This is a genomic window from Kitasatospora sp. NPDC002965 (genome assembly GCF_040611255.1).
Lineage (GTDB): Bacteria > Actinomycetota > Actinomycetes > Streptomycetales > Streptomycetaceae > Kitasatospora.
In genome coordinates this window covers 1-51,746 of the sequence record NZ_JBEXNT010000065.1, presented here as the reverse complement: position 1 = coordinate 51,746, position 51,746 = coordinate 1, and the positions used below count along the sequence as shown (strand labels likewise).

44 protein-coding genes and 1 pseudogene are annotated in these 51,746 nt (G+C 73.8%); 26 read left to right on the top strand and 19 right to left on the bottom strand.

Going from position 1 to position 51,746, the window contains the following annotated elements; all coding sequences use genetic code 11:
* Positions 1 to 54: 54 nt before the first annotated feature.
* Positions 55 to 1,533, bottom strand: a complete 1,479-nt coding sequence (locus ABZY91_RS24010; protein ID WP_329879305.1) for an NAD(P)/FAD-dependent oxidoreductase — start codon at positions 1,531 to 1,533, stop codon at positions 55 to 57.
* A gap of 388 nt (positions 1,534 to 1,921) precedes the next feature.
* Complete coding sequence (locus ABZY91_RS24005) at positions 1,922 to 2,665, bottom strand: alpha/beta hydrolase (RefSeq protein ID WP_355405176.1); 744 nt, start codon at positions 2,663 to 2,665, stop codon at positions 1,922 to 1,924.
* Between the two features lie 339 nt (positions 2,666 to 3,004).
* Here ABZY91_RS24005 and ABZY91_RS24000 point away from each other — a divergent pair, with 339 nt between their 5' ends.
* Positions 3,005 to 3,973 carry a YafY family protein gene (locus ABZY91_RS24000; protein WP_355405174.1) on the top strand — a complete coding sequence of 323 codons (969 nt, stop codon included), beginning with the start codon at positions 3,005 to 3,007 and terminating at the stop codon, positions 3,971 to 3,973.
* A 114-nt stretch (positions 3,974 to 4,087) separates the two neighbouring features.
* Here ABZY91_RS24000 and ABZY91_RS23995 read toward each other — a convergent pair whose 3' ends face one another.
* From ABZY91_RS23995 to ABZY91_RS23985, 3 genes are all read right to left on the bottom strand, one after another.
* The gene (locus ABZY91_RS23995; RefSeq protein ID WP_329879302.1) at positions 4,088 to 4,477 is read right to left on the bottom strand and encodes a thioredoxin domain-containing protein; all 390 of its coding nucleotides are present in this window, start codon (positions 4,475 to 4,477) and stop codon (positions 4,088 to 4,090) included.
* 217 nt (positions 4,478 to 4,694) lie between these two features.
* Positions 4,695 to 5,291 (bottom strand): DUF1990 domain-containing protein, encoded by a 597-nt coding sequence (locus ABZY91_RS23990; RefSeq protein WP_355405172.1) that lies wholly within the window; start codon positions 5,289 to 5,291, stop codon positions 4,695 to 4,697.
* Positions 5,288 to 6,190: a YndJ family protein gene (locus ABZY91_RS23985; RefSeq protein WP_329879300.1), complete on the bottom strand. Its 903-nt coding sequence runs from the start codon at positions 6,188 to 6,190 to the stop codon at positions 5,288 to 5,290. The genes ABZY91_RS23990 and ABZY91_RS23985 overlap by 4 nt, the downstream gene beginning before the upstream one ends.
* A 209-nt stretch (positions 6,191 to 6,399) precedes the next feature.
* On the opposite strand from ABZY91_RS23985, the gene ABZY91_RS23980 reads away from it, so the two are divergent.
* Complete coding sequence (locus ABZY91_RS23980) at positions 6,400 to 6,669, top strand: DUF1876 domain-containing protein (RefSeq protein ID WP_329879299.1); 270 nt, start codon at positions 6,400 to 6,402, stop codon at positions 6,667 to 6,669.
* A gap of 312 nt (positions 6,670 to 6,981) precedes the next feature.
* On the opposite strand, the gene ABZY91_RS23975 is transcribed toward ABZY91_RS23980, so the two are convergent.
* The 6 genes from ABZY91_RS23975 to ABZY91_RS23950 all read right to left on the bottom strand — a co-directional run bounded on the left by ABZY91_RS23975 (position 6,982) and on the right by ABZY91_RS23950 (position 13,702).
* Positions 6,982 to 7,422 (bottom strand): PPOX class F420-dependent oxidoreductase, encoded by a 441-nt coding sequence (locus tag ABZY91_RS23975; RefSeq protein ID WP_329879298.1) that lies wholly within the window; start codon positions 7,420 to 7,422, stop codon positions 6,982 to 6,984.
* A gap of 62 nt (positions 7,423 to 7,484) precedes the next feature.
* The gene (locus ABZY91_RS23970) at positions 7,485 to 9,104 is read right to left on the bottom strand and encodes a ubiquinol-cytochrome c reductase cytochrome b subunit (RefSeq protein ID WP_355405169.1); all 1,620 of its coding nucleotides are present in this window, start codon (positions 9,102 to 9,104) and stop codon (positions 7,485 to 7,487) included.
* Between the two features lie 262 nt (positions 9,105 to 9,366).
* Positions 9,367 to 10,887: an MFS transporter gene (locus tag ABZY91_RS23965; protein ID WP_329879653.1), complete on the bottom strand. Its 1,521-nt coding sequence runs from the start codon at positions 10,885 to 10,887 to the stop codon at positions 9,367 to 9,369.
* Between the two features lie 148 nt (positions 10,888 to 11,035).
* On the bottom strand, positions 11,036 to 11,704 hold the full coding sequence (locus ABZY91_RS23960) for a TetR/AcrR family transcriptional regulator (RefSeq protein WP_355405167.1): 669 nt from the start codon (positions 11,702 to 11,704) through the stop codon (positions 11,036 to 11,038).
* 150 nt (positions 11,705 to 11,854) lie between these two features.
* The gene (locus ABZY91_RS23955; RefSeq protein WP_355405165.1) at positions 11,855 to 13,036 is read right to left on the bottom strand and encodes a terpene synthase family protein; all 1,182 of its coding nucleotides are present in this window, start codon (positions 13,034 to 13,036) and stop codon (positions 11,855 to 11,857) included.
* Between the two features lie 78 nt (positions 13,037 to 13,114).
* Positions 13,115 to 13,702, bottom strand: coding sequence for a GNAT family N-acetyltransferase (locus ABZY91_RS23950; protein WP_355405163.1), 588 nt, complete (start codon positions 13,700 to 13,702; stop codon positions 13,115 to 13,117).
* A 188-nt stretch (positions 13,703 to 13,890) separates the two neighbouring features.
* Between ABZY91_RS23950 and ABZY91_RS23945 the strand changes: the two genes are divergently transcribed.
* The 12 genes from ABZY91_RS23945 to ABZY91_RS23890 all read left to right on the top strand — a co-directional run bounded on the left by ABZY91_RS23945 (position 13,891) and on the right by ABZY91_RS23890 (position 27,389).
* A complete protein-coding gene (locus ABZY91_RS23945; RefSeq protein WP_355405161.1) occupies positions 13,891 to 15,210 on the top strand; it encodes an ATP-grasp domain-containing protein in 1,320 nt (439 codons plus the stop codon).
* 167 nt (positions 15,211 to 15,377) lie between these two features.
* A complete protein-coding gene (locus ABZY91_RS23940) occupies positions 15,378 to 16,169 on the top strand; it encodes a DUF364 domain-containing protein (protein ID WP_355405182.1) in 792 nt (263 codons plus the stop codon).
* Between the two features lie 5 nt (positions 16,170 to 16,174).
* On the top strand, positions 16,175 to 17,377 hold the full coding sequence (locus ABZY91_RS23935; RefSeq protein WP_355405180.1) for a pyridoxal-phosphate dependent enzyme: 1,203 nt from the start codon (positions 16,175 to 16,177) through the stop codon (positions 17,375 to 17,377).
* Entirely contained in the window at positions 17,374 to 18,540 is a 1,167-nt protein-coding gene (locus tag ABZY91_RS23930) for a dipeptide epimerase (protein WP_355405159.1), read from the top strand. The genes ABZY91_RS23935 and ABZY91_RS23930 overlap by 4 nt, the downstream gene beginning before the upstream one ends.
* Positions 18,537 to 19,763, top strand: a complete 1,227-nt coding sequence (locus tag ABZY91_RS23925; protein WP_329947820.1) for an MFS transporter — start codon at positions 18,537 to 18,539, stop codon at positions 19,761 to 19,763. The genes ABZY91_RS23930 and ABZY91_RS23925 overlap by 4 nt, the downstream gene beginning before the upstream one ends.
* Positions 19,760 to 20,608, top strand: coding sequence for a class I SAM-dependent methyltransferase (locus ABZY91_RS23920; protein WP_355405157.1), 849 nt, complete (start codon positions 19,760 to 19,762; stop codon positions 20,606 to 20,608). The genes ABZY91_RS23925 and ABZY91_RS23920 overlap by 4 nt, the downstream gene beginning before the upstream one ends.
* A gap of 3 nt (positions 20,609 to 20,611) precedes the next feature.
* The gene (locus ABZY91_RS23915; protein ID WP_355405155.1) at positions 20,612 to 22,246 is read left to right on the top strand and encodes an ABC transporter substrate-binding protein; all 1,635 of its coding nucleotides are present in this window, start codon (positions 20,612 to 20,614) and stop codon (positions 22,244 to 22,246) included.
* A complete protein-coding gene (locus ABZY91_RS23910) occupies positions 22,243 to 23,190 on the top strand; it encodes an ABC transporter permease (protein WP_355405153.1) in 948 nt (315 codons plus the stop codon). Before ABZY91_RS23915 ends, ABZY91_RS23910 begins: the two co-directional genes overlap by 4 nt.
* Positions 23,191 to 23,296: 106 nt before the next feature.
* Positions 23,297 to 24,091 carry an ABC transporter permease subunit gene (locus tag ABZY91_RS23905; RefSeq protein ID WP_329879643.1) on the top strand — a complete coding sequence of 265 codons (795 nt, stop codon included), beginning with the start codon at positions 23,297 to 23,299 and terminating at the stop codon, positions 24,089 to 24,091.
* Positions 24,088 to 25,569, top strand: coding sequence for an ATP-binding cassette domain-containing protein (locus tag ABZY91_RS23900; protein WP_355405151.1), 1,482 nt, complete (start codon positions 24,088 to 24,090; stop codon positions 25,567 to 25,569). Before ABZY91_RS23905 ends, ABZY91_RS23900 begins: the two co-directional genes overlap by 4 nt.
* Positions 25,566 to 26,360 (top strand): hypothetical protein, encoded by a 795-nt coding sequence (locus ABZY91_RS23895; protein WP_355405149.1) that lies wholly within the window; start codon positions 25,566 to 25,568, stop codon positions 26,358 to 26,360. Before ABZY91_RS23900 ends, ABZY91_RS23895 begins: the two co-directional genes overlap by 4 nt.
* Before the next feature lie 303 nt (positions 26,361 to 26,663).
* A complete protein-coding gene (locus ABZY91_RS23890) occupies positions 26,664 to 27,389 on the top strand; it encodes a VOC family protein (protein WP_355405147.1) in 726 nt (241 codons plus the stop codon).
* On the opposite strand, the gene ABZY91_RS23885 is transcribed toward ABZY91_RS23890, so the two are convergent.
* Together ABZY91_RS23885 and ABZY91_RS23880 are read right to left on the bottom strand one after the other, a co-directional pair.
* On the bottom strand, positions 27,373 to 27,993 hold the full coding sequence (locus ABZY91_RS23885; RefSeq protein WP_355405145.1) for a hemerythrin domain-containing protein: 621 nt from the start codon (positions 27,991 to 27,993) through the stop codon (positions 27,373 to 27,375). The two genes, ABZY91_RS23890 and ABZY91_RS23885, sit on opposite strands and share 17 nt — an antisense overlap.
* Positions 27,994 to 28,178: 185 nt before the next feature.
* Entirely contained in the window at positions 28,179 to 28,775 is a 597-nt protein-coding gene (locus ABZY91_RS23880) for a TIGR03086 family metal-binding protein (protein WP_355405143.1), read from the bottom strand.
* Between the two features lie 320 nt (positions 28,776 to 29,095).
* Here ABZY91_RS23880 and ABZY91_RS23875 point away from each other — a divergent pair, with 320 nt between their 5' ends.
* From ABZY91_RS23875 to ABZY91_RS23865, 3 genes are all read left to right on the top strand, one after another.
* A complete protein-coding gene (locus ABZY91_RS23875) occupies positions 29,096 to 29,668 on the top strand; it encodes a DoxX family protein (protein WP_355405141.1) in 573 nt (190 codons plus the stop codon).
* 343 nt (positions 29,669 to 30,011) lie between these two features.
* Positions 30,012 to 30,527 (top strand): RNHCP domain-containing protein, encoded by a 516-nt coding sequence (locus ABZY91_RS23870; protein WP_355405139.1) that lies wholly within the window; start codon positions 30,012 to 30,014, stop codon positions 30,525 to 30,527.
* Positions 30,528 to 30,942: 415 nt separating this feature from the next.
* A complete protein-coding gene (locus tag ABZY91_RS23865) occupies positions 30,943 to 33,480 on the top strand; it encodes a collagenase (RefSeq protein ID WP_355405137.1) in 2,538 nt (845 codons plus the stop codon).
* Positions 33,481 to 33,657: 177 nt separating this feature from the next.
* On the opposite strand, the gene ABZY91_RS23860 is transcribed toward ABZY91_RS23865, so the two are convergent.
* A complete protein-coding gene (locus ABZY91_RS23860) occupies positions 33,658 to 34,419 on the bottom strand; it encodes a PP2C family serine/threonine-protein phosphatase (protein WP_355405136.1) in 762 nt (253 codons plus the stop codon).
* A gap of 167 nt (positions 34,420 to 34,586) precedes the next feature.
* Between ABZY91_RS23860 and ABZY91_RS23855 the strand changes: the two genes are divergently transcribed.
* The 4 genes from ABZY91_RS23855 to ABZY91_RS23840 all read left to right on the top strand — a co-directional run bounded on the left by ABZY91_RS23855 (position 34,587) and on the right by ABZY91_RS23840 (position 38,467).
* Positions 34,587 to 35,183 (top strand): helix-turn-helix domain-containing protein, encoded by a 597-nt coding sequence (locus ABZY91_RS23855; protein ID WP_329947807.1) that lies wholly within the window; start codon positions 34,587 to 34,589, stop codon positions 35,181 to 35,183.
* Between the two features lie 106 nt (positions 35,184 to 35,289).
* A complete protein-coding gene (locus tag ABZY91_RS23850) occupies positions 35,290 to 36,507 on the top strand; it encodes an MFS transporter (protein ID WP_355405134.1) in 1,218 nt (405 codons plus the stop codon).
* 185 nt (positions 36,508 to 36,692) lie between these two features.
* A complete protein-coding gene (locus ABZY91_RS23845) occupies positions 36,693 to 37,817 on the top strand; it encodes an LLM class flavin-dependent oxidoreductase (RefSeq protein WP_355405178.1) in 1,125 nt (374 codons plus the stop codon).
* Positions 37,814 to 38,467 carry an FMN reductase gene (locus ABZY91_RS23840; protein ID WP_355405132.1) on the top strand — a complete coding sequence of 218 codons (654 nt, stop codon included), beginning with the start codon at positions 37,814 to 37,816 and terminating at the stop codon, positions 38,465 to 38,467. Before ABZY91_RS23845 ends, ABZY91_RS23840 begins: the two co-directional genes overlap by 4 nt.
* 109 nt (positions 38,468 to 38,576) lie before the next feature.
* On the opposite strand, the gene ABZY91_RS23835 is transcribed toward ABZY91_RS23840, so the two are convergent.
* Entirely contained in the window at positions 38,577 to 38,981 is a 405-nt protein-coding gene (locus tag ABZY91_RS23835; protein ID WP_329947804.1) for a helix-turn-helix domain-containing protein, read from the bottom strand.
* Between the two features lie 255 nt (positions 38,982 to 39,236).
* Here ABZY91_RS23835 and ABZY91_RS23830 point away from each other — a divergent pair, with 255 nt between their 5' ends.
* The 3 genes from ABZY91_RS23830 (at position 39,237) to ABZY91_RS23820 (ending at position 42,726) form a co-directional block, all read left to right on the top strand.
* Positions 39,237 to 40,595 (top strand): MFS transporter, encoded by a 1,359-nt coding sequence (locus ABZY91_RS23830; protein WP_355405130.1) that lies wholly within the window; start codon positions 39,237 to 39,239, stop codon positions 40,593 to 40,595.
* A 224-nt stretch (positions 40,596 to 40,819) separates the two neighbouring features.
* Positions 40,820 to 41,932 carry a Dyp-type peroxidase gene (locus ABZY91_RS23825; RefSeq protein WP_355405128.1) on the top strand — a complete coding sequence of 371 codons (1,113 nt, stop codon included), beginning with the start codon at positions 40,820 to 40,822 and terminating at the stop codon, positions 41,930 to 41,932.
* Positions 41,929 to 42,726 (top strand): family 1 encapsulin nanocompartment shell protein, encoded by a 798-nt coding sequence (locus ABZY91_RS23820; protein ID WP_329947801.1) that lies wholly within the window; start codon positions 41,929 to 41,931, stop codon positions 42,724 to 42,726. Before ABZY91_RS23825 ends, ABZY91_RS23820 begins: the two co-directional genes overlap by 4 nt.
* A 51-nt stretch (positions 42,727 to 42,777) precedes the next feature.
* Here ABZY91_RS23820 and ABZY91_RS23815 read toward each other — a convergent pair whose 3' ends face one another.
* Both ABZY91_RS23815 and ABZY91_RS23810 read right to left on the bottom strand, forming a co-directional pair.
* The gene (locus tag ABZY91_RS23815) at positions 42,778 to 42,969 is read right to left on the bottom strand and encodes a hypothetical protein (RefSeq protein ID WP_329947800.1); all 192 of its coding nucleotides are present in this window, start codon (positions 42,967 to 42,969) and stop codon (positions 42,778 to 42,780) included.
* A gap of 148 nt (positions 42,970 to 43,117) precedes the next feature.
* Positions 43,118 to 46,351 (bottom strand): BTAD domain-containing putative transcriptional regulator, encoded by a 3,234-nt coding sequence (locus ABZY91_RS23810; protein WP_329947799.1) that lies wholly within the window; start codon positions 46,349 to 46,351, stop codon positions 43,118 to 43,120.
* Between the two features lie 294 nt (positions 46,352 to 46,645).
* On the opposite strand from ABZY91_RS23810, the gene ABZY91_RS23805 reads away from it, so the two are divergent.
* A complete protein-coding gene (locus ABZY91_RS23805) occupies positions 46,646 to 48,811 on the top strand; it encodes a tetratricopeptide repeat protein (protein WP_355405126.1) in 2,166 nt (721 codons plus the stop codon).
* A 29-nt stretch (positions 48,812 to 48,840) separates the two neighbouring features.
* On the opposite strand, the gene ABZY91_RS23800 is transcribed toward ABZY91_RS23805, so the two are convergent.
* Both ABZY91_RS23800 and ABZY91_RS23795 read right to left on the bottom strand, forming a co-directional pair.
* Positions 48,841 to 49,473: a hypothetical protein gene (locus ABZY91_RS23800; RefSeq protein WP_355405124.1), complete on the bottom strand. Its 633-nt coding sequence runs from the start codon at positions 49,471 to 49,473 to the stop codon at positions 48,841 to 48,843.
* A 2-nt stretch (positions 49,474 to 49,475) separates the two neighbouring features.
* Positions 49,476 to 50,924, bottom strand: a complete 1,449-nt coding sequence (locus tag ABZY91_RS23795) for a hypothetical protein (protein WP_355405122.1) — start codon at positions 50,922 to 50,924, stop codon at positions 49,476 to 49,478.
* Positions 50,925 to 51,363: 439 nt separating this feature from the next.
* On the opposite strand from ABZY91_RS23795, the pseudogene ABZY91_RS23790 reads away from it, so the two are divergent.
* Positions 51,364 to 51,746 (top strand): annotated as a pseudogene (locus ABZY91_RS23790) (electron transfer flavoprotein subunit beta); the annotation flags it as partial.

Below are 51,746 nucleotides of genomic sequence, written 5' to 3'. Positions count from 1 at the left end.
GGTCCTGGAAGCACTCGGACGGCTCGTCGACGCGCCAGAGGCACCGGTACCGGCTCACCCGCGACAGCCCTCCAGCAGCCGCAGCCAGACCTCGCTGATCGTCGGGTAGGCCGGGACGGCGTGCCAGAGCCGGTCGATCGGCACTTCGCCCACCACCGCGACGGTGGCCGAGTGCAGGAGCTCGGAGACCCCGGGGCCGACGAAGGAGGCGCCCACCAGCACCTCCCGGTCCAGGTCGAAGACGACCCGCGCCCGCCCCCGGTAGTCGTCGCCGTACAGCGAGGCACCGGCGACCGCCCCGAGGTCGTGGTCGATCGCCTTCACCCGAAGCCCGGCCCGCTCGGCCGCGTCCAGGGTGAGGCCGACGGCCGCGACCTCGGGGTGCGTGAAGACGACCTGGGGCGCGCCTGCGCTGTCGGCCGACGCGGCGTGAGCGCCCCAGCGTGCGGTGTCCAGCGGACGCCCCTGGGCGCGTGCGGCGATCGCCGCGCCGGCGATCCGCGCCTGGTACTTGCCCTGGTGGGTGAGCAGCGCCCGGTGGTTGACGTCGCCGGCCGCGTACAGCCAGTCGCCGTCGACACCGAGCACGGTGCAGCTGTCGTCCACGTCGAGCCAGCCGCCGGGGTGCAGACCCACCTGCTCCAGCCCGATGTCCGCCGTGCGCGGGGCCCGGCCGGTGGCGTAGAGCACCTCGTCGACGGCCAGCCGCTCGCCGTCGGCCAGGACCAGGACGACGTCCGCGCCGGGCTCGTCCGCCCGCTCCAGCGAGGCGACCGAGGTCCCGAACCGCAGGTCCACCCCGGCGTCCCGCAGGCCCTCCGCGACCAGCTCGCCCGCGAACGGTTCCATCCGGGGCAGCAGCCCGGAGCCGCGTACCAGCAGCACGACCTCCGAACCGAGCGCGCGCCAGGCGGTGGCCAGCTCCACGCCGACCACGCCGCCGCCGACCACGGCCAGCCGCCCGGGCACGGTGGGCGAGGCGGTCGCCTCCCGGTTGGTCCACGGGCGGGCCTCGGCGAGCCCGGGGACGTCCTGCGGCAGGACGGACCGGCTGCCGGTACAGACCGCGACGGCGTGGCGGGCGACGAGCAGCCGCTCGCTGCCGTCCTCCGCCTCGACGGTCACCCTGCGCTCGCCGGCGAGCCGGCCGTGGCCGCGGACCAGGTCGATACCGGTCTCGCGGACCCACTTCACCTGGCCGTCGTCCTTCCAGTGGGAGGTGAACGAGTCGCGCCGGGCCAGCACGGCGGCCGGGTCCAGCCCGCCGCTGCCCACGGCCTCCCGGGCGCCCGCCACCGCGCGGGCGTCGGCCAGCGCGGCCACCGGGCGCAGCAGCGCCTTGCTGGGCATGCAGGCCCAGTACGAGCACTCGCCGCCTACCAGTTCGCTCTCCACGATCACCGTGCGCAGCCCGGCGGCGGCGGTCCGGTCGGCGACGTTCTCGCCGGTCGGGCCGGCCCCGACGACGATGACGTCGTACTCCTCGGGAACGGCCGACGAGGCGGCGGCGGAAGCGGTGGGATCGGTGGTCATGCCTGGTCCTCCGTGGTCGTGACGGTCGCCCCGGCCGGCAGGGCCGGGGTGACGGGCGTGCGTTCGCGGACGTCGGGGTGCCGGGCGGCGCCGAACGCGCCGGCGGGCGCGGACCGGCGCTGAGGCGGGCCGGCACCCCCGTTCGTCCGGTGGCCGGGCCCGACCCGGGCACCGCTGCGCCCCGTGCGTCCCGCGAACATCGGCAAGGTCGCCCCCGTTCGGTCGTCGGTGCAGGTCGGTGCAGGTCGGTGCAGGTCGGTGCAGGTCGGCGTGCCGGGCCGGGGCACCGTGCCCATCCTGCGCCGACCCGGCCGCCCCTCGCAGCCGAACACGCGGACGAGTCTGCCGTCCGGCCCCGGTCCGCCCCCCGTCCCGGCCCGGTCGCCCGCTACTCGACCTCGGCCAGCTCCACCAGTGCCGCCGCCGTCTCGGCCGGCCGAGAGAACATCGGCCAGTGCCCGGTCAGCACCTCGCGCAGCTCCCACTCCGGGCCGCCGAGCAGGGCGAAGTACGGGTGACCGTCGGCGATCATCGCGCGGACCTGCTCCAACGGGATGGAGCACGAGATCAGGCCCTTGGGCAGCTTCTCCGCCCCGCCGGTCAGCCGCATCGGCTCCGTGACCGTCCCGGCCGGCTGGTCGGTGGCCAGCTCGCGGAACCGGGCCAGCCCCGCCTCGTCGATCCCGTCGATACTGGCCCCGTCGGAGGCCAGCACCTCCCACGACGGCAGCGGCAGCCGCCACCCGTCGACCACCGAGGCCTCCAGCGTCTCGCGGTAGGCCGGCTCCCAGAGGTCGGCCAGTGCGACACCGTCGCCGAGCGGGCCGGAGTCGAGGAAGACGACCCGTCGGATGCGCTCGGGCACCCGGTCGGCCGCGCCGGAGACGGCGATGGTGCCGCCGCTGTGGGCCACCAGCACCACGTCCCGGAGGTCCTCACGGACCAGCAGGTCGGTCAGGTCCGCGATGTGGGTCTCCGCGCCGGTCCCGGGCGAGCCCTCACCGGCCCGTTCGCCGAGGCCGGGCAGGGTCACCGCGTGGACGGTGTGACCGGCCGCGCGCAGCGGTTCGGCGACCGCGTCCCAGGCCCAACCGCCGAGCCAGAATCCGGGAACGAGTACGAAGGTGCTCATGGTGGAAAATCCTCTCCGGGCATCCATGCCGTGCTTGTCTTCCGTGCCGTGCGCGGCTGTTGGTGCCCCGAGGAGCCCCTGGGGTGCCGGCCGCTGTCTCCGACCCTAGGATCGAATGCGGACAGAACGCGACCGGATTAACCGCCGGACTTCCCGGGCCGGTCCCACGGCTCGACCACCCCGCCGGATCGCCCCCGACCCGTCGGCCTCACCGCCGGGTCGCACCGTCGGTTCGCGGCCGGAACGGAGGCGCGGACCAGGGCGCGGACCAAGGCGCGTGCCGAGGCGCGGGCGAAGGTCGAACGAAGGCCGAACGACGGCCCGACGAAGGGGACACCGATGGACCATCCGGTCAGCCGCACGCTCGCCCTGCTGGAGATCCTGCAGGCGCGTCCCGGCCTCACCGGCGCCGAACTGGCCGAGCGGCTGGAGGTCGACGCCCGCACCGTCCGCCGCTACGCGACCCGGCTGGTCGACCTCGGCATCCCGGTCCAGGCCGAACGCGGCCGGTACGGCGGCTACCGGCTGATGCCCGGCTTCCGGCTGCCGCCCCTGATGCTCACCGGGGACGAGGCCGCCTCCGTGGTGCTCGGGCTGCTGGCAGGGCGGCGGTCCGGGCTCTCGGTGGGGGAGCAGGCCGGTGAGACGGCGCTCGCCAAGATCCAACGAGTGCTGCCGCCGGAGCTGCGCGAGCGGGTGGCGGCGGTCGAGCAGACCCTCGGTCTGACCGGCGCGCCCGTCGGCGGCCCCAGTCCGGCCGCCGCCGCGCTGTTCACGCTGGCCGAGGCGGCGCGCCGCCGGCGCCGGGTCCGGCTCGACTACCGGGACCGCGAAGGCACGCCCAGCGAGCGCGAGTTCGACCCGTACGGGCTGGTCTTCCACTCGGGCCGCTGGTACACCACCGGGCTGGACCACCGCAGCGGCGAGCAGCGGACCTTCCGGCTCGACCGGATCCGCTCCGCGGAACTGCGCGAGACCGGATTCGAACCCCCGGCGGGTGTCGACCCGGTCCAGCGGGTGCTGGAGTCCCTTGCCTCGGTGCCCTGGACGCACGAGGTGGAGGTGGTGCTCACCACCACGCTCGTCGAGGCCCGCCGACGGATCCCGCCCACCGCCGGTGCGGTCACCGCCACCGACGACGGTCGGGTCCTGCTGCGGGCCCGGGCACAGCAGTTGGACGGGATGGCGGTCATGCTGGCCGGCCTCGGCTGGCCGTTCACCGTCCTCCGGCCGGACGAACTGCGCGTGGAGGTCCGGGCCCTGGCCGCCCGTCTCACCGGGTGGAGCGACACCGAGGTGTCCGTCTGAACGCGTCCGGACGCAAGCCGACGGGCCCCGGGGCGTCGAAGGACACCACCGGGACCCGCCGTGCGTCACCGCCTCAGGGCGTCAGCCACCCGGGGCACTCGCCTCCCGGCGGCGTCAGTCCTGCGGGCCGCCGTTCTGTTCGGCCGCCACCTTCCGCTTCACCTCGTCCATGTCCAGCTTCCGTGCCTGACCGATCAGATCCTCGAAGACCGGCTCCGGCAGGGCGCCCGCCTGCGAGAAGACGAGGACGCCCTCACGGATGATCGCCAGCGTCGGGATCGACTGGATACCGAACGCCGCGGCCAGCTCCTGCTGCGCCTCGGTGTCCACCTTGGCGAAGACCAGGTCCGGGTGGCGTTCGGCGGCCTTCTCGAAGACCGGCGCGAACTGGCGACACGGGCCGCACCAGCTGGCCCAGAAGTCGATGAAGACGAAGTCCTTGCCCCCCTGACCGGGGACGACGTCGTCGAAGTTCTCCTTGGTCAGCTCGACCGTGCTGCTCATGTCGCGATTCCTGCCCTTCCGGTGGTGGCGGTCAAGGCCATGTGCCCGCGACAACGGCTGCCGTGGCCGGGCTATTCCGCCGGTGGTCCACCGAGGGCCCGCGGGCGACACGCCGGCGATCGGGGCCCCCGGGGGAGGGCTCGGCGGGGCGGCCGGCTTCCCGCTCCGCGGCCCGGCCGGGGTCCGGCGCGCGGTGCCCGCCGCCTCCGCCCGGGGACTACCGGGCCCAGCCCCGCCGTTCACGTCGCCGGCCCCTGCCCCCGGCCGTCCGTTCCGACCGGTCGGCGTCCGCCGCGATCCGGGTGAGTGCCCGGGCGCAGCAGTGGGCGAAGAGCCGCTGGGCGAGGGGAAGGAGCGGGCCGGCGAGGCGGGCGTACCAGCGACGGGGGCGGCTGAAGGCGTTGACGGTGAACCAGACGATCCGGTCCGGGTCCATCTCGACCACGAACGTCTCCTCGCCCACGGCCAGATGCCCGCACCGGGTGCCGTAGGTGAAGCCGTAGCGGTCGGGGCCGTCGGTGGTCGAGACCACTCGGCAGGGGGCGCCGGCCCGGAACGGGCCGAGGCCGACGGCGCACCGGACGGCGACCCCGGGGGCGGCGCGGTCGGCCTCGGCGGTGATCCGGACACCTGCGGCGCGGTGCATCCGCCAGCCGAGGAGAGCGGTGCCGGCGGCGTCCAGGGCGGCGCGGCCGCGCCCGATCGGGGCGCGGTGGCGGAGGTGGTGGTAGTCGGCGGGCAGGGGCCGGTCGAGCGCGGTGCTGGCGCCGACCTCGGGGTAGTTCAGGTCGGCCGGGTGCGGGGTGCCGGTCATCGGGCGTTCTCCTGGGGGCGGGCGAGGCGGCGCCAGGCGAGCAGCGAGCAGAGCGCGAAGCCGAGCGCGTTGCCGACGCCGTGGGTGGCGGCCATCCAGCCGAGGGTGGGGTGGGGGAGTCCGGAGGCCTCGCCGAGCGCCCACCAGAGGGCGAGCAGCATGGTGACGGCGAGCACGGCACCGGAGACGCCGAGCAGCGCGGCGGTGGTCCGGTGCCGGCCGTCGCCGCCACCGGGGCCGTCACCGCCGTCACCGCCGCCGCGGTCACCACCGGCGCGGACGCGGGGTCGCAGGTCGCGCCAGGTGAGCAGGCCGACCAGCCACATGCCCGTGGTGAGGACCGCGGCGCCGACCAGTTCGGCCCAGTCGTCGACGAAGTAGCCGGCCAGCACGAGCAGGGTGCCGACGGGGACGCTGAGTGCGGCCCAGCGGGCGGCCCGGCTGTCCGGCACGGCCCGGCAGACCAGCCCGGCGACCAGCGCGGCGGTGAATCCGGCGTAGTGGAAGTGCGGAACGGTCAGGGCGAGGATGTCGAGGTCGAAGCCGAACAGCTCGTGCCCCGAGCGTTCGGCGACCAGGGCGAGGCCGGCCACCGAGGGGGCGGCGAGGGCGGTGAGCACGGCGATCTCGTGCGGTGCGAGCGAGCGGGTGCGGGCCAGCCGGACCGGGACGTGGGCGGCGACGGCGAGCGTGCCGAGCGCGTACAGGACGGCGCTGCCGGTGGCGAGTCCGCCGCGTGGCAGCCAGAGCGAGAGCGCACCGGGGACGGCGGCCAGTGGCCAGTACCGGCGCAGACGGGCGAGTCCGGGCTCGTCGATCAGGGCGAGGCCGATCGGGATCACCGCCCCCATGCCGAGCAGGACCAGCAGGTCGACGAGTTCGACGGTGCCCCGCCCCATGGCCGCCCCTTACCTTGAACGTGTTCAAACGATGGCGTCGGCGACTCTACGCCGCATATTGAACGCGTTCAAGTTCCCTGGGGAGGTCTCCGCGACCTGCCTCCCCGGAGCCCTGCCCTGGTGTTCCCGGTGGGGTCGGCGCACCCTGGAGGAGTAACCGAACGGGGAACGACCGGAATGACCGGAACGACCGCCGGAGGTGATCCGCCATGCAGACACTGGTCGGCTGGCACATCGAGATGGAGTTCCGCGAGGAGGGGGCGCGTACGACCGCCGCCGCCCTGCTGAGACTCGGCGACGGCACCGAGGTGCGTGCCCACGGCTACACCAGCCGCCACCCGTCGGACCCGGAGCAGCTGCGGGTCGGCGAGGAGATCGCGGCGGCCCGGGCGCTCAACGACCTCGCCTCACAGCTCCTCACCAAGGCGCACGGGGAGATCCAGGCGGTCAGCCCGATCCCGACCCACCCGCTGACGTGACGGCGCCCGGTGGTGCCGCGGGGCCGGGCGGGTCGGGCGGGTCGGGTGGACCGGAGGGCCGCGGGACGCGCATTCCGCTGATCTGTCCGCGCTGCGGCCGGGAGCAGCAGGTCGTGCCGGGCGGCCCGGGGCGCGCGGTGAAGGTGGTGCACGTCGGCACCGGTCAGGAGGCCTGCGAGCCGGGTGACCTGGCTCGGGCGCCGGACGACGACACGGCCTGAGGGCCGGCGCCCCGGGGGATGCGCCCCGGGGCGCCGTACGCCCACGGCCCCGGGACGCCGCACCCCGGGACGCCGTGCGCCCCGGGGCCGCTCAGTTCGGGCAGTAGGTGCCCGGCACCTGCCACTCCGGGCCGACCAGTCGCTGTTCCAGCTCGCTGAGCGTGATCCGGATGCCGACCGTCCCCGCCAGCCCGAGCCGCATCCGGCTTCGGGCGAGCGCGACGAGGGCCGGCAGGCCGTACTTGTTGATCAGCGAGGTGCGGTAGCGGGCGGTGTCGTCCTCGTCGCAGACGGCGGCGCGGGCCGGGAGTTGACGCCCGGTCGGGCGGCCGTGGGCGTCGCAGGGGCCGACGAGGACCTTGGGGCGGCGGCGGACGCGGTCGGCGTCGCCCGAGTGCACGGGCGTCCAGATGCCGAGCGCCGTGCCGTCGGCGACCACCCAGCTCTGTGAGTGCACCTGACGGCCGTCGTCACTGAAGGTGGTGAGCAGGAGGTACCTGCTGTCGGCGAGCTGGTCGGTACGGTCGTGCACGATGTCCACCCTCTCCGAGTCGGACGGTTCGTGGCCGGCGGCGGGGCTCCGGGGCGGGCGCCTCAGTGGCCGCGGCCGTCGGTGATCTCGTGGTACTCGCCGGCGGTGGGCTTGGCGATCCTGCTTCCCTCGCCGTGCAGCCCACGGGACAGCCTCGCACGGGTGCGCTCCAGCACACCTGCCGGGTGGGCGACTCCATTCTCGTCGACGGGGGCGGGCAGTTCGAGGGGGCGCGGCTGCTCGTGGGCGGTGAGCCGGTGCAGTTCGGCGGGCGCGAGCGGGGCGTGCACCTCCACGAACTCGCCGTGCGGCAGGCGCTTGACGACGCCGGTCTCGCGGCCGTGCAGCACCTTCTCCCGGTCGCGGCGCTGGAGGCCGAGGCACCAGCGCTTGGTGACCACGAACACGACCACCGGGACGGCGACGAATCCCACCCGGACGGCGTAGGTGATGGAGTTGAGCGACAGGTGCAGATGGGTGGCGAACAGGTCGTTGCCGCCGCCGGCCAGCATCACGAGGTACAGGGAGATCCAGGCCGCGCCGAGGGCGGTCCGCACCGGCGCGTTGCGCGGCCGGTCGAGCAGGTGGTGCTCGCGCCGGTCGTCGGTCGCCCAGCTCTCCACGAAGGGGTAGACCGCGATCGCGCCGAGGATCACCGGGAAGAGGGTGAAGGGGATCAGCACGCCGAGGTTGAGGGTGTGCCCCCAGGCGCCGATCTCCCAGCCCGGCATCACCCGGATGAGCCCCTCGGCGAAGCCCATGTACCAGTCGGGCTGGGCGTCGGTCGACACCTGGTCCGGCCGGTACGGGCCGTACGCCCAGATCGGGTTGATCGTGGCGACGGCGGCCATCAGGGCGATGACGCCGAAGACGAGGAAGAAGAAGCCGCCGGCCTTGGCCAGGTAGACCGGCATCAGCGGCATGCCGACGACGTTCCTCTCGGTCTTGCCGGGGCCCGCCCACTGGGTGTGCTTGTGGTAGAAGACCAGGATCAGGTGGGCGACGAGCAGGCCCAGCATGATGCCCGGGATCAGCAGCACGTGGACGGTGAAGAAGCGCGGCACGATGTCGTGGCCGGGGAACTCGCCCCCGAACAGGAACATCTGGATGTAGGTGCCGACCAGCGGGACGGCGAGGATCGCGCCTTCCATGAAGCGGATGCCGGTGCCCGAGAGCAGGTCGTCCGGCAGCGAGTAGCCGAAGAAGCCGTCGAACATGCCCAGGAGCAGCAGCAGGAAGCCGAAGACCCAGTTGATCTCGCGGGGCTTGCGGAACGCGCCGGTGAAGAAGACGCGCATCATGTGCACGAGCATCGCCGCGACGAAGACCAGGGCGGCCCAGTGGTGGATCTGGCGGACCAGCAGACCGCCGCGCACCTCGAAGCTGATGTCGACCGTCGACGCGTACGCCTCGGACATCGGGATGCCCTTGAGCGGGACGTACACGCCGTCGTAGATCACCTCGCCCATCGACGGCTTGAAGAACAGCGTCAGCCAGACGCCGGTCAGGATGATGATCACGAAGCTGTAGAGGCAGATCTCGCCCAGCATGAAGGACCAGTGGTCCGGGAAGATCTTGCGAAGGTTGGCCCGGGCCAGGGTGTAGATCCCCAGCCGGCCGTCCGCCCAGTCGGCGGCGCGCTGCCCCCGCCCGGCTCCGGGGCGGCTCTCATTCGGGGTCATGTCCACGCACCTCGGTCGAAGTGAAACGGGGATCTGTCCCCGTTTCGAAGCTGGACCCAGGATAAACGGGGGGTGATCCCCACTTCTAGTGGGGGGTGCGTTCCGGCGGTTTCCCGTCCGCCCCCGCGCCCCGCAGCCCTCGCGGCCCCGCCCGCCGCCGACCCGCCCGCCGCCGCCCCGGCCGGAGACGGCGAACGGCCCGCCCGGTGTCCTTTCGAACACCGGACGGGCCGCAGCGCACCGTCGCGTCACACCACGAGGGTCAGTGCACGAGCACCGGCACCTCGTTGGTGTTCGCCGCACCCTCGCCGGCCGTCGCGCCGTCGGGGCGCCCGGCGTTGATCAGCACGAAGGCGATCGCGGCGGCCAGCACCAGGATCCCGAAGGACCACCAGATCGCGGTCGAGAAGCCGTGCACCATGCCCTGGAACTGCACCGCCTTGGCGGCGTCCGGGGTGGTCGCGCCGCCCAGGTGGGCCGCCAGCCAGGTGGTCGTCGCGCTGGCCGCGATGGTGTTCAGCAGGGCGGTGCCGATGGCGCCGCCGACCTGCTGCGAGGTGTTGACCATGGCGGAGGCCACACCGGCGTCGCGCGGCTCGACGCCGTGCGTGGCGAGGCTCATCGCCGGCATGAACGCGGTGCCCATGCCGAGGCCCATCAGGACCAGACCGGGCAGGATCAGCGCCGGGTAGGAGGTGTCCAGGTCGATCTGGGTGAGGATCAGCATGCCGATCGAGGCGACCAGGAAGCCGGGCGCCATCAGGTACCGCGCCGGGACGCGGGTCATCAGGCGGGCGCCGATCTGGGTCGAACCGGCGATCATGCCGGCCACCATCGGCAGGAAGGCCACGCCGGTCAGGACCGGGCTGTAGTCGAGCACGATCTGCAGGTAGTAGGTCAGGAAGAGGAAGAGACCGAACATGCCGATCACGGCCAGACCCAGCGACAGGTAGACCCCGCCGCGGTTGCGGTCCAGGATGACGCGCAGCGGCAGCAGCGGAGCCTTGACCCGCGCCTCGACCGCCACGAACGCGCCCAGCAGCAGGACGGCGGCGACGAACAGGCCGATCGTGATGCCGGAGGACCAGCCGTCCGACTCGGCCCGGGTGAAGCCGTAGACCAGGGCGACCAGGCCGGTGGTGACGAGGATGACGCCGGGGACGTCGAGGCGGTTGCGGTTGCGGCCCTCGGCCGGCTCGCGGATCACCATGACGGCGCCGATCGCGGCGGCCACGGCGAACGGGATGTTGACGAAGAAGGTCCAGCGCCAGTTCAGGTACTCGGTCAGCAGGCCGCCGAGGATCAGGCCGATCGCACCGCCACCACCGGCGATGGCGCCGTAGATGCCGAACGCCTTGGCGCGCTCCTTGGCCTCGGTGAACATCACGGCCAGCAGCGAGAGCGCGGCGGGCGCGAGCAGTGCGCCGAAGACGCCCTGGAGGGCGCGGGCGCCGAGCAGCATGGCGGTGTTGGCGGCGGCGCCGCCGAGCGCGGAGGCGAACGCGAAGCCGGCCAGGCCGACCACGAAGGTCCGCTTGCGGCCCCAGAGGTCCGCCACCCGGCCGCCGAAGAGCAGGAGTCCGCCGAAGGCCAGCGCGTACGCGGTGATCACCCACTGGCGGTTGCCGTCGGTGATGCCCAGGTCCTCCTGGGCGGAGGGCAGCGCGATGTTCACGATGGTGGCGTCGAGGACGACCATCAGCTGCGCGAGCCCGATGAATATCAGGGCCTTCCATCGCCTCGGATCGGGCTGGACGGCGGGCAGGGAATCGGTTTTTGGCATGGCGGTACTCACTTCACGGTGCGAGGCGTGCGGAACGGTGCGGACGGAAACGGTGCGGGTCGGAAGTACATCAGGACGAACCGCGCGAACGGGCGCGCGGAGGTGGCCGCGCGGTGGTCCCGCGGTGACGGGTCGGTGACTCGGTGGGTCAGTGGTCGGTGTGGAAGTCCTCGAAGGTCGCGGCCCGGCCGGGCAGGACGGAGCGCGCGGGCGCCCGCATGCCGTCCAGGAACAGTTGCAGGTGCCGGTGGACGAACTCGTCCAGCACCACGCAGGAGGTGCCCGGCAGGGGGCGGGTGAGCTGGCTCATCGCGATGAACAGATCGCCGTGGTCGACGTCCGCGCGCAGTTCGCCGGCCGCCTTCGCACGCTCCAGCAGACCGCCGACGACGCTCATCAGGCGCTCCCGTGCCTCGACCAGGTCCGGATCGAACATGTCGACCCGGTTGGTCAGCATCGGGCAGAGCGCGCCGATCTTCTCGTCGACGGTCTGGTGCGCGAACCGCTGGAGGGCGTCGAACGGGCCGGCTCCCTCGGCGGCCGCCGACTCCGCGTTCGCCACGATGCGGTTCTTGACGAGCAGTGCCACCTCGCGGATCAGCGCGGCCCTGGTCGGGAAGTTCCGGTAGAGCGTAGCGTTTCCGACGCCGGCCCGCTTGGCGATTTCGTCCAGCGGCGCATCCGCGCCGTGCTCGACGAAGGCGTCGCGGGCTGCCAGCACGATCCGCTCACGGTTCCGGCTCGCGTCCGCACGCAGCTTCGGTGTGCGGACCGGCGGCTCCGCGGTGCGGGTCGGCTCGACGGCGGCGGTGCTCACTCGGTGCTCCTCCCGGATTCCGGGGAATCTCTCCCCGCTTAGTCCTACGAAGAGCCAAACGGGGAATCCCTCCCCGGAAATTTCACTTTCGAATGTGACCTGTGTCACATCTCGGGGACTCCCTCGTTCGCGGGTCCGCCGGTCCGCCGGTCAGCCGCTGGCGACCGTGTAGCGGCCGGTCCGCGGGTACCAGGCGTGGTCGCCGGCCAGCCAGTCCTTCAGCCCGTCGGTGAAAGCGGTCACCGTCCGCCCGGCCTCCGGGCCGAACTCCTCCGCCAGGTGCGGGACGTCCTCCCGGGCGATGCGGTCGAAGCAGTCCAGCCGGGCGTTCATCAGGTCGGTGACCGTGTCCACCGCGGTCTGCCGGGAGCAGCGCAGGAAGTGCCGGAAGACCGGGACGGCGTTGTTGAGCTCGCCCTCCAGCTCCGTCTCCTTGCGGCAGGAGTAGAGGTCGTTGCGCAGGTCCACGTTGTCGGCGAACGCCTCGATCAGCGCGGTGACGGTCGGGTGGGCGAGCAGCTCCGGCGGCAGGTCCCGTCCCCGGACGTGCAGCGGCAGCACGGTGGACAGTGGCGTCCCGGCCGTGCGGCGGCGCATCTGGAGGTACTCGACCGGATCGGGGACGCGCCCGGCGAGGGTGTTGTCCAGCTCCCAGAGGTTGGCGGCGGCGAAGTCCAGCGCGGCGTCCCGGAGCCGGCGCCGCAGGTCCGGCGGGAGCGCGGCCGCGGAGCGGGCCCAGACGTCGGCCAGCGCGACCTCGACGGGGTGCTGCGGCTCCGCCGGCCCGGTGCGGTCCTGCGGATCCGGCGCTCCGGCCGTCCGGTGGTGCGGGCCCGGCGATCCGGCCCGGCGCCGCGGGCCCGGCGCGGCCGCGGCGGCCGGCGGCATGCAGGCGGCCAGGCGGGCGACGAAGCGTCGCGCCCCCGCCGCGTCGCCGGTCGCCTTGACGGTGACGAAGTGGTCGTCGACGGCGAACGCCCAGACGTTCCAGTCGCCGACCAGCAGCAGTTCCTCGACCGGTAGGTCCGGCTGGGTGAGCGCCGTGAACAGCGCGAGCTCCAGCCGGTCGAAGCGCTCCCGGCTCCACACGCCCGCCGGACCGGTGAGCCCGGTCAGCTCCGCCCACTGCGCAGCCCGGGCGCGGGCGGCGGCCTGTCGGGGGTTGAGCCGGGCGGGGTACGGCATGGCGAAGACCGGTGGTGGCGACGGGGGCTCCGGGAAGGCGTGGGCCCGGCGGGCCAGGGCGGCGACCGTGCGCTCGGCGGAGTCGCCCAGGCCGGAGGGCAGGCCGGTGAACACGCCCGGTGCGGCGCGGTTGCGGTGTGCGGACACGGTGGCGGCCCCTTCCGGCGCGGGTCGGTCGCCAGTCTCGTGCAGGGCCGGTCCGTAGATGCGGGAGCGATCGGAGGTTCACCCGATCGGGTGACCGCCCCCGCCGCGGGCCAGTGCCACGGGCCGGCGGAGCGGGATCTCGAAGTGGACGGTGGCCACGCCGGGGCCGTGCTCGCCGGTCGGCCGGGCGTCGTAGACCTCCTCGGCGAGGCTGCGCCAGAACGCCTCGGCGCCCGGGACGGCGGTGTTGGTGTGCAGGTAGAGCCGCCGGTAGCCGCCCTCTTCGGAGGCGAACTCGCAGGCCCGGCGCACCAGTTCACGGGCCAGGCCGTGCCGTCGGTGCTCCGCCCGGACGTACACCCGGACCAGCTGTGCGGTGGTGCCCGAAGGGTAGCGCTCGGCGACCTCGCGCGGGTGCGGCGGGTGGGCCGGGCCGGTGGAGTGCAGTGCGGTGGTGGCGACCACCTCGCCGTCGCGCACGGCGACCAGCAGCGCGTGCCGGGGGTGGTCGAGGTAGTGCCCCTGGAGGTCGACCACGTCGGCGTGCCAGTCGGGCACGTAGCCGTAGCCGAACTCGCGGTAGAACGTGTCGAGGATCAGCCGGCGCGCACCCGGGACATCCGCGGGCAGTGCATGCCGTACCAGATAAGGGTATTGACGATTCATCAGGAATCTCCGACGGGACGGACCGGGGTGGGTGACTGTTAGCGTACATGAAAACCACTTTCATCTAACACGGCAACGGAAGTGCGTGCCGGCGTGTTGAAAATGAAAACGAATCCCGTTACGTTCCTCTCGCGGCCTGCCGAAACCGGCCTGCCGCCGTGTCTGCGTGTCCGTCGAGAGGGAGAGCCGTGGCGCATCTGCTGGTGATCGAGAGCTGGGTCGGCTCCATGAGCAGGTTGCTGCCAAGGGCGCTGGGGGAGAGCGGCCACCGCTTCACCTTCCTCACCCGCGACCTCCACCACTACCTGCGGGCGGCCCCCGCCGACGGCCCGCACCCGCTGCTCGCCGCCGAGAACATCCTCACCGTCGACACCAACGACCCGGCCGTGCTGCTCCCGTACGCCGAACGGCTGCACGGGCTGCTCGGCTTCGACGGGGTGCTCTCCTCCTGTGACTACTACCTGCCGCAGGTCGCCCGGGTGGCCCGCCGGCTCGGCCTGCCCGGGCCGGACCCGGAGGCGGTCACCGCCGCCTGCCGCAAGGACCTCACCCGCGGCACGCTCGCCGGGGCCGGCGTCCCCGGGCCCGCGTACGCGCTCTGCTCCGACCGTGACCAGGCCCGCGCCGCCGCCCGGGCGATCGGCTACCCGCTGGTCGTCAAGCCGGTCGACCTGTGCGCCGGGATGTTCGTCCGCGAGGTCGCCGACGAGGCCGGGCTCCTCGCGGCCGTCCGGGCCGTGGAATCCTTCCCGGTCAACGCGCGCGGCCAGCGGCGGGACCCGGTGGTGCTGATCGAGGAACTGCTCACCGGTCCCGAGGTCAGCGTCGAGACGGTCTCCTCCGGCGGAGTCGCCCACGTCGTCGGGATCACGGACAAGAGCATCGGCGGCGCGCCCGCGTTCGTCGAGACCGGCCACATGTTCCCGGCCGCGCTCGATCCCGCCGACGCGGCCGCCGCCGCCGACACCGCCGTCGCCGCGCTGTCCGCGCTCGGCCTCGACCAGGTCGTGGCGCACACCGAGATCAAGCTGACCCCCGCGGGGCCCCGCGTGGTCGAGGTCAATCCGCGCCCCGCCGGGAACCGGATCACCGAGCTGGTCCGGCGGGTCACCGGCGTGGACCTCGCCGCAGCGGCCGTCGACGTCGCCCTCGGACGCCGGCCCGACCTGGCCGTCCATCCGACCGGCGTCGCCAGCGCGGCCATCGCCTTCCTGGTCCCGGGCGAGTTCCCGGTCGCGGGGGAGGGGCGGGCGGGTGCGGGGCTGCTGGACGGGTTCGACGGCGAGGCCGAGGTCCGCCGGGACCCCGCGGTCGTCGAGCTCAGCCTCGCCGGTCCCGGCCGCGAGGTGCGGCCGGCCACCAGCAACAACGAGTACCTCGGGCACGTCATGACCGCCGACACCGGCGGCCCCGGCGCCCGCGGCACGGCCGAGCGCCTGCTCACCGGGCTCACTCCCCGGTACGCGGTGGCGGACTGTCCTGCCGAGCCCGCGGCGGTGCCCGCGTGAGCCCGGCCGCCGCTCCTGTCGCCGCCCGCACGACGGCCGCCACCGTCGCTCCGGCCGCCCCCACGACGGCCGCCGCCGCCACGACGGGCGCCGCCCCCCTCGCCGGGGCTGCGGAGCCCGCCGTCGCCGCGTCCGGAGCCCCGGTCGCCGCCCCGTCCGCGTTCGACCTGGTCGCCGACCGGGCCCGCGCCGGCTCGTACGGTCCGGACCCGGCCGGCCTGCGGATCGCGCTCGCCTTCACCACCGCGCAGGCCGTCCGGCACGCCGGCCGCGCCCAGGGGTACCGCAACGAGGTGCTCAGCCTCCGGCTCGACGCCGCCGTCGGCTCCTGCGCCGTCGAACCGGGCGAACTGCCCGCCGGCGCGCTCGACGACTGCGTCGGCGCCCGCGTCGACGAACTGCTCGACCACCCGCTCGCCGCCGTCCGGGTCGCCGCACTCGACGCCTACCTGGGCCACTGCCGCCCGCACACCTCCGCCCGCGGCGCCCGGACGCTCACCCTGCCGGCCGGATCCTCGCTGGAGAAGTCCCGCGCCCGGGCCGCCGCCGTGGTCCGTCTGCTGCCGCTCGCCGACGTCCGCCGCGTGCTGGTCGTCGGCGTGGTCAACTCCCTGCTGGAACAGCTCCGTTCGAGCGGTGCCGAGTACCTCCCCTGTGACCTCAAGGGCGGTGTCACCGAATGGGGCGAGCCCGTGCACGCCGACGCCCTCGCCCGACTCGACGACTGCGACGCGATCCTCGCCTCCGGCATGACCCTCGGCAACGGCACCCTCGACCCGCTGCTCGCCCACGCCCGCACCACCGGCAAGCCCCTGGTGCTGTTCGCCCAGACCGGCAGCGCCGTGCTGCCCCGGCTGCTCGGCGACGGGGTCAGCGCCGTCAGCGCCGAGCCCTACCCCTTCTTCTGGCTCGACGGCGGCCCCACCGACCTCCACCTGTACGGGGGCGGGGCCCGGTGACCGCACTGCTCGACTCCGGCGCCGTACTGGGCAACCCCGGTCTGCTGTCACTGCTCGGCCACACCCCGCTGGCCCGGATCACCACCCCGCTGCCGCACCCGCACCCGGGCTTCTGGGCCAAACTGGAGGGCCTCAGCGCGGGCGGCATGAAGGCCCGCTCCGCGGTCGCCATGCTCCGCGGCGCCCACGCCCGCGGCGAACTCCGCCCCGGCGCCACGGTGGTGGAATCCACCTCGGGCACCATGGGCGTCGGCCTGGCCTTCGCCGGGCAGGCGCTCGGCCACCCGGTCGTGCTGGTCGGCGACACCGAACTCGAACCGTCCATGCGGCAGTTGCTGCGCGCGTACGGCGCCCGCCTGGAGCTCGTCGAACGGCCGGCCCGGCACGGCGGCTGGCAGGCCGCCCGGCTGGCCCGGCTGCGCGAGGTGCTCGACCGGCTGCCCGGCGCCTACTGGCCCGACCAGTACAACAACCCGGACAACGCCGCCGGTTACCTGGCCATGGCCCAGGAGATCACCGCCGACCTCGACCACCTCGACGTCCTGGTCTGCAGTGTCGGGACGGGCGGACACAGCGCCGGCCTCGCCGAGGCGCTGCGCCGTCGCTGGCCCCGGCTGCGGATCATCGGCGTCGACTCGGTGGGCTCGACCATCTTCGGACAGCCCGCCCGGCCCCGTCTGATGCGCGGCCTGGGCAGCTCCATCCACCCGCGCAACGTCGCCCACCAGGCCTTCGACGAGGTCCACTGGGTCGGCCCGGCCGAGGCGGTCGACGCCTGCCGGCGGCTGGCCCGGGGCGCCTTCGTCAGCGGCGGCTGGTCCACCGGGGCGGTGGCCCTGGTCGCGGCCTGGGCGGCCCGGGTCCACCCCGGCGCCGCCGTGGCCACCGTCTTCCCCGACGGCCCGCACCGCTACCTCGGCACGGTCTACGACGACGCCTTCTGCCGGCGGCACGGCCTGGACGCGGAGCGGGCGGCGCTCCGCCCGATCGAGATCCCGCACCCGGCTGCCGTCGAGGTCAGCGGCTGGGCGCGCTGCCGCACGGGGGGTGCGGCACCCGCCACCGCGGTGGCGGCCGTCCCCGCCGCTCCGACGGCCCCGGCCGCACCGCCGGGCCTGGTGGTCCCGACCCCGGCCGGCCCGCCCGACCGGGCGGGCGTCGGGGCCGCGACCTGCGGCGACACCGTCCGACCCGAGGAGGACCGATGAGGCTCGACGTCCGTACCGTACGGCTCCGGCTCGCCGAGCCGCTGCGGATCTCCCGCTCGGTCACCACCGAACGCGACGCCGTCCAGCTCGCGCTCGGCCACGGCGGACTGACCGGACACGGCGAAGCCGTCAGCAGCGTCTACCTGCACCTGCCCACCGACCGGATCCGGCGCGAACTCGACGGACTGCGGCCCGCGTTGGAGCGGTACCCGGACCCCGAGCAGGCGCTCGCCGAACTCCGCTTCGCCGCAGTCCCGTTCGTCTGCCTCGCGGCCGGCGTGCTGGCCGCCGTCGAGGCGGCCCTGCTCGACCTGGTCGGCAAGCGGGCCGGCGAACCCGTCCACCGGCTGCTCGGCCGGGCCGAACCGGTGGTCGTCGCGACCGCCCGCACCATCGGCATCGAACCGCCCGCGCGCGCCGCCGTGCAGGCCGCCCGGCTCGCCGACGCGGGTTTCACCGTGCTGAAGGTCAAGGCCGGCTCCGCCGATCCGGGCCTCGACCTCGTCCGGGTCCAGGCCGTCCACGAGGCCGCCCCGGACGCCCGGTTGCTGCTGGACCCCAACGGTGCCTGGACGCCTGAGCAGGCCCTCCAGCTGCTGCCCGCCTTCGCCGCCACGGGTGTCGAGGCCGTGGAGCAGCCGATCGCCCCCGGCAGCCCGGACGTGCTCGCCGCCGTCGCCGCGCGGTCGCCGATCCCGGTGATCGCCGACGAGGACGCCGTCACCTTCGAGGACGTCCGCCGGATCGCCGGGCGGGTCCACGGGGTCAACCTCAAGCTCGCCAAGTGCGGCGGCGTCCACCAGGCGCTGCGGATCGAGGAGGAGCTGCGCGGCAGCGGGACCGAGCTGATGTTCGGCTGCCTGGCCGCCAGTTCGCTCGGCATCGCGCCCGCCGTCCACCTCGCCGACCGGGCCCGCTGGATCGACCTGGACGGGCACCTGCTGCTCGCCCACGACCCCTGGCAGGGCATCGGCGGAACCGACGGCACCGTCCGCACACCGGACCGGGCGGGCCTCGGCGTGCTGCCCGTCCCGGATGCCGCCCCGGGTGCCGTCCCGGGGCCGGTGGCGGGGTCGGTGCCGGAGGCCGCCCGAGGAGCTGTTCGGGGCCCCGCCGGCGAAGCCCACCCCCGCGCCGGCACCCGCCCGGTGGCCGGCCGGTGAGAATACTGCGCGCCGTACGGTCCTTCCCCGTGCCCGTACGGCTCCTCCTGGTCAACCAGCTCGGCGTCAACACCGGCTTCTACCTCCTCATCCCGTACCTGGCCGGCCACCTGGGCCACGACCTCGGCCTCTCCGCGCTCGCCGTCGGCGCCGTGCTCGGACTGCGCAACCTCAGCCAGCAGGGCCTGTTCATCCTCGGCGGCTCGGCCGCGGACCGGCTCGGCGCGCGCCGCGTCATCATCGCCGGGTGCGCGCTGCGCAGCGTCGGCTTCGGGCTCTTCGCGCTCGGTGACTCGCTCGGCATCCTGCTCGCCGCGTCGGCGCTCAGCGGGCTGGCCGGCGCGCTGTTCAACCCGGCCGTGCGCACCTACGTGGCGAACGAGGCCGCCGACCGCAAGGCCGAGGCGTTCGCGCTGTTCAACATGTTCGCCACCACCGGCGCGCTGGCCGGTCCGCTGCTCGGCACCGTCCTGCTGCTGGTCGACTTCCGGGCCGCCGCGCTCACCGCCGCCGGCATCTTCGCCGTCCTCACCGTCGCCCAGGCCCTCGCCCTGCCCGAGCGGGCCGTCCCGCCGCCGCCGCGCGGCGTGCTCGCCGACTGGCGCGAAGTCGCCTCCGACCGGCGGTTCCTGGCCTTCTCGCTGGCCATGGTCGGCCTGTTCGGGATGGAGAGCCAGCTCTACCTGCTGCTGCCCGACGCCGCCCGCCGCGCCACCGGGTGGGAGGGGGCGGTCAGCCTGGTCTTCCTGACCAGCACCCTGGCCAACCTCACCCTCCAGCTCCGCATCACCACGAGGCTCCAGCGGGACGGGCCGGCCACCCGGTGGATCCCGCTCGGCCTCGCCGTCGCCGCCACCGGCTTCCTGCTGCCGCTCGTCGTCCCCGGCCTGCCCGGTGTCCTCGGCGGCGTGCTGCTGCTCCAGACCGGCCTGATGACCGCCCAGCCGTTCGTCCTGGCGCTCATCCCGGCGTTCGGGCGCCCCGGCCTCACCGGCACCTACTACGGCCTCTACTACGTCGTCTCCGGCTTCGCCGCCGCCCTCGGCAACACGGCGGTCGGCCGGGCCATGGACAGTGCCGCCACCGCCCCCTGGCTGCTCTGCGCCGCGCTCGGTCTCGGCTCCGCCGCCGCACTCACCCGGCTGCACCGCGCCGGACGGCTCCCGGCGCCCGCCCGCCCCCTTCCCACCCCCGCCCGCCCTCTCCCCAGCGAGGCCCGATGACGCCCCGGCCCCTCCCGACCGAGCCGGCCGCCCCCGCGGCCGGTCACCGCAACCTCCTCACCGACGATCCGGAGCTCTACGAACTCCGCTTCCCCGACCCGGGATTCACCGCCGCGCGGTGGGCCGAGTCGGTGCTCCGCGGCTACGGCGCCGGGCCCGACGTGCTCGACCTCGGCTGCGGCACCGGCCGGGACGCCGAATGGCTGCACCGCGCCGCCGGGCGGACCGTCACCGGCCTGGACAGCTCCGCGACGATGATCGAGTACGCCCGCGCCCACCACCCCGGGCCCGTCTACCACGTCGGCGACATGCGGACCTTCCCCTTCGCCGCCGGGCGGTTCGACGCGGCGCTCTGCCTGGACAGCGCGCTGCTCTACTGCCACACCAACGAGGACCTCGACGCCCTGCTCGGGCGGCTCGGCCGCCACCTGCGCCCCGGCGGCCTGCTGGTCGCCGAGATGCGCAACGGCGCGTTCTTCCTCGGCCGCACCGAACTCCTGGACGCCCCGAGGACCGACACCGTCACCCGGGACGGCGTGACCCACACCTCGCACACCACGCTGTGGATCGACCGGGCCGCCCAACTCCTGCGCCGCACCCGCACCTGGACCAGTGACGACGGCGCCGCGCCGGTGGCGCAGCACTCCGCCTGGCGGCTCCTCTTCCCGCAGGAACTGCGTCACCTGCTCGCCGCCCACGGCTTCACGGTGCTCGCCCTCTACGACCGCCCCGGCCCGCGCACCGAACCGCCCTGGACGGACGGCGACCTGCCCGCCGACACCGCCGACGAAGACCGCCTCCACCTGGTCGCCAGGCTGGACCACCGCACACGAAAGAGAAGTTGACCCATGGACCGTCCGCACGCCTCCCGGCCCGCCCCCGGCTCCCCGAACCCCGCCGCCCGCCCCGCGGCGCGCCCGATAGCCCGCCGCACCCTGCTCGTCGCCTCCGCCGGCGCCGCCGGCGCCGCCGGAGCCCTCGGGCTGGCCGCCTGTTCCCCGGGCCCGGCCGGCACCCCCGGAGACGCCGCCCCCGGCGCGTCCGGCACCCCCCGGCGCGGCGGCCGGCTGCGCGCCCTCTTCGCCGGCGGCGGGGCCAACGAGACCCTCGACCCGCACCTGGTCAACCTGTTCGCCGACGCGGCCCGGGCCAAGGCGCTCTACGAGAAGCTCGCGGACTCCGGCTCCGACCTCGCCGCCGTCCCCCGTCTCGCCGCCGAATGGGAGCCCAACGCCGGACTCGACACCTGGACCGTCCGCCTGCGCGAGGCCGTGTTCCACGACGGCCGGCCGGTCACCGCCGCCGACGTCCTGTACAGCTACCGCCGAATAGCCGACCCCAAGCGGGCGTTCCGGGCCCGGGCGTCCCTCGAACCGGTCGACCTCGCCGCCAGCCGCGCGATCGACGCCCGCACCGTCGAGTTCCGGCTCAAGCGCCCCTACGCCGAGTTCCCCAACGTCCTGGCCGCGTTCGGCGCCTACATCGTCCCCGAGGGCACCGAGGACTTCCAGCACCCGGTCGGCTCCGGCCCGTTCTCCTTCGTCTCCTTCAGGCCCGGAACCTCGCTGCTGGTGCGGCGGTTCGACGGCTACTGGGACGGCGCACCGCACCTCGACGAGCTGGAGATCCTCGCCGCCGCCGAGGAGTCCGCCCGGGCCAACGCCCTGCTCGCCGGACAGGCCGAGTACGCCCACGAGTTGACCCCCGCCACCGCCCGCGCGCACGAGCGCGGCGGACGGATCGGCATCGTCCGGCTGCGCAACAGCGCCATGCAGGGCTTCGTGATGAAGACCGACCGGCCGCCCTTCGACGACGTCCGGGTCCGGCAGGCGTTCTTCCTCATCGCCGACCGGCAGGAGCTGGTCGACGGCGCGCTCTCCGGCGCGGGCGAGATCGGCAACGACCTGTTCGGCAAGGGCGCCCAGTACTACCCGGCCGGTCTCCCGCAGCGCGCCCAGGACCTCGACCGGGCCCGCGCGCTGCTGCGCGAGGCGGGCGCCGAGGGCCTGAAGGTCACCCTCGACACCTCCCCGGTCGCCGCCGGCTTCGTGGAGGCGGCCGGGATCCTCAAGGACCAGGCCGCCAAGGCCGGCGTCACCGTGGAGGTCAAGGTCGGCAGCAAGGACACCTACTGGAAGGACATCCTGGACGGCGGCGTGTTCGCCTCCTACCGGTCCGGCGCGCTGCCCGTCGAGTCGCACATCTCCCAGCGGCTGCTCTCCGGCTCCACCACCAATGCCACCCACTGGCGCCGCCCCGACTTCGACGACCTGTACACCCAGGCCCAGTCCACGGCCGACCCGGCCGCGCGCGCCGCCCTCTACGAGCGGATGCAGCGCCGGCTGTACGACGAGGGCGGCTTCCTGATCTGGGGCTTCGCCGACTGGATCGTGGGCACGGCGCAGCGTCTGCGCGGCGTCTCCGCCGAGGCTCCGGCCAACACCCTGGACTGGGCCAGGTTCGACAAGGTCTGGCTGGCATGACGACGCCGCTGCGCGGCTGGGCCCGGCGCCGGCTGCTGCTCGGCGCCGGGCAGATCGCGGCCGTCCCGGTCCTGGTCTTCGTCCTGACCGAGGCGCTGCCCGGCGACGCCGCCGTCACCATCGCCGGGGACGACCCCGACCCGGCGAGGATCGCGGCGATCCGGGCCGCGCTGCGGCTGGACCGGCCGGCGGTGGAGCGGTTCGCCGACTGGGCGGGGGAGCTGGTCCACGGCGAGCTCGGCCGCTCGCTGGTCAGCGGTCGCCCGGTCGCCGACTACCTCGCGGACGGCCTCGCCCCGACCGTCCTGCTGGCCTCGGTCACCCTCGTCCTGCTGGTGCCCGTGGCGGTGGGCCTCGGCATGCTCGCCGCCCGCCGGGAGGGCGGCCCGTTGGACCGCGCGATCAGTACCGCGACCCTCGGGGTGTACGCGGTACCGGAGTTCGCGCTGGGAGTGCTGCTCACCGCGGTCTTCGCGATCCGCCTCGGCTGGCTGCCGCCGACCGCCGTCGGCGGGGTCCGGGAGCAGCCGGCCGTCCTGGTCCTGCCGGTCGTGGTGCTGCTGGCCCGCCCGGTCTGCTCCGTCGCCCGCCTCGTCCGGGCCGGGCTGATCGAGGCGATGGCCGCGCCGTACGCCGTCCACGCGCTGCGCTGCGGCGTCCCGCCCGCCCGCGTCCGCTGGACGCACGCCCTCCCCAACGCGCTCGCCCCGGCCGCGCAGCAGCTCGCGCGTACGGCCGACTGGCTGCTCTGCGGCGTCATCGTGGCCGAGGCCCTCTTCGTCATCCCCGGCCTGGGCACCGTCCTGCTGGACGCCGTCGCCGCCCGCGACGTTCCCGTGGTGCAGGGCCTCGCCGTGCTGTTCGGCGTGGTGACGGTCGTCCTCAACCTGGCCGCCGACCTGGTCGCGCGCCGGCTCGCGCCGCGCACGGAGGTGGTGGTGTGACCGGCCCCCGCCCGCCCGGGCCTTCGCCTGCCGGGCGCGCCCCCGACGGGCCTTCGCCCACCGCCGACCCCCGGGGTCGGGCCGCCACGCCGAGGGAGGCGACGGAGTGAGGAAGTACGCCTTCGGTACGGCGCTGATCGCCGTGCCGCTGCTGATCGCCCTGGCCGGACCGCTGGTCGCCGGGGAGCCGGGGCCGCGCGCGGTGTCGTTCACGGCGGGCGGCGGGCACTGGCTGGGCACCGACTTCACCGGCCGTGACGTCTGGCGCCAAGTCCTGCTCGGCGGCCGGTCGGTGGTGCTGGTGGCGATCGCGGCGACGGTGCTCGCGTACGCGCTGGCGCTGCCGCTCGCGCTGGCCGCCGCGCTGACCGGGCGGGCCTGGTGGGAGGAGGTGCTGCTGCGGCCGCTGGACGTCCTGATCGCCGTGCCCTCGCTGCTGCTGGTGCTGCTGGTCGCCACCGCGCTGGAACCCGGTCCGGGCGGGCTCGCCCTGCTGGTCGGGGTGGCGGCGGTGCCCGACGTCGCCCGGGTGGTGCACGCGGCGGCGGTGGAGGCGGCGGCCCGGCCGGTCGTGGAGGCGTTGCGGTTGCACGGCGAGTCGTGGTGGCGGATCGCGTTCGACCAGGTCACCCGGACGATCCGTCGTACGGTCGCCGCCGACGCCGGCACCCGGCTGGTCGGCGCGCTCTACCTGGTCGCCACGGCGGCCTTCCTCGGCGTGGGCGTGCAACCGGACGCCGCCGACTGGGCGGTGATGGTCGACCGCAACCGGCCGGGACTCTTCCTCCAGCCCTGGGCGGTCGTCGTTCCGGCGCTGCTCGTGGCCGGGCTCTCCACCGGCACCAATCTGCTGTTCGACGCCGCCCTGCACCGGGCGGGCGGGAAGGAGGTCCGACGGTGACCGAACCGGAGCTGGTGAGGGTGGACCGCCTGGGTGTCGCGGTCGGCGGGCGGACGCTGGTGGACGGCGTCAGCCTGCGGGTCCGGCCCGGCCGGGTGACCGCGCTGGTCGGCCCGTCCGGCAGCGGCAAGACGACCACGGCGCTCGCCCTGCTCGGCGTGTACCCGGACGGCGCGCGGGTGACCGGCACGGTCACCGGCGGGATGCCGGGCACCGGGCGGCCCGGCGCCCCGGGCCCCGGCGCCGTGCGCGTCGGCCACGTGCCGCAGCACCCCGCCACGGTGCTCAACCCGGCCCGCCGGGTCGGCGTGCTGCTGCGCGACCTCGCCCGGGTGCACGGCGGCGGCCCGGAGGCCGTCCGACGTGCCCTGAAGGACGCTGAACTGACCGACGTGGAGGGGGTGTTGAGCCGGTACCCGCACCAGCTGTCCGGCGGCCAGCAACAGCGCGTGGTACTCGCCCAGGCGCTGCTGACCGGCGCCCGGGTGATCGTCGCCGACGAGCCCACCACCGGCCAGGACCCGGGGACGGCGGCCCGGGTCGCCGCGTTGTTCGGCCGGCTCGTCGCGCGCGGCACCGGACTGCTGCTCCTCAGTCACGACCTGCGCACCGTGCGGGAACTGGCGGACGAGGTGGTGGTCCTGGAGGCGGGCCGGACGGTGCGGACCGGTCCGCCCGCGGACGTCCTGCCGGCCGCCGAGGAGCCGGCCCCGTCGGCGCCGTCGCGGTCCGGCCGCCCGGAGCCTGGGCCGGTCCGCCTCTCCGTCACCGGACTCACCGCCCGGCACCCCGGGGGCGCGGCGGTCCTGCACGACGTCGGCCTGACGCTGCGGGCGGGGGAGTGCCTCGCCCTGGTCGGCCGCTCCGGCAGCGGCAAGACCACCCTGGGGCGCTGCCTGGCCGGGCTGCACCCGCGTCACGACGGCTCCGTCCGGCTCGACGGCGAGCCGTTGCCGCGCAGCGTCCGGCGCCGGGGACGGCGGGGGCTGTCGGCCGTCCAGTACGTGTTCCAGGACGCCAGGAGCACGTTCGCGGACCACCGCCCGGTTCTCGACCAGGTGGCCCGGGCGGCCGTCCGCCTCCGCGGCCGCTCGCCCTCCGAGGCCGCCGACGAGGCCAGGACCCTGCTGGCCGCGCTGGGCCTGGACCCGGCGAAGGCGTCCCGACCGCCCGCCGGACTCTCCGGCGGCGAGTTGCAACGGGCCGCCCTGGCCAGGGCGCTGGTCGTCGACCCGGCTGTGCTGGTCTGCGACGAGATCACCTCGGGGCTGGACACCGACACCCGGACGGCGATCCTCGCCCGTCTCGCCGAGCGGCGGGACCGCACCGGCCTCGCGCTGCTCTTCATCTCCCACGACCTGGCCGCCGTCGGCGCGCTGGCGGACGCGGTCGTCACGATGGCGGAGGGCCGGCTGGTCACCGGCCCGCCCGCCCGGGCGACGGAGTGTCAGACCCCTGGGTTAACGTCGCCGGCATGAGCACCGTGATCGCAGCCGTCCCCGCCCCCGAGGCACTCGCCGCGCTGGTCGACGTCCTGGCCGCCCGGGCCGCGTCCGGCGCGGACGCCACCGGCCTCGCGGAGACGGCCCGCCGGGCGTTCGCCGCCGAGCGGCCGGGCCCGTTGCCGGACCACTGGTGGCTCGCCGTCCCCGGCGAGACGTACGAGGAGGCGTTCACGGTCCTCGGTCTGCACGACCGGATACCCGTCACCGTCCGGTACGGCCTGGCCGCGCAGGAGGACGACGAGAAGGCGGACGACGAGAAGGACACCCCGGAGCCGGTGCACCGGGTGTTCGTCACGCCCGAGTACGCGGGGTGGCGTCTGATCTACGCGGAGTCTCCGCTGCGGGAGACGACCTGGTGGCCGCACGACGTCGTCGTACGCCTGAGCGCCGCCTGCGGCAAGGCCCAGGTCTTCTTCCAGGACCCGTTCGCCGACTCCGTCATCTGGGCGGCCGCCGAGCACGGCGCGCTGGTCCGGGGCTACTGGCGCGCCGACGATCCGGAGTGGACGGGGGAGCCGTTCCCGTGGGAGTCGTTGCCCGGCGCGGCCGGCTCCGAGGGGGAGACGGACGACGATGACGACGACGATGACGACGACGCCGAGCCCAACGCCTCGCGGGTCACGTCGATCAGCGCGGCTGCGGCGGGCCTGTCCGTCGACCCTGCCGCCATCACCGCCGAGACCCCCGTCCGTGGCCACGGCTGGCTCGCCCTGACCGCACCGGGAGCGGGCCACGACGGCTTCGAGGGGGCGCCCGAGCTCTGACCCGCCCCCGCCCCCGCCCCCGCGCCCGCCGGAACCGCCGACCGCCGCAGCGGCCACCCGCCCGGCCGTCGACCTCCGTACTCCGCCGTGGCGGCGCGCGCGGCGGCCCGCACCCGCGCCGCCCTGCGTGCCGTGCCGCGCCGGGGTCGCCTCGTCGGCCTAGGCTGAACTCGCCCGGGCGGCCGGTCGGCCGTGCGAGTCGGGAGGGGCCCGGCGGCCGGGACCAGGAGGTACGCGATGGGCAGCGGTGAGGCAACGGCCGCGGTGCGCTGTGTAGCGGCCGTTCCGTGCTGGGTGAGCCTGGTGGCGCGCGATCTCGACGCGGCCAAGGCGTTCTACGGACCGCTGTTGGGGTGGGAGTTCGAGCCGGCGCCGGATCGTTTCGGCCCGTACGTGCACGCGGTGGCCGGCGGGGAGGCGGTCGCCGGACTCGGTGTGGCGGGCGGCGACTGGGACATGTCCGTCGCGTGGACCAGCTTCTTCGGCACCGAGAGTGCCGATGCCGCCGCCGACGCGGTCCGCGAGCGCGGGGCGACGCTCGCCGTCGGCCCGCTCGCTTTCGACGCCGGCCGGGTGGCGTTCGCGGCGGACCCGGCGGGCGCGCTGTTCGGGATCTGGGAGGGCCCGCCGGGCCGGGCCCGGCAGCTGGACCTGCCGGGCGCCCCGGTCTGGATCGAGCTGCGCACGCCCGACCCGTTCGCGGCCGCGCTCTTCTACGGCGAGGTGTTCCGCTGGGACGGCCGGGACCCGGAGCGGTTCGAGGTGCGCTGGGAGCACGACCGGGTGGTGCTGCGGGCGGAGGGGCACAGCGTCGCCGCGCTCGCCAGGGAACAGGCGGGCGGTCCGACCGGAATGCGCCCGCACTGGGAGGTGTCGTTCTCGGTGCCGGACACCGATGCCGCGCTGCTCGGGGCGGAGGCGCTGGGCGGGACGGCGATCGGTCCGGCCTTCGACTCGCCCTACGGGCGGGTCGCGCGGCTCCAGGACCCGGAGGGCGGCCGGTTCGCGGTGATCAGCCCGAAGCGCTGACGCCGTCGGGCGAGGCCCCGCCGAGGTTCCGGGCGACCTCCTCCCGGGTGGCCCGCAGCCGTTCGGCGAGTGCGGCCCGGGCCCCGGGCGGCAGGGCCTTGCGGGCGGCCGGGTAGAGCTGCCTCTCCTCCGTCGCGAGGTGTCGGCGGAGCAGCTCGGTGAGTCCGTTCAGCAGGGTGCCGGAGGTCGGATCGCCGGGGGGAAGGGCCTGCAGGTCGGCGAGGTACTGGCCGATCGCGAGGTGGTCGTGGATGCACTGGAAGACCAGTGCGCCACCGTCCGGCACGTCGTGCTGGACCACCGGGAACAGGTGCTCCTCCTCCGCGGCGCAGTGGCTGAACAGCAGGTCGGTGAGGAGACCGACCGGCTCGTCGGGCAGGCCCGGGGGCGCCGCCGATCCGGCGGGCCCCGATCCGGGCGCCTCCGCCGGCGCCCGGGCCGCCCCCGTCTCGTCCGTGGCACCCGCGGTCCCCGTCGTCGCCGGGGTCGTCGCCGGGGTCGGGGACGGCTGTCCGGGCCCGGCGGCCTCGATCCGGGCGAGCAGTTCCTCCACCGCTCGGTGCTCCGCGGTGAACTCGTCCAGGATGTCCGGCCTGCGGCTCATGGTGCGCCCGCCTCCTGTCCGGTCTTGTCCGGTCCAGTACGTTCTCGTCCGATGTGTCCGACATCTCCAGTATCAGGCGTCGCGGCAGGTGTCCGGACGCCCCTCGGCGGAAGTGCAGGTCAGGGGTGCGGGCCGGGGCCCCGACGCGGACGCGCAGGGCGGCGTTCCCGTGGCGACCCCTCGGGTCAGGGGTGGTCCCGGCGCCCGGTGAGGGCGAGCATGCGGGCCTGCGGGTCGGCGTCGTCCGGGACCGGGAGCGGGGGGTCGAAGAGGCCGCTGCCGGACAGGTCGCCGTAGCCGGTGTACTCGCCGAGCGCGAACTCCACCAGGCCGGCGGGCAGCCGGGTGCGGTGGTGGATGCCCTCGGCGAGGTCCCAGGTGTGCACGACGGCGTCGGCGGTGAGCTGATCCAGGTAGTACTGACCGGAGACGTCGCCGAAGGACAGGTGGACGGTGAGCTCCGTGGCCCCGGGAAGGGCGAACGCGTCCCGGGAGGCTTCGGCGGCGGCCGTCCACGTGGCGACGGGATCGGTTCCGAGCACGTCGCCGTCGAAGCGGCCGCCGACCTCCGAGGTCGTCGAGCCCATCAGCATCTCGGGCACCCAGAGCTGCTCGGCCGTGAGGTGGTTGACCAGGTCCCGGACGGACCAGTCGGCGCACGGCGTGGGCGCGTCCCACTGGCCGGGGGTGACCAGCCGCAGCCGGTCGCCGAACGCGGCCAGCGCCTCGGCGTAAGGGGTGTCCTGCCGTGCCGCCGCCCGGTGTTCCCTGCGATGAGCCATACCTCCACCCTGCCCTGTCGCGCCCGGGGACGCGCGCCGGTGGCCCGGTGGCAGGACCCTCGGCGGGGCCCGCCGGGTCAGCCCCGCCGAGCTGCTCAGGGTCGGCAGCCGGGTCAGCCCCGCCGGGCTGCTCCGGGTCCGCCCCGTCGCGCGCCACTGCGCGCCGGTCTACACCACTCCTTGACCCGCCCCCGCCAAATTTCCCCGTCCCGTCGGTTGTTCAAATTCAAACTTCCAGGTACGGTCGAACAGCGCTGGTTCGAATTTGAACAACCAGCTTCCTCGACCGACCGACCGACCCCCCATCGATGGAGACGCGCATGCCGAGCAGCAGCCCGAGCACGACCGCCCCCACCACCACCTCCGCTTCTGCCCGGGCGATCCCCGAGTTCGGAGCGACCTCTCCGCACGCCTACGACGTCGGCCTGCTGCTGCTGCGCGTGGCGCTCGGCCTGACCATGGCCGCCCACGGCGTCCAGAAGCTGTTCGGCTGGTTCGGCGGCGGGGGTCTCGACGGCACCGGTCGGTTCTTCGAGGTGAGCGGCTACCCCGCGCCCAAGGCCATGGCCGTCGTGGCCGGCCTCACCGAGGTCGGCGGCGGACTCGCTCTCGTCGTCGGCCTGCTGACCCCGCTGGCCGCCGCAGCGATCCTCGGCACCATGCTCAACGCCCTCGCCGTCACCTGGAGCGGCAACTTCTTCGCGGCGAAGGGCGGCAGCGAGTACGAGCTGCTGCTGATCGCTGTCGCCGCCGCGCTCGCACTGACCGGCCCCGGCCGCTACGCCGTGGACCGCTACCTGCCCGTGGTGCGCTCGCACCGACTGCTGTACGGTGCCGCCGCCGTCGTGGTCGGCCTGGTGACGGCCGGCGTCGTTCTGCTCGTGCGCAAGTGACGGACCCGCACCACCGCGGTTCGCGGCCGTGCACCGGAAAACCGGTTGCGAGGGCCTGAGCCGCCGGGCTTCAGTAGGGGCCGCCGGTCGACCGGCGGCCCCTGCCGTGTCCGCGCGTGTCGCGACCGGCGACGGTCCCCTGTGACGTGATGAAAGTGGTGGGTTTGTGCCCAGGTCGACAGCGAGCGCTCTTCGTACGTCCCGGACGGAGCCCGCATCGCCCGGACCGGCCGCCACCCGGCCGGTCTGACCCGACCGCGGTTCCGCCTCCGGGGCGGACGGACGGCGCTCACCTCATCCTGGGCCGACCGTTCCGACCGCATCCCGCAGGGAGCCACCCGACGTGTCCCGACGACACCGTGACCGCCTCGAACACCGCACCGACCACCTCGAACTCTCCGCCGAGTACGCGGAGTTCCAAACCCACAGCCATGCCCGTTCCCGTGCCGGCGCCCGTCCGGACCCGTCCGACCGCCGCGCCGGCCGGCGCTCCGGCGAGCCGACCGGCCGCGCCGCCGAGTCGTTCCGCTGCCGGAACTGCCGGCTGGACGTACCGCTGCGCGCGCCGGGCACCGCACACCGGAACCACTGCCCGAACTGCCTGTTCAGCCTGCACCTCGACGACCGCGTCCCCGGCGACCGGGCGTCCGAGTGCCGGGCCCGGATGGAACCGATCTCGATCTCGGTGCGCGGTGCGGGGGAGTGGGTCATCATCCACCGCTGCACGGCCTGCGACGAGTTGAGCGCCAACCGGACCGCCGGGGACGACAGTCCGCTGCTCCTGCTCAGGATGGCCACCCGGCCCCTGGCCCACCCGCCGTTCCCGCTGGAACGCCTGGCGGGGCCGGCCGGACTCTAGGGCGGATGCCGGGCGCCGGGGTCACCCGCCGGAACCCGGCGCCCCGCCAATCCGGCGCCCCGTCAATCAGGTACCCCGGCGCCCGTCCGGGTGCCCTCGGCGACCCAGTACACCCCGGCCCACCGTCTCCCGGGGCCGCGCCCCGGCCGGGCCAAGGCCGCGTCCGCGCACGGAACTCCACGCGGACGCGGCCGTTCGCTTTTCGTCCGTTCCGAGGCCTTCCCCTCGTCATGTGATGTGTGCCATTGTACATGTCACACTCCCCACCGGTGCTCGACGGGGCCGCCCCACGGCGCCGTCGCAACGGTCCTCACCCCCCCCACCGGCCGCGCCCCCAACGCGGCTGACCAGGCCCGGAGGCCCCCACGTGAGAGCCGCACGCCCTCTGCACCAAATACCTCGTCTCGCCAGGCTGTTGACGCTGGCCCTGGCACTGCTCCTGTCGGTCGGGCTGTTCGCGCCGCGCAGCCAGGCCGCCCCCGCCCCGGCCTCGCCGCAGCCCGGCGGCGGCTCGCCCGCAGCCTCGGCCGCCCCCACCGACCCGGCCCCCCAGCCGGCCATCGGTGAGACGCCCGACGACCACGGCAAGAACCGGCCGGTGCCCGCGCGCGAGCGCGCCCCGTTCTCGACGACCGCGCCCGACAGGGCGGCCGACAGCGGGTCGAAGGCCGCCAAGAACAGCGCTCTCGCCAAGAGCTTCGGCGAGAGCGCGGCCGCGGCCGCCGAGCAGCCCTGCAACGTGTCCGACTTCACCGGCCGCACCGGCAGCGCCCTGGTCCAGACGATCAAGAGCGCCGAACTCGGCTGCATCAACGACCTGTTCGTCCTCACGGGAGGGGACGCGAGCGGGGCCTTCCGCGAGTCCCAGATGGTCACCGTGGCGAACGCCCTGCGCGACACCGCCGCCGCCTACCCGGGCGACAACTCCACCTCCACCGCCCAGCTGGTGCTCTACCTGCGCGCCGGCTACTTCGTGCAGTGGTACCACGCGTCCGACGTCGGCACCTACGGCACCGCCCTGCAGAACGCGATCCGGCCCGCGCTGGACGCCTTCTTCGGCAGCGCCCACTCGCGTGACGTCACCGCCGCCAACGCCGCGACGCTCGGCGAGGCGATCACCCTGATCGACAGCGCGCAGGAGAACGTCCGCTACCTCCCGGTCGTCAAGCGCCTGTTGGGCGCCTACGACGCCACCACCCACAACCCCGCGGGCATGGGCAACGCGCTCAACAGCGTCTTCACCGTGCTCTGGCGCGGCCACCAGACGGCCGGCTTCGCCGCCGCGGTCCAGGCGGACCCGAGCGTGCTCGACACGATGTACTCCTTCGTCACCGCCAACAACGCGCAACTCGGCGGCGACTACAGCTTCCTGGTGTACAACGCGACCCGCGAGCTCGGCCGCTTCCTGCAGTACGCGCCGCTCAAGGCCAAGGTCCGGCCGCTGGAGAAGGGCCTGGCCGACCAGTCCTCGCCGTCCGGCCGCACCGCCTACCAGTGGGCGGCAGCCGCGGAGATGGCCGAGGCCTTCGACCCGGGCAACTGCTCCTACTACGGCACCTGTGACTCGGCGAACCGGCTCAAGTCGGCCGTCCTGACGGTCAACTACACCTGCAGCCCGAGCATCCGCATCATCGCCCAGGCCCTGGACTCCGGCCAGCTCGGCACCGCCTGCTCCAGCCTGACCGCCCAGGACGCGTACTTCCACGCGGTGGCGAAGGACAACGGCCCGGTGGCCGACGACAGGAACACCACGATCGAGGTCGTGGTCTTCCACTCCCGGTTCGACTACGGGGTGTTCGCGGCCAGCGTCTACGGCATCGACACCAACAACGGCGGCATGTACCTGGAGGGCAAGCCCGCCGAGGCCGGCAACCAGCCGCGCTTCCTCGCCTACGAGGCCGACTGGGCCCGCCCGGAATTCCAGATCTGGAACCTCAACCACGAGTACACCCACTACCTCGACGGCCGGTTCGACATGTACGGCGACTTCAACGCCGGCATGACCACCCCGACCGTCTGGTGGGTCGAGGGCTTCGCCGAGTACGTCTCCTACTCCTACCGCAAGCTCTCGTACGACGCGGCGATCTCCGCCGCCGGCCTCCACACGTACAAGCTCTCCACCCTCTTCGACACCACCTACAACAACTCCGACAGCGAGCGGGTCTACCGCTGGGGCTACCTGGCCGTCCGCTACATGCTGGAGCAGCACCGCTCCGACATGGACGCCGTGCTCGCCAAGTACCGTTCCGGCGACTGGGCCGGCGCCCGTAGCTACCTGACCGGCACCATCGGCACCCGGTTCGACGCCGACTTCGACCGCTGGCTGACCGCCTGCGCCGCCGGCTCCTGCGGCACCACCAACCCGCCGGGCAACCAGCCGCCCACCGCCGCGTTCGGCACCGCGATCGGCGAGCTGGCCGTCACCTTCACCGACCGCTCGACCGACCCGGACGGTAAGATCACCACCCGCGCCTGGGACTTCGGCGACGGCACCACGGCGACCACCACCAACCCGACCAAGTGGTACGCCAAGGCGGGCACCTACACCGTCACGCTCACGGTGACCGACGACAAGGGCGCCACCGCGAGCAGCCGGCAGAACGTCACCGTCTCGGCCCTGCCCGAGTGCTCCGGCGCCGACGTCCGGCAGCTCGACAAGAACTGCCGGCGCGGCAACCTCGCGGCGACCACCGGCAACTACACCCACTTCTACCTGTACCTCCCGGCCGGCGTGAAGCAGCTGAAGCTCACCAGCACCGGCGGTACCGGAAACGCCGACATGTACTTCAACACCGGCAGCTGGGCGTACACCAACGCCTACACCGCCCGGTCCGTCAACGCCTCCAACAACACCGAGACCCTCACCATCACCAACCCGCCGGCCGGCTACGTGTTCGTCAGCCTCTACGGCCAGCAGGGCTTCTCCGGCGCGAACATCAAGGCCGAGTACTGACCCGGCCCGACGTCCGTCCCCACGTCCGACCGCTGACGCACTGACGCCGACGCACTGACGTCGAACTGCCGAGGTCGAACCACCGACCGGCCGGCTCCGGCCGGAGGGTCCACCGGGTGCCCCCGGCGGCGCGCGACGCGCACCGCCGGGGGCACCTCCGTGGTCGTCCCACCCCGCTCACGCCCCGATCCGTACCAGCGCCAGCGTGATGTTGTCCGGGCCGCCGGCCTCGATCGCCGCCTTCCAGAGCGCGAACGCGGCCCGCCCGTCGGCCCGTCCGGGATCGTCGGGCGGGAGGTCGAGCAGGGCGAAGAGCTCGTCCTCCGGGAGCGGGTCGGTCAGCCCGTCGCTGCACACCAGGTACCGGTCGCCGACCGCCAGCGGGGCGCGGCGCACGTGCGGTTCGACGAAGGTGAGGCCGAGCGAGCCACCGAGCGACTGGGTGACCAGCGAAGTGGTGCGCCGACCGGGTTGCAGCGGCGGACTGTCGTCCACGCTGACCCGGCGCAGCCCCGTCCCCTCGACCCGGTAGACCCGGCTGTCGCCGACGTTGAACACCACGGCCTCGTCGGGCAGCAGCACCAGGCCCGCGACCGTCGTCCCCATCGCGGCCAGCTCCGGATCGTCGGCCGCCGCCGCGTACACCGCCCGGTTGCAGCCCTGGAGCGCCTCGCGGACGGCCTCCTCGCTGACCAGGTCCGGGCCGGCCGCCGCCAGCCGCCGCGCGACCAGGGAACTGGCCACCTCGCCGCCGGGGTGGCCGCCGAGGCCGTCGGCGACCGCCACCACGCACGGCGGGCCGACGGGGAAGAGCATGGTCTGCGGATTGGTGGTCACCGTCGCACAGAGCGTCCACGGCCCGACGGCCAGGCTGTCCTCGTTCTGTTCCCGCACCAGGCCCTCGTGGCTCAGCGCGCTCACCTCGATGTAGGCCGTCATCGGTTCGCCGTCCTTCCGGAGCTCCGGGCCGGCCGCGCCCGACTCCTCCCATTGTCGCGCGCGCCGTCCGCGCCGGGTGGGCCGTCCGCGCCGGGCGGGCCGGGCGGGCCGGGCGGGGCCCGCTCCCGGGTATTGCACCGACCGATCCAAAAAGCTACGGTGCTGCCATGGCGAGACCGCGCACCTTCGACGAGGACCGGGCGCTGGACGCGGCGATGCGCGCGTTCTGGGCGAACGGTTACGAGGCCACCTCCACACAGGACCTCTGTGCGGCGACCGGTCTCGGGCGGAGCAGCATCTACAACACGTTCAGCAGCAAGCACGACCTGTTCAAGCGGGCGCTGGCCCGCTACATCGACCTGATGACCATCCCGCAGATCGCCCTTCTGGAGGACCCGGAGCTGCCCCCGGCGGCGCGGATCCGGGCCCTGTTCGAGCGGATCGTCGACGCCGAGTTCGCCCTGCGCCCGGAGGGGCGCAGCATCGGCTGCCTGACCGTGAACACCATCGTCGAACTGGCCGGGCGCGACCCCGAGGCGGCCGCGATGGTGGGCCGGGACCAGGAGATCCGGCTGGTCGCGCTCCGGGGGGTGCTTGCGGCGGGGCAGCGGTCGGGCGAGATCGCCTCCCGCCGGGATCCGGGCGACCTGGCCCGGTTCCTGAACGCGGTGATCGGCGGCATGCGGGTCGCCGCCCAGGGCGGGGCCGACCGGGCCGCCCTCGAAGCCGTCGCCGCGACCGCGCTCGACGCCCTGGCCCCCTGAGGTCACCGCCCGACCGGACCTCCTTCCGCCTTCCCTTCCGCCTTCCCGCGCCTTCGCCTGCCCTAATTTTGAACCGATCAATCCAAAACCACCTGGGAGCAACACCGTGCCACGTGCCGTGTACGTCCTCGCCCTCGGCATCTTCGCGATGGTGACCAGCGAGTTCGCGGTCGCCGGGCTCATGCCGCAACTGGCGGAGGGCCTCGACGTCACCGTCCCGCAGGTCGGCTACCTGATCACGGCCTTCGCGGTCGCGATGTCGTTCGGCGGCCCGTTCCTCACCGTCGCGGTCCTGAGGATGCGCCAGAAGAACGCCCTGATCCTTCTCTTCGCGATATTCCTGGCAGGGAACCTGATCGCCGCGACCGCCTCCGGCTACCCGGTGATGCTGGTGGCCCGGGTGGTCACCGGCGTCGCGGCTCAGGCGTTCTTCGGCGTCTCGATCTCGCTCTGCGCGCAGCTCGCCCGCCCGGAGATCCGTGGGCGGGCCATCGCCGTCGCGATGAACGGCCTGATGCTCGGCACCCTGCTGGGACTGCCGCTGGCCACCGTGATCGGGGAGCACCTGGGCTGGCGGGCCGCCTTCTGGACGGTCGCCGTGCTCACCGTGGTCGCCGCGCTCTGCACCCTCGCCGGCGTGCCCGACGTCGACCACGCCGAGGGCGGCGGTTCCGTCCGCTCCGAGCTGGGCGTCTTCCGCAACCCCCGGCTCTGGCTGACCTTCTCCACCAGCACCCTGATCATCGGCGCGACCTTCGCCGCGTTCAGCTACGCCAACCCGATCCTCACCGAGGTCACCGGCTTCTCGGCCGGTTCCGTCCCGCTGCTGCTGGTCGCGTACGGCGCGGCCACCGTCGTCGGCAACACCGTGGTCGGGCGCTTCGCCGACCGCTTCGCGGTGCCCGTGCTCACCCTGGGTCTGGCGCTGAACGCCGTCTTCCTGGCGGGCTTCGCGCTCTTCGCCGACCTGCCGGTGCCGGCCGTCGCGTTCCTGCTGGGCATCGGTCTGGTCGGCGTCACGATGAACCCCGCGATGGTGTCCCGGGTCCAGCGCACCGGCAACGCCCGCCCGCTGGTGAACACCGTCCACTCCTCCTTCATCACCCTGGGGATCATCATCAGCACCTCGTTCGGCGGCCTCGCGATCGACGCCTGGGGCCTGCGCGCGCCCCTCTGGCTGGGCGCCGGCCTCGCCGTCGCGGGCCTGCTCACCCTCCTCCCCGAGGCGCTCGGTACCCGCCGCGCCCGACCCGCCCACCCCACCCCCGCTCCCATCGACCGCATCCCCGCCGACCGCACCCCCGAGCCCGCCTACACCGACTGACCTCCCCGCCCGGCCCCCGCTCCCGCCCCCGGCGGCCCTCGACAGCCCGGGGAGGGGGTCGGTGGGCAGCCGGGGGCGAGGAGAGGGGCGCTCGGGGGAATATCGGCGGGACGGTCGATGCTAAGGTGGTTGAAACTTTGACGATCGGATCCCGACCGGGATTCATCAGGAGTGTGGTGAGCAGCATGCAGTTCGGAATCTTCACCGTCGGCGACGTCACCCCCGACCCGACCACGGGCCGCACCCCGAGCGAGCACGAGCGGATCAAGGCGATGGTCGCCATCGCACGCAAGGCCGAGGAGGTCGGCCTGGACGTCTTCGCGACCGGCGAGCACCACAACACGCCGTTCGTGCCGTCCTCGCCGACGACCATGCTCGGGTACGTAGCCGCGCAGACCGACCGCATCATCCTCTCCACCTCGACCACCCTGATCACCACCAACGACCCGGTGAAGATCGCCGAGGACTTCGCGATGCTCCAGCACCTCGCGGACGGCCGGGTGGACCTCATGATGGGTCGCGGCAACACCGGCCCGGTCTACCCGTGGTTCGGCAAGGACATCCGCCAGGGCATCCCGCTCGCGATCGAGAACTACGCGCTGCTGCACCAGCTGTGGCGCGAGGACGTGGTGGACTGGCAGGGTCGCTTCCGCACCCCGCTGCAGTCCTTCACCTCCACCCCGCGCCCGCTGGACGGCGTCGCGCCGTTCGTCTGGCACGGCTCGATCCGCAGCCCGGAGATCGCCGAGCAGGCCGCCTACTACGGTGACGGCTTCTTCGCGAACAACATCTTCTGGCCCAAGGAGCACTTCCAGAAGCTGGTCAACCTCTACCGGGAGCGCTACGCCCACTACGGGCACGGCACCGCCGAACAGGCGTACGTCGGGCTCGGCGGCCAGGTGTTCATGCGGAAGAACTCGCAGGACGCGGTGCGCGAGTTCCGCCCGTACTTCGACAACGCGCCGGTGTACGGGCACGGCCCCTCGCTGGAGGAGTTCACCGACCAGACCCCGCTCACCGTGGGCAGCCCGCAGGAGGTCATCGAGAAGACGCTGACCTTCCGCGAGTCCTTCGGCGACTACCAGCGCCAGCTGTTCCTGATGGACCACGCCGGCCTGCCGCTGAAGACGGTGCTGGAGCAGCTGGACCTGCTCGGCGAGGAGGTCGTGCCGGTCCTGCGCGCCGAGTTCGCGAAGGGCCGCCCGGCCGAGGTCCCGGACGGGCCGACCCACGAGGCCCGGGTCGCGGCCGAGCTCGCCCGGCAGGGCGAGCAGCAGGAGCAGCAGGAGACCACGGAGGTGACCAAGTGACCGCGTACCGACTGGTGGTGGTCAGCGCCGGCCTGAGCAAGCCGTCCTCGACGCGGCTGCTCGCCGACCGGCTGGCCGAGTCGACGAGCCGCCGGCTCGGCTCCGCCGGGCGGCCGGTGGAGGTGACGGTGGTCGAACTGCGCGACCTCGCGACCGACATCGCGAACAACTTCGTCACGGGCTTCCCCGGCGCCGCACTGCGCGAGGCGATCGAGGAGGTCACCCGCGCCGACGGCCTGATCACGGTGACGCCGATCTTCGCGGCCTCGTACAGCGGGCTGTTCAAGTCGTTCTTCGACGTGATCGACCCGGACGTGCTCACCGGCAAGCCGGTGCTGATCGCGGCCACCGGAGGCACGCCCCGGCACTCGCTGGCGCTGGAGCACGCCGTCCGGCCGCTCTTCAGCTACCTGCGGGCGGTCGTCGTCCCGACTGCGGTGTACGCGGCCACCGACGACTGGGGCGCCGCGGGGGACCGGCTCACCGACGGCCTCCCCGGGCGGATCGACCGGGCGGCCGGCGAGCTCGCCGCGCTGCTGGCCGGCCGCGTCCCCTCGGCCCGGCCGGAGCAGACCGCCCCGGGTGCGCAAGCCCCGGCCGCCCAGGCCGTGGTCCCGTTCGCCGAGCAGCTCGCCGCCCTGCGGGTCTGACGGCGAGGCGGCGGCAGCGGCAGGGCGCCGGCACCGCGCGGCGAACCCGCGGCAAGAAGGGGCGGACCCGACCCGGGCCCGCCCCTTCGCCGTGCTGTGCGGCGGGTGCTCAGACCGCGCGCGCGTCGTACGAGGCGCGGGCCGTCGCGATCTCCCGCTGATGCGACTCCGTCCACGTCACCAGCGACTGGATGGTGGCGTGCAGCGTCCGCCCCAGCGGCGTCAGCGCGTAGTCCACCCGGGGCGGCACCACCGGGTGGACCGTCCGTTCGACCAGGCCGTCACGCTCCAGCTGCCGCAGCGTGACGGTGAGCATTCGCTGACTGACCCCGTCGATCTCGCGCCGCAGCTCGGTGAAGCGCAGCGAGCGGCGGTCGAGCAGGGCGATGACCAGCAGCGACCACTTGTCGGCGATCCGGTCGAGGATCTGCCGGACCTCGCAGTCCTCCCGGGTGTCCCACTGGAGCACGTCGTAGCCGTCCTCGGTACCCGCGCAGTGCGTCGGTAACTTCAAAGTGCCTTCTTCCACAGCTCCTGATGCTGCCTCAGGATGGCCAGTGGTTACAAGAGGGAACCGACCGGCCGAAGAGGAACCGGCTCGTTCTGTCGCCCTCGCCTCCCCGCGCACTCCCAGGAGACCTCCGTGTCCGTGTCATCAGCCGTGCCCGAAACCGGAAGCCCGGGCCCTGTCGGAAGCCCGGGCCCGTCCGGCGGCCGGGTCGACGCCGCCTCCGGGCCCCCGTCCCGCTTCGGCGGGCGGGAGGCAGCCGTGCTCCTCGTGCTCTGCGGCGCGATCTTCCTGGAGGGCATCGACGTCGCGATGCTCAACGTGGCGCTCCCGTCGATCCGCGCCGACCTGGGGATGAGCACCGGTTCACTCAGCTGGGTGCTGAGCGCCTACGTGCTCGGTTACGGCGGGTTCATGCTGCTCGGCGGCCGGACCGCCGACCTGCTGGGCCGGCGCCGGATGTTCCTGCTCTGGCTCACCGTCTTCGTCCTCTTCTCCGGCCTCGGCGGTCTCGCCACCGAGGGCTGGATGCTCATCCTGGCCCGCTTCGTCACCGGCCTCTCCGCGGCCTTCATGACCCCCGCAGGACTGGCCGTCATCACCACCGCCTTCGCCGAGGGGCCCCGCCGCAACCGCGCCCTGCTCGTCTACGCGGGCACGGCGGCGGCCGGCTTCTCGCTCGGCCTGGTGGCCGGCGGGCTGCTCACCGCCGTCAGCTGGCGCTGGGTCTTCTTCGCTCCCGTCCTGCTGGCCGGCGCCCTGCTGATCGCCGCACTGCCGCTGATCCCGCGCGACGAGGCGCCCACCCGTCGCTCCGGTGAACGCTTCGACCTGGCCGGCGCCGCGACCGCCACCGGCGCGATGCTGCTGCTGGTCTACGCGGTGGTCAGGCTCGGCGAGCCCGGCGCCGAGGCACTCTGGACGGTGGCCTCGCTGGCCGGCGGACTGGCCCTGCTGGCCGCCTTCGCGGCGATCGAACGGCGCTCCGCCGCACCGCTGGTCCGTCTCGGCCTGCTGCGCTCCGGGCCGCTCCTGCGGGCCAACCTGGGCGCGCTGCTCTTCGCCGGCTCGTTCTTCGGCTTCCAGTTCGTCGTCACCCTGTACCTCCAGGACCTGCGCGGCTGGAGCTCCCTCCAGACCGGGCTCGCGCTGCTCGCCGTCGGCGTGGACGCGGTACTGGCCCCGACGCTCACGCCCCGGCTGGTCGAGCGGTTCGGCAACGCCCGGGTGATCCTCGGCGGCTTCTGCCTGGCGGCCGTCTCGTACGCACTGTTCCTGCCGGTCGGGCTGGACTGGACGTACCCGATGATGTTCCCGACCATGATCCTCACCGGACTGGCGTTCGCGCTCGCCTACGGGCCGCTGACCATCGCCGCCACCGACGGCGTGGCCGAGGAGGAGCAGGGGCTGGCCGGCGGGCTGCTCAACACCTCCTTCCAGTTCGGCGCGGCACTCGGCCTCTCGGTGGTGACCACCGTCAACCTGGCGGCGACCGGCACGGACGGCACCGCGCAGGCCGGGCTGGACGGCTTCCGTGCCGCGCTGGTGGTGCCGGTGGCGGCGGTCGTGCTCGGCGCCCTGGTCACCGCGACCGGCCTGCGCCGCCGCACCCGCGGCTGACCCCCGCGCCACTGCGCCGCACCGTCGCGCCCGGCCCCCGCGCCGACCCCGCCCCAGGACCTGCCCCAGGACCTGTCCCGGGGACCGTGTCACCTGCCGGCCCGTACCGGACGGATCCTCCGTCCGGTACGGGCCTTCCCGCGTTCGGGGCGGCGACCGCGCCGTAATGTCCGCTCTGGGGTGTAATCGTACGGACGATCAGACCCCGGAGACCGGAGTCCGCCATGCCCTCCGTGCCGCCCCCGTCCGCCGCCCGACTCCCGGCCGCCGACCCGGCGCCGCCCGCCGACCCGCCCGACGCGCAACCCGTCCTCACCCCGCTCACCAGCGCCGCGATCTTCCTGGTGCTCACCGTCGACCCCGGTGGCGAGCAGACCGTCCGCGCGCTGCTCCCCGACCTCGCCGGACTGCGCCGCTCCGTCGGCTTCCGCGCCCCCGACGCGGGCCTGACCTGCGTCACCGGCATCGGTTCCGACGCCTGGGACCGCCTCTTCGCCGGCCCCCGTCCGGCGGCGCTGCACCCCTTCCGGGAGGTGGCCGGAGCCCGTCACCGCGCCCCGGCCACCCCGGGCGACCTGCTGTTCCACCTGCGGGCCGCCCGCATGGACCTCTGCTTCGAACTGGCCGGCCAGCTCACCCGGCGGCTCGCCGGGGCGGCCACCGTCGTGGACGCCGTCCACGGCTTCCGCTACTTCGACGACCGTGACCTGCTCGGCTTCGTCGACGGCACCGAGAACCCCGAGGGCCGGGCCGCGGACGCCGCCGTCCGGGTCGGCCCCGAGGACCCGGAGTTCGCGGGCGGCAGCTACGTCATCGTGCAGAAGTACCTGCACGACCTGGACGCCTGGAACAGGTTGCCGGTCGAGGCACAGGAGCGGGCGGTCGGCCGTACCAAGCTCACCGACATCGAACTCGACGACGACTCCCAACCCGCCGACTCGCATGTCTCCCTGACCACGATCACCGGCCCGGACGGCGAGGAACGGCAGATCATGCGGTTCAACATGGCCTTCGGATCGTTCGAGGACGGTGGCGAGTTCGGCACCTACTTCATCGGCTACGCGCGCGACCCGGAGGTGACGGAGGAGATGCTGCGGAACATGTTCGTCGGCCGCCCGCCGGGCGCGTACGACCGGCTGCTGGACGTCTCCACCGCCGTCACCGGGACCCTCTTCCACGTGCCGACCGCGGACTTCCTCGACGACCCGCCGCCCGCACCGGCCGCGGACACCGCCGACGCCCCGCCCGTCCCCGCAGCGCCGCCCCGCGCCCCGTCCCTCGCCTCCTTCGATGGCTCGCTCGCCATCGGCAGCCTGAAAGAGACCCCGTCACGATGAACAACCTGCACCGCGACCTCGCCCCCGTCTCGGCCGCCGCCTGGGAGGAGATCGAGGAGGAGGCCCGGCAGACCTTCAAGCTGCACGTCGCAGGCCGCCGGGTGGTCGACCTGAGCGGCCCCGAGGGCCTCGCGCTCGCCGCCGTCGGAACCGGACACCTGACCTCCATCGACCCGCCCGCGGACGGTGTCGTGGCCCACGCCAGGGAGGCCCGGCCGGTCGTCGAACTGCGCGTCCCGTTCACCGTCTCGCGCGAGGCCGTCGACGACGTCGAGCGCGGCTCCCGCGACTCCGACTGGCAGCCCGTCAAGGACGCCGCCCGGGCGCTCGCCCTGGCCGAGGACCGCACCGTCTTCGAGGGCTACCGGGCCGCGGGGATCGAGGGCATCCGCGCCGGCGCGTCCAACCCGGCGGTGCCGCTCCCGGCCGACGTCCGGGACTATCCCACCGCCGTCAGCCAGGCCCTCACCGTCCTCCGCCTCGCCGGCGTCGGCGGCCCGTACGCCCTGCTCCTCGGCGCCGGGGCCTACACCGCCGTGAGCGAGACCTCGGACCACGGCTACCCGGTGGCCGCACACATCGCCCGCCTGCTCGACGGCGAGATCATCTGGGCCCCGGCCGTCGAGGGCGCCTTCCTGCTCTCCGCCCGTGGCGGAGACTTCGAACTGGTCCTCGGCCAGGACGTCTCCGTCGGGTACCTCTCCCACACCCCTGACACCGTGGACCTCTACCTCCAGGAGTCCCTGACCTTCCGCCTCCTCACCGCAGAGGCCGCCGTAGCCCTGGGCGGCTGAGAAGTCGGGCGGGGTGCCTCACTCGTCAGAGCAGGCACCCCGCGCAGGGGTTCAGTCGTTGACGGTCCGAGCCGCCCAGATCGGCATGGCGATGACGGACCCGGTGTTCGACGACAAGGAACCGCCCGGTATCGGTCGGGCGGCGCTTTCGGTCGTGAGCTGGTGAGCTCCCAAGGTGCCTGCCAGCCCCAGGGCGGCAACGAGGGCCGCGCGAATGACCGAGTTTTTCATGTTCATGGTCATGTACTTTTGATCCCGATCTACGCATGTCAAAGTTTCAACATGGCGCCGTCCGATTGGCGGTGCGGCGCTGCCATATGCGGAATCGTAGTACGGCTGGGGCTGGATGGAATCACTGATCCATGTGAGCGGATCATGAGATCGATATTGCTCACAGTTGTGGTGTTTCTGTGGAAATTGCTTGCATGAGGTGATCGAGATCGGTCGGACTCGACACTTCAAGAGCATGCAGGAGGGTAAGTGCGCGTCTGGCGGCCGTTCGGGCGGCGGGGGTGTCCCCGAGGCGGGCATGGGCGTCGACGAGTAGTTCCCAGGCGCGGGCCTCTTCCTGCGCGGCGTGGAGCTGGCGGGCGAGATCCGTCGCCCGGGTCAGCGTGTCGATTGCACGTTCGATATTCCCCTGTGACAGATCGACCCGGCCCAGTCCTCGCAGCGCGGCTGCCTCCTCGCGCGCTGCGCCCACTGAGCGGGCCAGGTCCAGGGCTCTCGCGTGGTGGGCGGAAGCCTCGCTGTGGCTTCCCGTCGACTCAAGAAGATCGCCGAGGCCGTTGTGAGCGTCCGACTCGTGCCGGACACTGCCGAGTTCGCGGAACGTCGTGAGTGCGGAGTGGTAGAGGTCCTGAGCGGCAGGGAACTCATCCGGGATCTCAAGAGTGGCGGCGAGATTCGTCTTGATGGTGGCCAGGTCGAGCTGGGAAACATGCCCGTCGTTGATTCTGATAATCCGTTCGAATGCCTTTCTGGCTGGTCTGCGCTCGCGCATTCCGAGTCTGATCTCGCCGATATTGTTGAGGATCTTGAATTCGAGACTCGAGTCCGAAAATGACTGGGCGTGCGGTAGCGCCTCGGTCAGCGATTCGAGTGCCGCCCGGTGATTCCCCATGGAAATGTGAATGACGCCGATATTGCAGAGGAAGCGGGCCGTGTTCCAGTGGTCGTCGAGGGTTCGGCGCACTTCCATCCCGCTCAGCTGGACGGCGAGCGCGGATGCGAGGTCGCTCTGAGCCCAGTGGACCTCGGCTTGTTTGCCCAGGACCTCGGCCTCCGCCTCCGGGTCCGCCGAGGCCCGGGCGAGTGTCAACGCGTGGGTGAGCGTCCGGCCCGCCTCCGGGTAGCGGGAAAGGCGGATGAGTGTCGATCCCAGGTCGAGCAGTGCCCATGCCTCGCGCTGAGTGTTCCCGGTCGCGCGCCAGTGCAGGACGCTCGCGAGATGTGCTTGATATGCGTCGGCCCAGTATCCCTGGGAGTCGAGGTCGGCGCCCAGCACGTGCGCCAGCCATCCGGCGGCCTCTCGCAGGCCGTTCTCCCGCAGCGACGCAGCGAGGGCAAGCAGGCCCGCTCGTTCGGCCTCCAGCCAGGTGCGCGCGGAGGCCGGTTCGCGTAGTCCGAGTTCGGCCAGAGTGTCGTACGGAAAAGCAAACTGACCCGGAGTCGGCAAATTCTGGCGAGGTCGGTTCGGATAGACGGCCCGGTCCGCCATGTCACCCGCGTGAAGGGTGAGACCCGCAAGCCGCCGCAGCGCGCCGTCGCGCTCGTCTGCGCTGTCCTCCTGGTGTGCGAGTGCGACGGCGTACTCCTGGAGCAGATCGTGGAACTGGTAGCGCTCGGGCGAGCGTTCCTGGAGGAGGTGCAGACGTAGAAGGCTTTCGAGGATCTGGTCCGTCTGGTCGAGGGGGCGATCGATGAGGGCCGTCGCGGCGGGGAGGCCGAAGTCGGGTCCGGGATGGAGACCGAGGTGTCGAAAGGCGCGGCGCTGCTCGGCCGAGAGCTCCTGATAGGAGACCTCGAAGGCGGAGGCCACCGTGGCGTAGCCGTCACGGATCTCGAGAAGCCGGTTGCTCTTTCTCGAGAGCCGTTGGATCAGATGGTCGAGGGACCACGAAGGTCGGGCCCGGAGCCTGCTCGCAGCCAGCTCGATCGCGAGCGGAAGCAGCCCGCATCGGCGCACCACTTCGGCGAGCTGGCTCGATGCGCAGGCTCTTTCGGGGCCGATGAGTTGGGCGAACAAGTCCATCGCGTCCTTGAGCGGGAGGACATCGAGGAAGAGTGACCTCGCACGAGACAGCTCGGTAAGACGCCGGCGGCTTGTGACAATCACTAGGGAGGTGGGGGCGGACGGCAGGATGTCCCGGACCTGCTCGGGACCGACGGCGTCGTCGAGGACGACGATCGCCCTTCGTTCGGCCAGAAGTTTGCGGCACAGCGCGCTGAGGTCCGCGCTGTCCGAGGGCATGTCCGCGACGCCGACGCCCAGGAGTCGCAGGAGATTGGCAGCTGCGGTGGTCGAGGTGAGCGGCTGGGGGCCGCCCTGGGCGCGCAGCGGTATGTAGTACTGGCCCTCGGGGAACTCGTCCCGCAGTAGATGTGCCACGGTCAGGGCGAGCGCGGTCTTGCCGACTCCTGCCATCCCTGATATCGACTCCACCGTGATCACGCCGCCTCCGGCCAGGGCCGATGTCGGACCTGACCGCAGCCGGTGTAACTCCGCTACCCTTCCGACGAGATGCGGGGGCGCCGGGAGATTGGACCGACTGTCCTGCTCGGGGTGGCGTACTGGCGTTGCCTGTCGGGCGGGGGTCTGGGCTCCCCGAGGATCGCGACGGGTGAACAACTCGGCGACCGGGGCGCCCCGCAGCATCCGCTCGTGGAGGCGGGTGAGGGCGGCGCCGGGGGCGGTGCCGAGGTCGGCGCGGAGGCGGCGGACGACGGCGGGGTAGACGGCGAGCGCCTCGGCCTGGCGGCCGGCGCCGTGGAGGGCGACCAGCAGGTGGGCGGCGACGCGTTCGTCGGTGGGGCGCTCCTCGCGGAGCGCGGTGAGTTCGGGGATGAGTTCGCTGTGGCGGCCGAGCCGGAGGTCGATCTCGACCCGCAGGAGGGTGGTGGCGAGGCGCTGGTCGGCCATGGTGGCGCGGGTGGACTGGGCCCAGCCGCCGGGGAGCCCGGCGAGCGGTTCGCCGCGCCACAGTTCCTCGGCCCGGCTCAGGACGGTCCGCGCCTGGACGTCGTCCCCGTTGTCCGCGAGTTGGCGGGCTCGCCGCGAAAGGTCGACATAGCGATGCCAGTCGATCAATTGGGGGTCGGTGCGAAGCGCATACGTGTGCGATCGGGTGTCGATGGTGGGGACGTCCCGGGGCGCGCTGAGGCCTTCCGCGTCGGCGGCCTTTCGCAACTCGCTCCGAATGCGGGAGACGTGACTGTAGATGCTGGCCAGCGCGCTGGGCGGCGGTTCCTCGTCCCAGATCCTGTTGGCCAGCCACTCGTGCGAGAGCGGTCGCCCCACCTCCAGGGCCAGGGCGGCGAGCAGGCGGCGACGCTTGTCCGAGCGAATCGCCAACAACTCGCCGTTCACCGAAAGTTCAACCGAGCCCAGAAGATGGAACTCCATTCGACGCCCCCCGCCGGTTGGCTACCAGCTTGCCGTGTCGGAGGTGAGCATCCCACGCTTTCGGGCGCCGCTGCTATACCGTCTGCCTTCTTCAGGGATCGAGGTTATTGGCATATTCTCCATATGACCATGCGTCATGTGGTATCGGCTGCACGGTATTTGATCACCTCTGATCACCGTCGGGGTCCTGCCACTCGGATACGTCGTTCTGCGGGTAGGGGGACCAGTGGAGCCTGTGACGTTCACGGAGCCGGATGCGCAGCCGGGTGCACGGCCGGCCGGCGGGAGCGGCCGGTGAGTGAGGCGGATCAGCAGTCGAAGGGCGGGAGTTACTCGGTCTCCGGCACCCGGGTGGGCGGTTCGGTGGTCCAGGCCGGGTCGATCCGGAGCGTGCACATCCACGGCGGGCCGGCCCCGGCCCCGGCGCTTCCCGTGCCACGCCAACTCCCCCCGGTGCCGCGACGCTTGGTCGGACGTGAGGACGATCTCGCGGCGCTGGACCGGTCGTTGGGCGACGCGACCGACGCCGCCGACGTCACGGTGGTGGTGACCGGTCCGGCCGGGGTGGGCAAGACGGTGCTCGCCACCCAGTGGCTGCGCGGCCTGTCCGGCAGGTTCCCCGACGGCCAGCTCTACGCCGACCTGCGCGGTCACGCCCCGGGCGGGCCGGCCGACCCGGCCGAGGCGCTGGGTGCCTTCCTGCGGGCCTTCGGGATCACGCCGGTGCCCGGCAGCCTGGCGGAGGGAGCCGCGCTGTGGCGCTCGCTGGCCGCCGAACGCCGGATCGCCGTGCTGCTCGACAACGCCTCCACGGCGGCGCAGGTCCGCCCGCTGCTGCCCGGTTCGGAGCACGCCGTCGTCGTGGTCACCAGCCGGCGCCGCCTCACCGGCCTCGGCATAGACGGGGCCGTGTTCCGCAAGGTCGACCTGCTCTCGGACGACGCGGCGGCGCAACTGCTCACCCAGCGGGTCGGCGAGGACCGGGTGGCCCGCGAACGCGCCGCCGCCGCCGAGGTGGTGGAGCGCTGCGCGGGCCTGCCGCTCGCGGTCTGTCTGGCCGCCGCCCGGATCGCGGCCCGCCCGGTCCAGTCGCTCGCGGCCACCGCCGAGGCGCTCGGCCACGAATCCGACCGGCTCGCCGCATTCGACGTGGAGGGAGAGGCCGTGCACCACGTGCTGGACGCGTCCTTCGATGTGCTGGACGCGGACGCGGCGCGCTTCTACCGGCTTCTCGGTCTGTTGCCCTTCCCCGTCTTCACGCTCGATGTCGCCTGCGCCGTGGGCGACTTGGCACCCGGCGTGGCGGACCGGCTGCTCGACGGCCTGATCGACGTCCACCTCCTGGAGGAAATGGAGGGCGGATTCCGTTTTCACGATCTGGTGAAGTTGCACGCCCGGGCGCTCGCCGTCGAGGTCCGTGACGCACCGGAGGGCCGGGCCGCCGTCGACCGTGTCCTCGACTGGTACCTGGCCTCCGCGACCGCCGCCGAGGCGCTGCTCAGCCCGAGCCACCGCACCCTGGGCCGTGACTACACGCGGCAACCGGTGCCCCGCGCACGAGAGTTCACCGAGGAGGCGGAGGCTCTCGGCTGGCTGGACGCCGAGGCCGACCGGCTCGCGGACGCACTGCGCTGGGCCGCCGCCACCGACCGGACCGCCGTCGCCTGGCAACTCGTCGACGCCATGTGGCCGTTGTTCCTCCGGCGGCGTCCGGCCCGGCTCTGGATCGAGGCGCACCGGATCGGCCGGGCCGCCGCCCGCGCGGCCGGCGACCGGGCCGGGGAGCTGCGGATGCTCACCTCCGGCGGCACCGGCCTGCGCAACGCCGGGGAGGGGGAGGAGGCGGCCGCCTGGTTCGAGGAGGCGTTCGCGCTGGCTCGGACGGTGGGCGACCCGCTCGTCGAGGCCGACGCGCTCTACGGCCTGAGCCAGACCCACCGGACGGCGGGCCGGCTCACCGAGGCGGCCGAGTGCCTCCGCGGGGCGGTCACCCTGCGTGAGGCCCGGGGCTACGCCCGTGGCACCGCCCTCGCCCGTCTGGCGCTGGGTGACGTCCTGCTCGCCGCCGGGCGGGCCGCCGAGGCCGTCCCGGTGATCACCGGCGCCCACCGTGAGCTGGCCGCCGTGCCCGCCGCGTACGAGGCCGCCCGGGCGCTCGCCTTCCTCGGTCAGGCGCACGCGGCGCTCGGTGCGGACGGGGAGGCGGAGCGTTGCTACGCGGAGGCGCTGGCCGAGTTCCGTACCGGTCAGGCCCGGCACTGGGAGGCCCGTGTCCTCGAACTCACCGGCGACCTGGCCCGTGACCGCGGGCGCCTCACCGAGGCGGCGGCCCGGTACCGGGAGTCGCTGGCCCACTATCGGGCGCTGGCCGCCCCCGACGCCGCCCGCCTGGCCGCCGGCCTCGACGCCCTGGGGGCCGCCGCCTCCCCGTCGGACGACGGGGAGGCGGGCCCGGAGTAGTGGTGCCGCCGGGCGCGGGTCGGTTCGGCTCACCGGCCGTCGGGCCGTCCGGGTGGGCGCCCGGTCGGCGGAGCGGTCGGCGGGGAGGGTGTACCGGGTCGCCGTCCGCGGCCGAACCTGCCGCCGAGCGACCCGTGCGGGGAGGACGCCGAGGCGGCCAACGTGGTGATCTCGGCCAGTGCCCGCCCGGCGGCCAACCAGGCGTGGGCGAGCGAACCGACGGCCGACCGCGGCCAGGAGGACGGCGGACCGCCGGTGCCGGGCCGGAGCCGGAGGGCCAGCCGCCCTCCCGTCCGGGCGAGGACGAGGAACGAGCCCCCGCCGCACTCGGCCGAGGCGACCGCGCAACCGGGGTGCGCCCGCAGGACGGCGGCGAGCCGGGCGAGTGCCTGTCGGGGATCGGGCGCGCGGAGGTGGAGGACGTCGGCATGGTGGCGCCACCGGCCGGCGTCGGGGTCGGTGAGGTCGAGCGCCAGGTGCTCGTCGACGAAGGTGCGGGCGAGCGGGTCGCCGTCCGGATCGTTCCGCAGGCAGCTGGTGAGCAGACCGTGGCAGAAACCGGCGGGGGAGTGGACGCGGGCCTCGAAGAGCGAGGCGGGCGCCCCGGCCGACGGCGCGAGGCCGTCGGCCGGGGCGAGCCGCACCGTGTGCAGTGCGGCCACGGTCACCCCCACCCGCCGTGTCCGCCGTGTCCGGCAGATCCGCCGGGCCCGGCGAACCCCGCGCCCCCCGAGGACGACACGAGCGACAGGGGCGGGGGAAGGGGCAGCGCCGGTGGTTCCGGCGCGTGGGCGGGTTCGCCCAGGCCGAGGACGCGGTAGAGCAGCCGCCGCATCCGCCGGTCGAACCGGCCCGGCTCGGAGCTGATCCGCGCGGCGATGGCGGCGTACTCCTCGGGCCGGTACTGCTCCGCCGCGTACGCGAGCTGGGCGGTCAGCGGGTGGGCCGGGGTGAGTGACGGCGCCGTGCGGGCGAGCAGCGCGCCGGGCGACCGCGGATTGACGTCCCGGTGCGGGTACTCGGCGAGCAGGATCGGCGCCCGGGTCATCGTGCCGTACAGGGTGACGGAGCCGTGGTCGCCGATGATGAAGTCGGCCGAGACGAGCAGCGGCCGCCAGTCCTCCTCGGGCGAGAGCACGGTGACCGCCCCGCGCGAGGTCGCCGTCGCCCAGGAGCGCACGGCCCAGGGGCTGTGCTGGGCGGCGACGTTGGGGTGGACCAGCAGCGCGGTCCGGTAGCCGTGCCGGGGCAGTTCGGCGGCCAGCCGAGGCAGGACCGCGTCCAGCCTGGTGAACAGCGAGCCGCTGCCCCAGGTGGAGCAGACCACCACCAGCCGCTCGTCGGGCCGCAGCCCGAGCGCCGCCCGGTACCGTTCGCGGGCGGGGAGCGCGGCGGCGATCCGGTCGTAGCAGCCGTCGCCGACCACCTCGGCGATCGGCAGCGCCTCCGGGCAGCCGCGGCCGAGTTCGGTGAGGTCGTCCTGGTGGGCGAGCGCGTACGCGGTGGGCACCAGCTGCCCGTTCCAGGTGACGTACTCGGGCCCGAGCCCGGCGACCGTTCGAGCGGACCGCCCGGACTCGGCGCCCACCGGTTCCGCCCCCACCGGGCCCCCGCCCGTCGGGTCTCCTCCTACCGCGCGCTCGCCGGCCGAGCCCCCGCCCGTCGCCTCCGCCGGGCCGGTCGCGCCTGCCACCCCTGCCACCCCTGCCTGCCCGGGTGACAGCTTGATGTGCCCGGCCCCGTGCGGCAGCCGGACGAGCGGGCCGCGCAACTGCTCCAGTCCCTGCGAGCCGGCCGCCAGCACCAGGTCGAACTCCCGCCGGACGGCCTCCGCCCACGGCAGCACCGTGCCACCGAGCCGCCGGACGTGTGCCGCCGCACCCCCGTTGAAGGCGTGCGGCGCCACCGTGAACTGGACGTGGACCCGCAGGTCCGCGCCGAGCAGCGGGTAGATGTCGTGCAGCCGCTGGCCGTACACCATGGAGTGCACGACCACCAGCACCTCCTTGCAGTCGGTCAGCGTGGCCCACGACCGCCGGTTGCCCGGCCGCTCCCCGCCCTGCTGTCCGTTCCGCCGTTCCCCGTGGCGGACTTCCCCGTGCACCAAGGTCATGTCGGTCCCCCTCCTTGATCCCGGTCCGGGGCCCCGGGTCTCGGCGGCCCCGACGAGGGTCTGCCCGGGCGGTCTGGCGGATTCCATGACGGGTCCTGGCAGGTGCTTGCACAAACCTTGCGCGCAGCCCTTCCCCGGTCCACCGCCCGGCCCGTTACCGCGGCTCGCCGGCTCGCCGGCGCCGTTCGCGGCCCCTCTGCCGGACCCGCCGGAGGGCCGAAGGGTACTGAGTTCCTTTACGAGGGGTACTGAGTGCCGTATTCTCTCGGGAGAGCCTCTGACGCCAGTCGAAGAGAGCCGACAGGGCATGCCGGTCCAGGTGGCGCGCGCCGCACGCAGGGCGCGGTGCGCCGGACTTGGCACTCAGTACCCTCGGCATGACCTGAGGCCGTGGACCAGTGCACCCGTACCAAGTGCACCCGTACCAGGAGAACCGCTCATGAGCTTGAGGATCGTTGTCTGTGTGAAGCACGTGCCGGACGCGACGGGTGACCGTCGTTTCTCGGGCGATCACACCACCGACCGGGAGGGCGTGGACGGCCTTCTGTCGGAGCTGGACGAGTACGGCGTGGAGCAGGCGTTGCGGATCGCGGAGGCGAGCGGTGATGCCGAGGTGACGGTGTTGACGGTGGGTCCGGACGATGCGAAGGACGCGCTGCGCAAGGCGTTGTCGATGGGTGCGGACAAGGCCGTGCACGTGAACGACGACGGCATCCACGGTTCGGACGTGATCGGGACGTCGGCGGTGCTGGCGAAGGCGTTGGAGAAGACCGGGTTCGACCTGGTGATCGGTGGTATGGCGTCGACGGACGGGTCGATGGG

Bases quoted from the DNA above. Each gene is read 5' to 3' on its own strand.
- ABZY91_RS24005 (WP_355405176.1), bottom strand. From the start codon at position 2,665: ATGAGCACCTTCGTACTCGTTCCCGGATTCTGGCTCGGCGGTTGGGCC.
- ABZY91_RS23990 (WP_355405172.1), bottom strand. From the start codon at position 5,291: ATGACCGGCACCCCGCACCCGGCCGACCTGAACTACCCCGAGGTCGGC.
- ABZY91_RS23855 (WP_329947807.1), top strand. From the start codon at position 34,587: ATGGCGAGACCGCGCACCTTCGACGAGGACCGGGCGCTGGACGCGGCG.
- ABZY91_RS23985 (WP_329879300.1), bottom strand. From the start codon at position 6,190: ATGGGGCGGGGCACCGTCGAACTCGTCGACCTGCTGGTCCTGCTCGGC.
- ABZY91_RS23980 (WP_329879299.1), top strand. From the start codon at position 6,400: ATGCAGACACTGGTCGGCTGGCACATCGAGATGGAGTTCCGCGAGGAG.
- ABZY91_RS24000 (WP_355405174.1), top strand. From the start codon at position 3,005: ATGGACCATCCGGTCAGCCGCACGCTCGCCCTGCTGGAGATCCTGCAG.
- ABZY91_RS23950 (WP_355405163.1), bottom strand. From the start codon at position 13,702: ATGAATCGTCAATACCCTTATCTGGTACGGCATGCACTGCCCGCGGAT.
- ABZY91_RS23875 (WP_355405141.1), top strand. From the start codon at position 29,096: ATGCCGAGCAGCAGCCCGAGCACGACCGCCCCCACCACCACCTCCGCT.
- ABZY91_RS23860 (WP_355405136.1), bottom strand. From the start codon at position 34,419: ATGACGGCCTACATCGAGGTGAGCGCGCTGAGCCACGAGGGCCTGGTG.
- ABZY91_RS23910 (WP_355405153.1), top strand. From the start codon at position 22,243: ATGACGACGCCGCTGCGCGGCTGGGCCCGGCGCCGGCTGCTGCTCGGC.
- ABZY91_RS23880 (WP_355405143.1), bottom strand. From the start codon at position 28,775: ATGGCTCATCGCAGGGAACACCGGGCGGCGGCACGGCAGGACACCCCT.
- ABZY91_RS23930 (WP_355405159.1), top strand. From the start codon at position 17,374: ATGAGGCTCGACGTCCGTACCGTACGGCTCCGGCTCGCCGAGCCGCTG.
- ABZY91_RS23885 (WP_355405145.1), bottom strand. From the start codon at position 27,993: ATGAGCCGCAGGCCGGACATCCTGGACGAGTTCACCGCGGAGCACCGA.
- ABZY91_RS23970 (WP_355405169.1), bottom strand. From the start codon at position 9,104: ATGACCCCGAATGAGAGCCGCCCCGGAGCCGGGCGGGGGCAGCGCGCC.
- ABZY91_RS23825 (WP_355405128.1), top strand. From the start codon at position 40,820: ATGCCCTCCGTGCCGCCCCCGTCCGCCGCCCGACTCCCGGCCGCCGAC.
- ABZY91_RS23795 (WP_355405122.1), bottom strand. From the start codon at position 50,924: ATGACCTTGGTGCACGGGGAAGTCCGCCACGGGGAACGGCGGAACGGA.
- ABZY91_RS23995 (WP_329879302.1), bottom strand. From the start codon at position 4,477: ATGAGCAGCACGGTCGAGCTGACCAAGGAGAACTTCGACGACGTCGTC.
- ABZY91_RS24010 (WP_329879305.1), bottom strand. From the start codon at position 1,533: ATGACCACCGATCCCACCGCTTCCGCCGCCGCCTCGTCGGCCGTTCCC.
- ABZY91_RS23810 (WP_329947799.1), bottom strand. From the start codon at position 46,351: ATGGAGTTCCATCTTCTGGGCTCGGTTGAACTTTCGGTGAACGGCGAG.
- ABZY91_RS23820 (WP_329947801.1), top strand. From the start codon at position 41,929: ATGAACAACCTGCACCGCGACCTCGCCCCCGTCTCGGCCGCCGCCTGG.
- ABZY91_RS23815 (WP_329947800.1), bottom strand. From the start codon at position 42,969: ATGACCATGAACATGAAAAACTCGGTCATTCGCGCGGCCCTCGTTGCC.
- ABZY91_RS23920 (WP_355405157.1), top strand. From the start codon at position 19,760: ATGACGCCCCGGCCCCTCCCGACCGAGCCGGCCGCCCCCGCGGCCGGT.
- ABZY91_RS23965 (WP_329879653.1), bottom strand. From the start codon at position 10,887: ATGCCAAAAACCGATTCCCTGCCCGCCGTCCAGCCCGATCCGAGGCGA.
- ABZY91_RS23915 (WP_355405155.1), top strand. From the start codon at position 20,612: ATGGACCGTCCGCACGCCTCCCGGCCCGCCCCCGGCTCCCCGAACCCC.
- ABZY91_RS23845 (WP_355405178.1), top strand. From the start codon at position 36,693: ATGCAGTTCGGAATCTTCACCGTCGGCGACGTCACCCCCGACCCGACC.
- ABZY91_RS23895 (WP_355405149.1), top strand. From the start codon at position 25,566: ATGAGCACCGTGATCGCAGCCGTCCCCGCCCCCGAGGCACTCGCCGCG.